Here is a 55,131-nt window from a genome sequence, read left to right as displayed (position 1 = left end):
CTAGTCGTTGCGCTCTGCCTCGCGCTGCTGATGCCGGCTGTCGGCAAGGGGTTTGCGCACAAATCAGCGGTCACGACGCAAGGCACGCATGCCGGCCGCGGCGGCTTCTCCTGGCTGCTCGCGATCGGGATTCTCGACAGTGCGGTGCGGATGGGCTTCCTCACCTTCCTGCCGTTCCTGCTGCGCGACAAGGGCGCCTCGCTGCCGACGAGCGGCTTTGCGCTGGCGATGGTCTTCATCGGCGGCGCCGCCGGCAAATTCACCTGCGGCTGGCTCGGCGAACGCGTCGGCACGATCCGCACCGTGCTTCTCACCGAGGGCGGCACCGCCGCGCTGATCCTCGCGGTGCTCGCATTGCCGCTGATCCCGGCGATCATCGTGCTGCCGCTGCTCGGCGTGATGCTCAACGGCACGTCCTCGGTTCTCTACGGCACGGTCCCCGAGCTCACATCGCCCCATCGCACCGAGCGCGCCTTCGCGCTGTTCTACACCGGCACGATCGGATCGGGCGCCATCGCGCCGGTGCTCTACGGCCTGCTCGGCGACGCCGTCGGTCCGACGCTGGCAACCGCGGCGACGGCCGTCACGGCGCTTGCGATCTGCCCGCTCGCGCTGGTGCTGGCATCGCATCTGCCGAATGACCGGCGAGCCTGAGGAATCCGAGGCCTCGACCTGTCGGCCGCAATGCCCTAACCAGCGGCGATGACGACTTCCTCACCCTGGCGCGCGACGGTGCTGACGCTGTTTCCGGAGATGTTTCCGGGACCGCTCGGCGTGAGCCTGGCCGGCCGCGCGCTGGCCTCCGGGCTCTGGCAGCTCGAGGCGCGGGACATCCGGGCCTCGGCGACCGACCGCCATCGCAGCGTCGACGACACCCCGGCCGGCGGCGGCCCGGGCATGGTGCTGCGGGCGGATGTTCTGGCGGCCGCCATCGACGCGGCGGAGATCGGTTCGGAACGCCCCCGCCTGCTGATGAGCCCGCGGGGTCGGCCATTGACCCAGGCTCGCGTCGTGGAGCTCGCCCGGGGCCCCGGCCCCCTAATCGTCTGCGGGCGGTTCGAAGGGATCGACCAGCGGGTGATCGACGGGCGGGGCTTGGAGGAGGTCTCGATCGGCGATTACGTGCTCTCCGGGGGCGAAATCGCGGCCCTGGCGCTGATTGACGCCTGCGTCCGACTGCTGCCGGGCGTGATGGGCAAGGAAGCCTCGGGAACCGAGGAGAGCTTCTCCGACGGCCTGCTCGAATACCCCCAATATACCCGCCCGCAACTGTTCGAGGGGGTTCCGATCCCCGAGATCCTGACCTCCGGCGATCACGCCAAGGTCGCGGCCTGGCGGCGGGCCGAAGCTGAGGCCCTGACGGCGGCCCGGCGGCCCGATTTATGGGCCCAGATCCCGGTCAAGGCTCCGAATCGGGCCGGTCGCCAAAAAACGCCAAAAAACAAGACAGACGGGTGACAAACGCTCCGGCTTGCCTTATAGCAGCGGCCAAATCCGCAATGGCTGGATAGACGAATTTTGCGCAGCCCCCGTTTGAAAAGGCTGGGCGCGCCGATGGAGATTTACCCATGAACCTGATCAAGCAGCTCGAACAAGAGCAATTCGACAAGCTGTCCGCCGGCAAGGACATTCCGGAATTCGGTCCCGGCGACACCGTGATCGTCAACGTGAAGGTCGTCGAAGGCGACCGCACTCGCGTGCAGGCCTATGAAGGCGTCTGCATCGGCCGTTCCGGCGGTGGCCTCAACGAGAGCTTCACCGTGCGCAAGATTTCGTACGGCGAGGGCGTCGAGCGCGTGTTCCCGGTGATGTCGCCGATGATCGACTCGATCAAGGTCGTGCGCCGCGGCAAGGTGCGTCGCGCCAAGCTCTATTACCTCCGCAACCTTCGCGGCAAGTCGGCCCGCATCGTCGAAAAGCAGGACCGCCAGGCTGCCGTCGGCGAGTAAGCTCCGCCCACCAGGCAAGTTTCGAAGAGCGCGGGGCCGAACGCCCCGCGCTTTTTTGTTGCGTCAGCCGTGCGCGTCAAAGCCCTCGCGCTTCCAAATCTCCCTGCTATATATTCTTGGAATGTTTCCAGATCTGACCAGCCTCGCCCCCGTCAAGCGCATCGTCATAGACGATCGCTCGCGGCTGCCTGGCCGGTTCTTCGGACGCTTCGCGACCTCGGCAACGTCAGAGCTTACGCGCGCAGCCTAAAAGCTGCGCCGACGATTTTGTTGCCCGCGCGCCATCCGCGCATATCCGCTGACACAACATTCCCGGAGCTCAAGCTCATGTCCAAGCCGACCACCCTGTACGACAAGATCTGGAACGACCATCTGGTGCACGAAGCCGACGATGGCACCTGCCTGCTCTATATCGACCGCCATCTGGTGCACGAGGTGACCTCGCCGCAGGCGTTCGAAGGTCTGCGCGCGACCGGGCGCAAGGTCCACGCGCCCGAGAAGACGCTCGCCGTCGTCGACCACAACGTGCCGACCACCGACCGCACCAAGCCGAATCCGGATCCGGAGAGCATCGAGCAGATCAAGGCGCTGGCCGACAATGCCAGGGAATTCGGCATCGAATATTACAACGAGTTCGACAAGCGCCAGGGCATCGTCCACGTCATCGGCCCCGAGCAGGGCTTCACCCTGCCCGGCACCACCATCGTCTGCGGTGACAGCCACACCTCGACGCATGGCGCGTTCGGCGCGCTCGCGCACGGCATCGGCACCTCCGAGGTCGAGCACGTGCTGGCGACGCAGACGCTGATCCAGAAGAAGGCCAAGAACATGCGCGTCACCGTCGACGGCAAATTGCCTGACGGCGTGACCGGCAAGGACATCATCCTCGCCATCATCGGCGAAATCGGCACCGCGGGCGGCACCGGCTACGTGCTGGAATACGCCGGCGAGGCGATCCGCGCGCTCAGCATGGAAGGCCGCATGACGGTCTGCAACATGTCGATCGAAGGCGGCGCCCGCGCCGGCCTCGTCGCCCCCGACCAGAAAGCCTACGACTTCCTGCGCGACCGCCCCAAGGCGCCGAAGGGCGCGGCCTGGGACGCGGCGATGCGCTATTGGGAGAAACTGCGCTCCGACGACGGCGCGCATTTCGATCACGAGCTGCGGCTCGACGCGGCCAAGCTGCCGCCGATCGTGACCTGGGGCACCTCGCCCGAAGACGTCATCTCGGTGACCGGCATCGTCCCGGACCCCGACAAGATCGCGGACGAGGCCAAGCGTCTCTCCAAGCACCGCGCCTTGAAGTACATGGGCCTGACGGCGGGGACCAAGATCACCGACATCAAGCTCGATCGCGTCTTCATCGGCTCCTGCACCAACGGCCGCATCGAGGATCTGCGCGCCGCCGCCAAGATCGCGGAAGGCAAGCAGGTCTCCGCCAGCGTCAACGCCATGGTGGTGCCGGGCTCCGGCATCGTGAAGGAGCAGGCCGAGGCCGAGGGTCTGGACAAGATCTTCATCAAGGCCGGCTTCGAATGGCGCGAGCCGGGCTGCTCGATGTGCCTTGCCATGAACCCGGACAAGCTGAAGCCGGAAGAGCGCTGCGCCTCGACCTCGAACCGCAATTTCGAGGGCCGCCAGGGCTTCAAGGGCCGCACGCATCTGGTGTCGCCGGCGATGGCGGCGGCAGCTGCGATCGCGGGTCACTTCGTCGACGTCAGGGAGTGGCGCTAAGCCGCTCCCCGCAATTTGAGCTAAAGCGGCAAACCGCCGTTAATCGCCAGCGCCGACACTGCGTCTTCGCGACGACTTCGCGAGGACACGCCTGATGGCCAACAAGCCTGAATATGTCGATCTGATCAGCGAGGCGACCCGCCAGCACCGGCGGCGCGCGACACCCTTGCGCATCGTCGCCAAGCCGGAGGTCGAGGAGACCTCAAAGCTCAGCCGCTGGCCGCCGGCGATGTTCAAGCAGTGGAAGCTCGAGAACCTGATGCGGTGGAAAGCTTCGTCGTGGAAGCTGAAGGATTGGCTCTGAATCAAAGAGCACCACTATCCGCAGTCATTCCGGGGCGCCCATAGGGCGAACCCGGAATCTCGAGATTCCGGGTCTGGCGCTAACCCGCCATCCCGGAATGACTGCGCTGATTTCAGGCGTAACTCACATCACCAATAGCGGTACGGATAGTGCCAGCGATGCCAATGGTGCCAGCGGCAGATGCGGCGCGGGCCGTAATAGGTCCAGATGATCCGGCAGCGGCGCGGATAGTGGTAGTAGGGATAGTAGCCGCCGTAATAATAGCGCCGGTGGAAGTGGCGATAGCCGTAATGCGGGCGATAGGCTCCGTAGCGATGGAATCCGCCGCCGCCATAGTGGTGAACTCCGCCGTAGCGAATGCCGCCGCCGTGAAAGGCCGGCGCGGCGCGGAAGCCGCCGCCATGGAAGCCGCCAAAATGTCCTCCGCCACCGCGGAAGCCACCGCCGCCGCCGCCGTGAAAATGTCCGCCACCACCATGTCCCCCGCCGCCGTGGCGAACCTGCGTAACGAGGTCGTCGCTTGCGGCCTTCGCTGCCGGCAACGCCGTCGGATTGATTGGAGTCATCGCCTCGGCGCGGCGCGCCGTCCCGGCCGACAGCATCAGCGTGGCAACGGCCGCCAGCCCGAGCAAGCGTATCGGACCTGTCCCAACACCCAGAATCCTCAGCATCGAATTCTCCTGAACCTGGACAGCGGCATTGCGGCGCAGCGCCTCGCGCCACCGCTGCTCATTTGGCTGTTCATTCGCGGTCGCTCCCAAGATTAAATTAGGGACAGCGACGTGAACGCGTCATGAATGAACGATGTTGCGGGCAACGCGCCGCGGCGCAGTGCCGCGATGGGAGGAGTTCTTGCAATGACTGTCTACGCGATCGCGCAATTGAAGATGACGGACCGCGCGGCCTATGACCGCTACCAGGCGCGGTTCTTCGATGTGTTCAGGAAGTACAGCGGGCGGCTTCTCGCGGCCGACGAACAGCCCCACGTGCTCGAAGGCGCCTGGCCCTATGACAAACTTGTCATGATGTCGTTTCCCGACGAAGCCGCGTTTGTTGCCTTCTCCACCTCAGCCGACTACGAGGACATCTCGCGCGATCGCAAGGCGGGCGCGCAGGCGACCGTGCTGCTGGTGAAGGGATTTGCGCCTGCCGGCTAGCGCGTCACCACCACGGTCCGAAACCGAGCACGAAGGGAGCGGGCACACCGTAGGGATAGGGACGGTAGTAGACAGGCCGCGCGTAGTAGCGCGGATCACGGGACGCAGAGTGCCGCGCAATGTCGTCATGTCGCGTGTGTCGTCGCGCATCAAAAACTGCGATCCCCGCCGAGGCATCCGGCTTCGTCATTCTCTGCACCGCGGAAGCGCGAGGCATGGCGGCGGCGAGCCCAACGATAACGGCCAATGCAATCCATCGCGTCATGAGGACCTCCGCGCCCAGCATGCGGGCTTCGTTCTTGCGGTGCACGCGCTGACCAGGCGTTACGACACAAGGATTAGGCCCGGACCCTAGAGCCTTGAGACTGAATAGGCTATGGATGAACGCGCCCCGGACATGAATGCAGAGGGCGCGACAAGTTCCTGAGTCCCGGCGCAACATTTCAGGCGCTGCCAAAACCGGCCGTCAGCGACGAACGTATCTTCTGGTCGAGCGAATGCAGGAGATGGTCATGCCGAATTCCAGCGGATTGCGGATATCTCGCCTCGTGATCGCAGCGAGCCTTGCACTCGGTGCGAGCTCGGCGATTGCCGCGCAGGGACCGGGCGTCGAGGCCGGCGCGGCAAGCCCGCTGACTCAGCTCGTGATGACGATCCTGGTCTATGGCGCGTCCGCAGCTGTCGTCGGCGCCGGCCTGATCGGCGCGCTCCGCGGGCATTGAAGGGGGCGTCAGCCTCGGCGCCAGTAGCAGCTCATATGCGGCACGATCACCGTGCCGCTGGGCCGGTATTCCTGCACATAGGTCGCGTTGCACTCGCGGACCGCATCGGGACCGGGATTGTAGCGCGGATAGACGCCGTCCGGGCTGTAATAGGGCGTGACACGCAGGCGCGCCGGAGGGCGCCTGCGTGGCGGCGGCGCGTCGGGCGAGACGGCCTGGGCCAGCCGGATTTCAGGGGCGGCCGTCTGCGTCTGAGCATTGGCTCCGCCGCCGACAAAAAAAGTCGAAAACAACCCCATGCACAGTAGAACCAGAACTGCTGTTCCCGCCCGCATCGCACCACCACTGACCTGAGCCAACCCCTTGATGCGCCGTACGCTCCCCGTTTTCGCGCGCGGCGTCAACGCTCCTTCTTGGCCCGATCCTATAAAGCGGGATGCAACGCCGCGGAACCCGCGCTATGAGGGTCTCATGTGGACGGAATTGAAAGCGCCCTCGCTGGCCGAGATGGAAGCGACGGCACACGACATCTTCGAGCGCCTGCCAGCGGAGTTCCGCGGCCTCTGCGAGGGCGTGATCCTGCGCGTCGACGACTTCCCGACCGAGGACGTCATGGACGAGATGGAGTGCGAGAGCGAGTTCGACCTGCTCGGCCTGTTCCAGGGCGTCGGCCTGCCCCAGCAGAGTTTTGGCGATGTGGCGCGGCTGCCCAACATGGTCTGGCTCTACCGGCGGCCGATCCTGGATTACTGGGCCGAGCACGACGAAAGCCTCGGCCATATCGTCCGCCACGTCCTGATCCACGAAATCGGCCACCATTTTGGTCTTTCGGACGACGATATGGCGGCAATCGAGGCTCGGGCGGAGTAGGACGCGGGTTTATCAAGGCCCGGCGCAGCAACAAGCAGGCAATGTCTCAAAAGGGAGGGCACATGGCCAAACCACCTCTTAGGCTGGCACCGGACTTAGAGTGGTCCGATATGGTGGCAGGCTATGCCGTTGAGGAATTGATCGCCGGGCAGCTAGTCACTCGGGAGCAAGCAGACTTTGCTCAGCGGATCATCGCGCAGCAGATTCACATTTTTCTCGTATCAGGCTCTCGCCCAACTGACGAAACTTCAAACTGAGATACGACCGACAAGCATCGTCAGTCGATAGTCGGACCAGCCCGCGAGCGACAGCGACACCTGCTGATAGTGCAGCAGCCCCATGGTCGGATGAGCGAACGCACGCTCGCCGCCTTCGCGTGCCAAAACCCCCTGCGTCTCCCAGCAGCGTTCGAAGTCGGCGCTTCCAACTCGCAATTCCTCGACGAGCCGGCGAATGTCCGGATCGTCGGAATAGGCTGTGACGGCGGCGCGGAATTCCGCGACGACGCGTTGCGCGCGCGAGGTCCAGTCGAGGATCAATGTTCGCGCCTCGGGCCTGAGGAAGATGTAGCGCAGCAGATTTTTTTCACCGTCAGCGTCGAGCCATCCGGCAAACAGAACCGACGCTTTCGCATTCCAACGACGCGCGCCCCATGTGCGATCGAGAATGTAGGCCGGACCGTCGATCGCATCGACGCAGGCCAGCACCTCCTCCGGCGGATCGTCGCTGTGGCCGGGACGCTCGGGATCGCGCCTGCCCCCAACTTCGAACAGATAGCTGCGCTCGGCGCGTGACAGGCGCAATCCGCGCGCGAGGCGCGCAAGTGTCGACGCCGAGACGGAGACATCGCGACCCTGCTCAATCCACGTGTACCAGGTGACGCTCAATCCGCAGAGCTGAGCGACCTCCTCGCGCCGGAGGCCGGGCGTGCGCCGCCGTGCTCCGGTGGCGAGGCCGAATTCTGCCGGAGACTGGCGCTCCCGGAGCGCGCGCAGGAGCGCGCTGAGCGAAAGAGCTGGAGCGATCGGGTCTGGTCCTTTCATGGTGGTTTTTATACCAGCATAAATAATATTCTTAAACGGGTATAAAAAGCATGCTTAGCTCTTTTCCGGTGGCGGCGTTGCTGCGGAAAGGACCAGCGGGCATGGGCAGGCAATTCACTGGGATCGAACCCGAGCACAGGGCTTTCATCGAACGGCAGAAGATATTCTTCGTCGCGAGCGCCCCGCCAAAGGGGCGCATCAACGTGTCTCCCAAGGGCCTGTCGTCGTTCCGGGTGCTGGGAGAGAGCGACGTTGCCTATCTCGACTGCACCGGCAGCGGCAGCGAGACCCGCGCGCACCTGAGCGCCTCCGAGGACAAGCGGCTGACCATCATGTTTTGCGCCTTCGACGGCCCCCCGATGATCCTGCGGCTCTATGGCGAGGGTCGATCGCTCATGCGCGGCACGCCGGAATATTCCGATCTCGTTTCGGAGTTCGAGGACATCGCCGGGGTGCGCCAGATCGTCCGCCTCTCAGTCGACCTGGTGCAGACGTCGTGCGGCATGGGCGTGCCCCTGTTCGACTACAAGCAGGAACGCGGCAGCCTGATCCGCTACTGGACGGCGCAGGGCGTCAGCAACTTACGAAAATACTGGGGCCTGAAGAACATGAAGAGCATCGACGGCCTGCCGACCGGCTTTGTCCCCGACAGCATGGCTCCGCCAGTCTGACAGACCAAGATTGCCGAATCCGGCCTAGGATTCGTGCGGCAACCGGGCTAAATAGCCCTCCCCTGACGACAAACCGGGAAGCCAAGATGGACAAGTTCACCACGCTGGAAGGCGTCGCGGCGCCGCTGAAGATCATCAATGTCGACACCGACATGATCATTCCGAAGCAGTACCTCAAGACCATCAAGCGCACCGGCCTTGGCAAGGGGCTCTTCTCCGAGCAGCGCTACAAGGACGACGGCAGCGAGAACCCTGATTTCGTCCTCAACCAGCCCGCCTATCGCAATTCGAAGGTGCTGGTGGCCGGCGACAATTTCGGCTGCGGCTCGAGCCGCGAGCACGCGCCCTGGGCGCTGCTCGACTTCGGCATCCGCTGCGTGATCTCGACCTCGTTCGGCGACATCTTCTACAACAACTGCTTCAAGAACGGCATTCTGCCGATCCGCGTCTCCCAGGAAGACCTCGACAAGCTGTTCGACGACGCCGAGCGCGGCGCCAACGCGACGCTGACGATCGACCTGCCGAACCAGGAGATCCGCGGCCCTGACGGCGGCAAGGTCAAGTTCGAGATCGACCCGTTCCGCAAGCACTGCCTGATCAACGGCCTCGACGACATCGGTCTCACCATGGAGAAGAAGGCCTCGATCGACACCTACGAGGACAAGCTCAAGCGCGAACGCGCCTGGGCGTGATCTCGATATCCGGTTCAAGCCCCGGTGCTGATTGCGCCGGGGCTTTTTCTTTGCCCTGATTATCCCCTATAGCTTCCGCGCATGCTGCCCGACATCGTCACCTTCTGGCACGGCCCGATGGACGCCCTGCGCCAGACCTGTCTGCGCTCGCAGCTTGCGGCCGGCCACAAGGTCACGGTCTACAGTTTCGACACCATTCCCGGCCTGCCGGCAGGCATCGAGAATGCCGAGGCCGAAGCGATCCTCCCGCACGCATTCTCAGAGCGCTTGCGGCCGCCGCAGCCGGACGGCAGCTGGCGCGACTGGACCACGCTTCAGTTCAGCGATTTCTTCCGCATGAAGCTGATGGCGAAGGGCCTCGGCCTCTGGCTCGATGCCGACGTATTGCTCTTGAAGCCCGTCGTGATCGACCCGGCAAAGCCCTATTTCGCCTGGGAGCGGCCGCGCCAGCTCGGCAATTCCGTGATCTATCTGCCGGCGGAGCACGGCATCGTCGCCGCCTTCGAGGAATTGATGGAGCAGGAAGAGCTGACGCCGAACTGGCTGTCGGTGCGCCATCGCATCACCTTCATGATGCGCCGCCTGCGCGGCGGCTCGAACCGCCTCTCCGATATTCGCGTTGCGATCTTCGGGCCGGCCGCGCTGACCGCGCTCGCGCGCCGCACAGGAGAATTGCAGAACGCGCTGCCGAAGCAGTCGTTCTACGCCGTGCATGCCGAGCCAAAATTGTTCTTCGATCCCTCGAGCTATCTCGGCCTCGTCACCGACCCCCAGATAATCGGCCTGCACATCTCGCCCAAGGGACGCGGTAGCGAAAAACCGATCCCGGGCAGCCTGTATGCCTGGGCGACGGAGCGGTTCGGCTAGCTGTCGCGCAGGAAGTGCGCTCCCTCTCCCGCTTGCGGGAGAGGGTTGGGGAGAGGGTGTCTCCGCAGGCGAGCCCCCCAAGAGGAGAAAGCCCTCACCCGGCGCTTCGCGCCGACCTCTCCCGCAAGCGGGAGAGGTTGACCACCTCGCAGCCCGCTCTTCCTGTTTGATCCAGCGCAACGCGCTCCTGCATCATTGTGCCTAATCTGGTTCCAATTTCACGACCCCAAGAGGAGCCTCGCATGAGCACCGCAAGCAGGCCTTATCCCATCGTTCAGGATCTCATCGACTCCTTTGCGAGCTGGCTGAAGCATCGCCGCGAGATGAACGAAATGCGGCAGCTCGACCGCGCCGATTTCGACCGGATCGCGAGCGATCTCAGGATCGCGCCTGATGATCTCGAAGAGCTGGTCCGCCATGGCAAGCACGCCGCCGATGAGCTGCCCAAGATGCTGGAGCAGCTCGGCATCAGTGCGGAAGGGCTCGGACGCGCGCAGCCGCTGCTGCTGCGCGACATGGAGCGGGTCTGCTCGCTCTGCGGTCACAAGGGACAGTGCGACCGCGATCTCGCCGACGGCACCGCCGCGGAGAACTACCACGGTTATTGCGGCAATGCCGCGACGCTGGAATCGCTCGAGCGCGCAGACGTGGAGACGCATTGAGCGGTCGTCCGCACCGATCGATGCCCTGGCGACGGACGCGTCGCCGGCGCTAGATCACACCGGTTCGCGCGCAAGCCTCGCGCCGGGCAAATCCCTTCACGAGCTTCCTGCAGGCGCGATAACGCTCTTCCATGCTCGCGCCGCCGACGCTCGCCGGAGCGTGCGGCTCGGCAGTGCTCTCCTTTCTGACGGGATGCGGCTGCGAGGTCTTTTCGCGCTTGGTTGAAGGCTCGACATCCTCCGGCACCGGCACAAGCTGCCAGACCGGACGAAGCTCTATGCTCGCCGTCTCGGATGGCTTCTCCTTCCTGAAGGAAGAGAGGGCCAGAACGTTCTTCTCCATCCTGACCGTAACTGGCGTCCCGGTGATCGAGAATTTGTTGTCCGTAATGTACTCTGCGAACGATTGATACCCGGCCTCGTCTTTGACCCACGATGCCTTTGTCGGCGGCCCCCAGAGATAGTACCCCTTGGCCAATCCCGTGGCGGACACCTCGGTAACGATCAGCATGGCATAGCGTCCCTTGCCATTCGTCCACCCACGCTTGTTGGACCACACGCCAACAAATTTGGAATCGGATTTGGGCTGGACGTCGTGACCGGACGAGATCGTGAAGCTCGGCAGCTTGAGCTGCTGCGCGGCCGCGATGGCAGCAACTTTCTGGTTATCCTCGGGCGCAAAAACGTTTCGGACGACGGCTTTCGTATCTGGTCCCTGGCGCCGGCTCGCATCCGATGCCGGAGAGGCGGTGAGGGACGGCACGGCCGCCACTTCGCTGGCCTTGAGATCCTTGATCCGCTGGCGAGCCTCTGCAGCATGGCCGCTGCGCGGATATCTTGCCAGAAACTCCTCAAACAGGCCCGCCACGGTCGACGTCTGGATCGCCAGCCAAAACTTCTCGTCCTCTGCGGGAGCCGCGGCCGCCGGCGGTGATGCGGCTGGCGCCTGAGCGCTCGCGGCAGGCGCCTTCAGGTAGATCTCCTCCTTCGACAGGGAGCCGTACACGAAGGGCTGCTGTTCGCGTTTGGTCGCCGCCATCACGTCGTCGCGGACCCGGCGAAACAGAAACGATATCTCGAGGCCCGGTGTTTCAATGTGGCGAAGCAACGACGCGGTAAAGGGGCTGTTCCGGCCATCGCCGTCACTCGCCGTGGTGCCGTCGCGGGCGGCGTAGGCAATCAGAACATTGTCGGAGGGCTCAGTCGGCGCGAGCCCACGAGCTACGGCCCGGGTGGCGATCGACCGCTTCATCTTCGCTGCGAACGGATTGTTGCGGCACGCGTCGAGAATGACTAGGCCCAGCTTCCGGGCCTTCGAGACCTGAAGGCTCACGGAGCGCAGGCTGATGGCCTCGCTCTCGATGTCGGTGTCGCTGCGCAGCTCTGCGCTAACCGGAATCAGCCAGTTCTCGCCGCTGACCTCCATGCCGTGCCCCGCGTAGAACACCACGGCGAGATCGGCTCCCTCGGCAGCCCGGCCGAACTCGACGACGGCCTTCCTCATCTCTTGCGCGTTGGCGTTCTTGACCTGAGTAATCTTGAAATCGAGACGCTCGAGGGCGCGGCCGATGTCGGCCGCATCGCGCGTCGGGTTCGGCAACTCAGGCACTTTCTCATAGGCGCCGTTGCCGATGACGAGCGCAACCCGGGCCTGCTGTGCAAGCGCTGGCGAGACGAAGGAGAGTGACGAGGCGAGGAGGACGGCGACCCAAAAAATGCGCATCAAATACTTGCCCGGATCAAATATCGGGCGCGAGCGTAGCATTGTCCGTCACCACCGCAACGGGAAAAGCTGCGGTCGCTTAGGGACGACTTGAATGCGACCGGGTCGCTCAGCCCTTGCTCATCGCGGCGATCGCGTCCGCGATCTCGATGGTACGCTTGGCCATGTCGGCGTGGAGCCGCTCGACCATCGCACCGTCGAGGCGGATCGCGCCGCGCGAGACGTTCTCGGGCAATTCGAACGCCGCGATGATTTTTCGCGCGCGCGCGACTTCTTCTTCCGGCGGCGTGAAGATCGCGTTGCAGGCTTCGATCTGCGAGGGGTGGATCAGCGTCTTGCCGTCGAAGCCGAGGTCGCGGCCCTGCGCGCATTCGGTGGCGAAACCGTCGGAATTGTTGATGTCGCTGTAGGGGCCGTCGAGGATTTCGAGGCCGTGGGCGCGCGTCGCCAGGATGCAGTGGGTGATCATCGGGATCATCGCGGCGCGGCCGGGCAGCATCTTGATGCGCGTCTCGCGCGAGATGTCGTTCGGGCCGAACACGAAACCGGAGAGGCGGCTCGTTGGATTGCGCCCGGCGGCGGCCAGCTCCTCGGCATGGAGCACGGCGCGCGCGGTCTCGATCATGGCCCAGACCTTCACGGTCGGCGCGGCGCCGAGCTCGGCGAGGCGGCGGCCGATCGCGTCGAGATCTTCGACGCTTGAAACTTTTGGAACCAGGATGCCGTCAGGCGATGCCTTGGCCGCCATCGCGACGTCATCGGCCCACCAGGGCGTATCGAGACCGTTGGTCCGGATCAGGATCTCGCGCTTGCCGAACCCCTTGGCCGCGATCGCGGCGGCGATTCCGTCGCGTGCCGCTGCCTTAGCGTCAGGGGCGACGGAATCCTCGAGATCGAGGATCAGGCCGTCGGCGGCCAGATTCCGCGCCTTCTCCAGCGCGCGGGGGTTCGAGCCGGGCATGAACAGATGGCTGCGGCGCGGGCGGGTCATGCGAATGGTCCTTCCGGTTTCCTCATATCTCTTCTGACCTGAGCCGATAGCATCTGGCATGCCTATTCGAAAGGCTTGTTCGCCCCTGCGGTATATGGTTAGGCATAGGCCATGGTCACATTCCCGAAGCATTTGCTGGAAGGCTACCAAGCCTTCGCCACCCAGCGGCTGCCGACCGAGCAGACCCGCTATCGCGAGCTGTCGGTGAAGGGGCAGTTCCCGGAAGTGATGGTGATCGGCTGCTGCGACAGCCGCGTCTCGCCCGAGGTGATCTTCGACGTCGGCCCGGGTGAATTGTTCGTCGTCCGCAACATCGCCAACCTGGTGCCGGTGTATCAGCCCGACGGCAACGCGCACGGCGTCTCGGCCGCGCTCGAATATGCCGTGACGGTGCTGAAGGTGAAGCACATCGTGGTGCTCGGGCACGCGCAATGCGGCGGCATCCGCGCCTTCGTCGACAAGATCGAGCCGCTCACCCCCGGCGACTTCATCGGCAAATGGATGCAGATGTTCATCAAGCCCGGCGAAGTGGTCGAGCAGCGCGACCACGAATCGATGGCGCAATTCGTCGAGCGCATCGAAAAGGCCGCGGTGTTCCGCAGCCTGGAAAACCTGATGACCTTCCCGTTCGTGCAGAAGGCGGTCGATGCCGGCCAGATGCAGACCCACGGCGCCTATTTCGGCGTCGCCGAGGGATCGCTGTTCGTGCTGGACAAGGTCGCGAAGGAATTCCGCAGCGTCAAGGACGCGGCGTAGTCGATCTCGTAAACTGGCGCATCAAACGAGATCGTCGTCCCGGACAAGCGGAGCTCTTGGCAACGCGCAGCGTTGTCCAGAGCGGAGCGCCGATCCGGGACGACGAGAGGCGTGGGCGAAGGCTTACGCCGCCTTCTTCTTCGCGCTGATCAGCTTGCGGTTGATCAGCACTTCCGCGATCTGGATCGCGTTGAGGGCTGCGCCCTTGCGCAAATTGTCGGACACGCACCACAGTACGAGGCCGTTCTCCACTGTCGCGTCCTCGCGGATGCGGCTGATATAGGTCGCGTCCTCGCCGGCGGCTTCATACGGCGTGGCGTAGCCGCCGGGCTCATGCTTGTCGATGACGAGGCAGCCGGGCGCCGTGCGCAGGATGTTGCGCGCTTCGTCGGCGCTGATCGGATTCTCGAACTCGATGTTGACGGCCTCGGAGTGGCCGACGAAGACAGGCACGCGCACGCAGGTCGCGGAGAGCTTGATCTTGGGATCAAGAATCTTCTTGGTCTCCATCATCATCTTCCACTCTTCCTTGGTGTAGCCGTCCTCCATGAAGACGTCGATCTGGGGAATGATGTTGAAGGCGATGCGCGCGGGAAACTTCTTATTGACGATCTCGCTGTTGGTGTAGACGGCCTTGGTCTGCGAGAACAATTCGTCCATCGCATCCTTGCCGGCGCCCGACACCGATTGATAGGTGGAGACCACGACGCGCTTGATGGTCGCCTTGTCGTGCAGCGGCTTCAGCGCGACCACGAGCTGCGCGGTCGAGCAGTTCGGGTTGGCGATGATGTTCTTCGTCTTGAAGCCCGCGGCCGCATCCGCGTTCACCTCGGGCACGATCAGCGGCACGTCCGGGTCCATGCGCCAGGCCGAAGAATTGTCGATCACGACCGTGCCGGCGGCGCCGATCTTCGGCGACCATTCCTTCGACACCGAGCCGCCCGCCGACATCAGGCAGATGTCGACGTCGGAGAAGTCGTAATGCTCGAGCGCTTTGACCTTCAGGGTGCGGTCGCCATAGGAGACCTCGACGCCGACGCTGCGGCGTGACGCGAGGGCCACGACCTCGTCCGCGGGGAATTTGCGCTCATCGAGGATGTTGAGCATTTCCCGTCCGACATTGCCGGTCGCGCCGACGACTGCGACTTTGTAACCCATCGTTCACTCTCCGATGAAAAAGCCCGTTCCCGAAGCTGACGCTTAAACAGGAAGAGCAGCGCTTCTATGCGAGAACCGGCCTCAAGACAACGTTGGACCATGCCTGAAGGCAATGGATGCAGTCGCCTGAGGCCAGCACGGCCGCAACTCCCACCCAGATCCATCTGGCGCTCGCCAATTTCGCCGACGAGGTCGTCGGCACGCTGGCGCGCCTGTTCGCCTATGTGGGGACGCTGGTGCTGTTTGCCATCCTGGGCCTTGCGGCCTTGGGTCAGCTCCCGAGCCTGCGCGACGACGATCCGGCGCTGAAGCCGGGCTGGAGCGTGGCCGACCACTCGCATCCGGCCTTCGCCATCAGCCGGCTAAATTCATCAGATAAAACAGCCACTTATACCATCCTGCGACATCCCGAAGGTGGCCGCCGGGACGTGATGCGCTGGACTGGCGAGGCAGACCGGCCCGTCGCCGAGCTCGATATTTACCGGGAAGGCGGCGAATTCGACGTGGCGCGCCCGGCCACAGCAGACCTGGCCGTCCAGATGGGACTTGGTGCGGCCGCCCCGCTCGAGCAGGCCGGCCTGATCGACACGAAATTCGGCCCGGTCGCCCTGTATCGGCCGACCGGCACGGCGCAGGCGTGCCTTGGCTATCTCAAGCGCAGCGAGGAGCCGGCGCTCCAGATCTCCGGCTTCTCCTGCCAGGGCGAGACGCTGCCCGCCCAGCGCGCGGCCATCGCCTGCACGCTGAACCGGCTGACGCTGCTCACCTCGGGCAACGAGCCGAAGCTGGCGGAATTGTTCGCCCGTGCCGAGCTCAAGCGCAGAGGTTGTGACCCCGAGGGCTCGCCCGACTGGCTGCTGGGCGCCGCGAACGCGCAATTGCGCGGGGCGCTTTGACCGGCATCAAGCTCAAGTGGCTGGTATTCATGCAACTTTTGCCGGCGCGCACGATTATTCCGCCCTGGTGTGACCCAATAGACCTAGTTGCGGCCACCCCGACCGGGCTAGTATGGGTCGAAATCGACTGGCGGCTTGCCGCCTGAAGGGGACGTGATGAGCTCGAAATTTTCTGCCGCGAACAAATTGGCGACGTTGCTTGCGGCGGGCGCCGCGATTGCCATGGTCTTCGCGGCACCGGCTTCGGCCGACACCAGGACCAAGCAGCGCTATGACGATCGCGGCCGGCCCGTTTACGGCCCGAGCGGCCCCAACACGGTCTATCAGCAGGGACGCACCCGCATCTATGTGAGCAAGCGCTCCTGGCTCGACGGCGGCACCGAGGTCAATCCGGGCGATCGCAAGTTCTCCGACTACGCCTTCCCGCCGGCGGTGGGCTATCCGTCCTTCGCCCGCGAGAACCTCAACCGCCCGATCGATCGCCAGCCGCTGTCCCCGCCGTCCGATGTCGGCGGCTATCCGCAGAACTTCCCGCTGTACTGAGGCGGACGCAGGCACCGAATCAAATGGCCGGGCTCGCGCCCGGCCATTTTGTTTTCTCGCACCGTCATTCCGGGATGGTGCGCAAGCACCAGACCCAGAATGACGGCACTTGCCGCTTACGCGTGCAGCTTCTGCAATTCCTTCAGGATCGCTTCGCCCATCTGCGTGGTCGAGGCGGCCGTGGTGCCTTCCGACTTGATGTCGGCGGTGCGCAGGCCGCTGGCCAGCACGGCGGCGATCGCGGCATCGACCTTGTCGGCGAGCGCGCCCATGTCGAAGGAGTAGCGCAGCGCCATGCCGAAGGACGAGATCATCGCGATCGGATTGGCGAGGCCCTTGCCGGCGATGTCAGGCGCCGAGCCGTGCACGGGCTCGTACAGCGCCTTGCGCTTCTTGCTCTTGACGTCGACCTCGCCGAGCGAGGCCGAGGGCAGCATGCCGAGCGAGCCGGTCAGCATCGCCGCGATGTCGGACAGCATGTCGCCGAACAGATTGTCCGTGACGATGACGTCGAACTGCTTCGGCCACTTCACCAGCATCATGCCGCCGGAATCGGCGAGCTGATGCTCGAGCGTGACGTCGGGATATTCGCGCTTGTGGACCTGGGTCACGACCTCGTTCCAGAGCACGCCCGATTTCATGACGTTGCGCTTCTCCATCGACGTCACCTTGTTCTTGCGCTTCTTGGCAAGGTCGAAGGCGACGCGGGCGATGCGCTCGATCTCATAGGTGTCGTAGACCTGGGTATCGATGGCGCGCTTCTGGCCGTTGCCGAGATCGGTGATGGTCTTGGGCTCGCCGAAATAGACGCCGCCGGTGAGCTCGCGCACGATCATGATGTCGAGGCCCTCGACCGCCTCGCGCTTCAGGCTCGAGGCATCGGCCAGCGCGGGGTAGCACACCGCGGGGCGGAGGTTGGCGAACAGGCCGAGATCCTTGCGCAGGCGCAGCAGGCCGGCTTCGGGACGCACCTCGTAGGGAACGGCATCCCACTTGGGACCACCGACCGCGCCGAAGATGATGGCGTCGGCGGCCAGCGCCTTGGCCATGTCGCCCTCGGAGATCGACACCTTGTGCGCGTCATAGGCGGAGCCGCCGACGAGGCCGGTGTCGGTCTCGAATTTGGCGATCCCGGCCGAATTGAGCCAGTCGATCAGCCGCTTCACCTCGCCCATCACCTCGGGGCCGATACCGTCGCCGGGGAGCAGCAGCAGTTTGTGGGTCGCCATGGTCGTTTCCTTCTCGATCCTCTCTCGTCATTCCGGGACGCGCCTCCTGGCGCGGGCGGGGAATCCATAACCACCAGCCGGGGTTATGGATTCCGGGCTCGCCCGCTTCGCGTGCGCCCCGGAATGACGGCCGGCCGGAGTGCTAGAGCGGCGTTGCGCGCTTGGCAAGACACCATTGCCGCGCCGCGGCTGTGCAAGACCGGCAGGGCCTGCCACAGTGCGGGACGCCGGAGTACCCCCTTGCACGCGCCTGACCGCCCCCCGCCCGACGCGCACCCCGCGCGGCTGATCCTGATCCTGTCGCTGGCAGCGACCGTCGGGCTCGGCATCGGCCGCTTTGCCTATGCGCTGGTGCTGCCCGACATGCGGGAGACCCTCGGCTGGTCCTACTCGGCGGCCGGTTTCATGAACACCATCAACGCCGTCGGCTACCTCGTGGGCGCACTGGTGGCGTCCAGGCTGATCCAGCGCATCGGCTGGTCGGCCGCGATCCGCGGCGGAACCCTCGCCTGCGTCGCCGCCCTCGCCACTTGCGCGCTGACGGGGAATTTCGTCGCGCTGAGCCTCGCACGCCTGGTGCTGGGCCTGGGTGCCGCAGCCGGATTCGTCGCCGGCGGCGCGCTGGCCGCTTCGATCGCGCAGTCGCAGCCCGCGCGGGCGAATTTCCTGCTCAGCCTGTTCTATGCCGGCCCCGGGATCGGCATTCTCGCCTCGGGGCTGATCGCACCGTTCACGCTGCAGTATTTCGGGCCGGGCTCGTGGTGGCTGGTGTGGTGGGCGATGACGCTGCTCTCGGCCGCGATGACCGTCCCGCTGTTCCTGGTCCGCATCGAGAGCCGCGTGCGTTTCACTGAAGGCAGCCACGCCTCGTTCGCGATTCTCCCCGTTCTGATCTATCTCGCCGGCTACTTCCTGTTCGGCGCCGGCTACATCGCCTACATGACCTTCATGATCGCCTATGTGCGCGACGGCGGTGGCGGAGCCGCGGCGCAGGCGGCGTTCTGGAGCCTGATCGGCCTCAGTGCCTTCGTCACGCCGTGGGTCTGGCGCGGCGTCCTCGCGCTCGATCGCGGCGGGCTTGCCACCGCCATCATCCTCGGCACCAACGCGCTCGGCGCAGCCTTGCCGATGCTGGGGCATTCGCCGGCGTGGCTCGCGGTCTCGGCGGTCGTGTTCGGCGTCGCCTTCTTCGCGGTGGTCGGCTCGACCACGGCCTTCGTCCGCTTCAACTATCCGCCCGAGGTATGGCCGACCGCGATCGCGGCGATGACGATCTCGTTCGGCGTCGGCCAGACGCTGGGGCCGATCGTGGTCGGCGCCATCACGGATGCGCTGGGCAGCCTGAGTTACGCGCTGAACGTCTCGGCGGCGCTGCTGGCGTTGGGCGCGGTGGCGGCGCTGTGCCAGCGGAAGGTGGGGCCGGCCCGGCAATCGGTACCGTAGGGTGGGCAAAGCGAAGCGTGCCCACGATCTCTAAAATAACGGGAAGGTGGTGGGCACGGCGCGTTGCGCCTTTGCCCACCCTACGGCAGCACGCGCTTCGCGAGCCCCGGAATGACTGCCTCAATCAGCTCCCGCTGAACGAATTATACCCCTGGTCTTCCCAGTAGCCGCCCTTGTAGTCGTTGGTGACTTCCATCGAGACCACGTATTTCGGGTTCTTGAAGCCGAGCTTGGTCGGCACGCGGATCTTCATCGGGAAGCCGTAGGCGCGCGGCAAAATCTCGTTGGCATATTTGAACGTCATCTGGGTCTGCGGATGCAGCGCGCTGCGCATGTCGAGAGGCGAGTTGTAGCCGTCCTTGTCGGCGCACTGGAACCAGACATATTTGGCGCGCGTGTCGGCGCCGATCAGCTTGAGGAAATCGCGGAGCGGCGTGCCGGTCCAGCTGCCGATCGCGCTCCAGCCCTCGACGCAGATGTGACGGGTGATCTGCGTGACCTGCGGCAGCTTATAGAGCTCGTCCAGCGTCCAGGACTTCTTGTTGTCGACGAGGCCGCGCACTTCGAGCTTCCAGTCCGCGGCCGAAACCTCCGGCGCGTCGTCGAGATCGTAGTAGGCGTTGAATGGAAACGGCTTCGTGATCGCGCTCTCGGGGAAGGTCGGCGCCAGCGCGTCGGGATTGAAGATGAAGGCCTGCACCGCGTCGTTGAACTTCGAGACCTGCGCCAGCAGCGTATCGGCCGAGGACGAGTCCACGACGTCGCAGCCGGTCAGCAGCGTCAGCGCGCCGAGGCTGGCGCCGCCCGCGATGAAGCGGCGACGGGTAAAATCCGGCATCGTCTTGATGGCGTCCTTGATGAGCAACCGCTTGTCAACGCCGGGGATCAGGAATGAACGCTTGGCCATCGCTATTCTCCCTTATCGCCCGATGATCATCGCGCGCAGGCTCTTCGGCACCAGCAGCGCGAGCAGGACGTGAATGACGAGGAAGGCGCAGATCGCGGCCATGCAGAAGAAGTGCACGTAGCGCGCGGTCGGATAGTCGCCGAACAGCATCACGAGATAATAGAGCTGCACCGGCTTCCACATCCCCAGGCCGGAGAGCACGATCAGCACGCCGACGACGATGATGCCGGCATAGAGCAGTCGCTGCACGTAATTGTAGACGGTGAGATCGTCATGGCCGAGCTTGAAGGTCAGCGCGGCCCTGACGTCGTGGAGCACGCCGGACGGGGTGATCGGCAGCAGCTTCTTGCGGAAGCGGCCGGTGGCGAAGCCGGTGACGAGATAGGCAAGGCCGTTGATCATCAACAGCCACATCGCCGCAAAATGCCAGAGCAGGCCGCCGCCGAGCCAGCCGCCAAGCGTGTACTCGCGCGGGAAACTGAAACCGAACAGCGGCGAGGCGTTGTAGATCTGCCAGCCCGACAGGATCATCAGGATCATGGCAAGAGCGTTGATCCAATGCATGAGGCGGACCCAGGCCGGCTGGATCACTTTGGCCGGGCTGGACCGGACCTGCTCGTCGGTGACTGTAAGGCTCGCCATGGTGGTTCCGTCCTGAACGTCGTGTGACACCGAATATACGCCGATGCGTCCGCTTTCGTTACGCCTGCGCACGACATCGAGTCGATGCCGGCAGGCTATGCTGGTCACAAAAATGCGAGCCGGGTGCCCCCGGCTCGCCGTCTCAAAGCACCCTGTCGGGGATGAAACAGGACGCCGCGGTGTTACGTCGCCGGCATCAGCACGGTGTCGACCACATGGATCACGCCGTTCGACTGGTTGACGTTGGAAATCGTCACCATCGAGGTGCCGCCCTTGGCGTCGACGATCCAGGTCTTGCCGTCCATCTTCTTCACCGTCAGCTCCTCGCCTTCGGCGGTCTTCAGCTTCTTGCCGTCGGTGAGGTCGGAGGCCTCGAGCTTGCCGGGCACGACATGGTAGGTGAGGATCTTGGTCAGCGCCGCCTTGTTCTCGGGCTTGACCAGATTGTCGACGGTGCCGGCCGGCAGCTTGCCGAAGGCCGCGTTGGTCGGCGCGAACACCGTGAACGGACCCTTGCTTTCCAGCGTCGGCACGAGACCGGCCGCCTTCACCGCCGCCACCAGCGTGGTGTGGTCCTTGGAGTTGACCGCGTTCTGGACGATGTTCTTGGACGGGAACATTGCGGCGCCGCCGACCATGACGGTCTTCTCCTCGGCGCGAGCGGGCGCGACGACGGTCGCGGTGATGGCGAGGGCGCTGAAGGCGGCGGCAGCGAGATAGGCAATACGCTTCGACATGGAGGGTCTCCCGATTGAATTGAGACCGGCAATGGCCGGTGCTTGAGTTGGGGCAACAACGGCGGCTGCGGCAGTTTGGCGTGAAGCAGCAGCGCGTCGTTGGACCGAACTACGGGAGGGTTTGCAAAGTGGTTTCGGAGAAAAATTCTTTGTGATGCGTGAAACTATGTGCGGGGACGTTCGTGTGTGAGCGGGCGCACCACACATCTCAGGAGCCGTAGGGTGGGCAAAGACGCGCATGCGCCGCGCCCACCATCTCGCGCTCGATTGAGATAGGCATGGTGGGCACGCTTCGCTTGGCCCACCCTACAATCCTCAATCCCTGTTGTTCGGCGTCTGGATGAACCCGCGATTATACGTCGGGCTGATCAGGAGCTCGTTGATGCAGACTCGCGCCGGCATCGATGCGATGAAGGCGATGGTGCGGCCGAGGTCTTCGGATTGCAGCATCCTGGCCTGCTCCTCCTCGCTCGGCACCACCGGGCGCAGCTTCAGGATCGGGGTCGCGACCTCACCCGGCATCAGGCAACAGGCGCGCAGGCCGTTGACGCATTCGTCCATGTTGAAGGAATGGGTCAGCGCCAGCACCGCGTGCTTGGTCGTGGTGTAGGCAGGACCCGGCATCTTCGAAACGTGCCGGCCGGCCCAGGACGAGACGTTGATGATCGCGCCGTCCTTTTGCTTGCGCATCGTCGGCAGCACCGCGCGCATGCAATAGAGCACGCCGTTGAGGTTGACCTGGACCAGCTTGTCCCAGCCCTCCAGCTCCATGTCCTTCCAGCTTCGCTTCGGGACATTGATACCGGCATTGTTGACCAGGAGATCGATACGACCGTGCTTGGCGACGATCTGATCGGCCGCCTTCTGGGCCTCGGCGGCGTTGGACACGTCCAGCGCGATGGCCTCGGCCGCCCCGCCCGCCCCGATGATCTTGGCAACTACGGTATCCAGGGCATCCTTGCGGCGGCCCGAGACCACCACCGTCCAGCCGTCGGCAGCTAACGCCTCGGCGCCGGCCTCCCCGATGCCGCTGCCGCCGCCCGTGACCCAGGCCACACGTTTCCCATTTTTGGTCATGCAAACTGTCTCCGTTGCTTCATCGGGGCGGTTTTTGCTAATCCAGCCCTCGGTTTTGACCGACCTTGTCTTACAAGCCTTGCGGTCGAGGAAATCTTGCATGAACCGAGCTGCCAACGCCAACCTGTTTTCCCGCCTGTTCGATGGCCTGGACGATCCCAAACGCCTCGCGATCGAGACGCATGACGGCGCCCGTATCAGCTATGGCGATCTGATCGCGCGAGCCGGGCAAATGGCGAACGTGCTGGTCGCGCGCGGCGTGAAGCCTGGCGACCGCGTCGCGGTACAGGTCGAGAAGTCGGTCGCGAACATCGTGCTTTATCTCGCCACGGTGCGGGCCGGCGCGGTCTACCTGCCGCTCAACACCGCCTATACGCTGAACGAGCTCGATTACTTCATCGGCGATGCCGAGCCGTCGCTGGTGGTCTGCGATCCCTCCAAGGCGGAAGGCCTCGCCCCGATCGCCGCGAAGGTGAAGGCCGGGGTCGAGACGCTCGGCCCCGACGGCAAGGGCTCGCTGACGGAGGCCGCCGACAAGGCAAGCAGCGCGTTTACGACGGTGCCGCGCGAAAACGACGATCTGGCCGCGATCCTCTACACGTCGGGCACCACCGGCCGCTCCAAGGGGGCGATGCTCACCCACGACAATCTCGCGTCGAACTCGCTCTCGCTCGTCGGCTACTGGCACTTCACCGACAAGGACGTGCTGATCCACGCGCTGCCGATCTACCATACGCACGGCCTGTTCGTGGCGACCAACGTGACGCTGTTTTCGCGGGCGTCGATGATCTTCCTGCCGAAGCTCGACCCTGACCTGATCATCAAGCTGATGGCGCGCGCCACCGTGCTGATGGGCGTGCCGACCTTCTATACCCGCCTCCTGCAAAATGCCGCGCTGTCGCGCGAGACCACCAGGCACATGCGGCTGTTCATTTCGGGCTCGGCGCCGCTGCTCGCCGAAACCCATCGCGAATGGTCGGCGCGCACCGGACATGCCGTGCTCGAGCGCTACGGCATGACCGAGACCAACATGAACACGTCGAACCCCTATGACGGCGAGCGCGTGCCCGGCGCGGTCGGTTTTCCCCTCCCCGGCGTCTCCCTGCGCGTGACCGACCCCGAGACCGGCAAGGAGCTGCCGCGCGAGGAGATCGGCATGATCGAGGTCAAGGGCCCGAACGTGTTCAAGGGCTACTGGCGCATGCCGGAGAAGACCAGGGCGGAATTCCGGCCCGACGGCTTCTTCATCACCGGCGACCTCGGCAAGATCGACGGCAAGGGCTACGTCCACATCCTCGGCCGCGGCAAGGATCTCGTGATCTCCGGCGGCTTCAACGTCTACCCGAAGGAAATCGAGAGCGAGATCGACGCGATGCCCGGCGTGGTCGAGTCCGCCGTGATCGGCGTACCGCATGCCGATTTCGGCGAGGGCGTCACGGCCGTGCTGGTCTGCAACAAGGGTGCCGAGGTCAACGAGGCCTCCGTGCTGAAAGCGCTCGACGGCCGGCTCGCCAAATTCAAGATGCCCAAGCGCGTCTTCGTGGTCGACGAGCTGCCGCGCAACACCATGGGCAAGGTGCAGAAGAACGTGCTGCGGGATACCTATAAGGATATCTACGCGAAGAAATAGACATCGCGTTGCTCCAAAACCGCGCCACACTCTCGCTGTCGTCCTGGCGAAAGCCAGGACCCATTACCCCAGGGAGAAGTTGCGGCACGAAGCTGGCAACCACGAGTCTTCGCCAAACCACTCCTTGGGGTAATGGGTCCCGGATCGGCGCTCGCTGCGCGAGCTTGTCCAGGACGACGTTGGAGTTGGCATAGCGCGCTCTCTCAACAACGTCATTGCGAGCGCAGCGAAGCAATCCAGACTGCCGCCGCGGAGAGATTCTGGATTGCTTCGCTGCGCTCGCAATGACGGAGCTCGTGGCGTCTACTGCCCGCCCACCAGGCTCATCACAAACCGGCTGCCGACAATAAACAGATAGCACCCGAACGCAGTCTCCAGCGTGCGCTTCGACATCGCATGCGCGGCTCTCACGCCGAGCGGCGCCGTAACCAAGCTCATCGGCATTACCAGCACGGCCCCGATCAGCGAGACGTAGCCGAGCGCGAACGGGACTTGCAGCGCTGCGACGGCCGGATAGCTCGCCGCCGCCGGCCAGCCGGCATAGATGTAGCCGAGTGCGCCGGGGATCGAGATCAGCACCGCGAGCGCCGACGACGTCGCGACCGCCTGATGGATCGGCCGGCCGTAGAAGGTCATCAGCAGGTTCGAGAACAAGCCGCCGCCGATGCCCATCAGCGTCGACAGGATACCGACGCAGAAGCCGTAGATCCGCATCACCGGGCCTTTCGGCAGGTCGTCGCCGAGCTTCCAGGTTTCGCGCGCGAAGATCAGCCGCACGGCGGCCGACCAGGCGACGCAGACGAACACGATCTTGAACAGCCGCTCCGGCGCGTGGCGCGCGACCACGCTGCCGGCGACGACGCCGATCACGATCGGCAGCCACCAGACGCGCAGGATCGCCATGTCGACGGCGCCGCGCTTGTAATGCGCCTGGAACGAGCGAATCGAGGTCGGGATGATCACCGCAAGCGAGGTGCCGACGCAGAGCGGCATGCGCACCTCGAGCGGCACGCCGGCGATGCGGAAGCATTCGTAGAACACCGGCACGAGAATCGCGCCGCCGCCGATTCCGAACACACCGGCCAGAAATCCCGAGAGCGCGCCCGTTGCGATCAGCAGCAACGCGAGCTCCACGATCTCCCTGATATCAAGTCCCGCCATCAGCACGTCCAAAGTCTGTTCTCAACGATAGGGATAGACCCTTTCGCATTGCGCGACTATCGGCGAAGCTGGGTAGACTATCTTGCTGAAAACGGAAGGATGGCCATGGACCAGCTCGCGGCGATGGCGACCTTTGTCCGGGCTGTCGACAGCGGCAGCCTGTCCGCGGCGGCGCGGTCGTTGCCGAGCTCGCTGACGGCAGTGAGCCGGCAGATTTCGGCGCTCGAACAGCATTTCGGCACGCGCCTGCTGGTGCGTACGACGCGGCAGCTGGCGCTCACGGACGACGGCCGCATGCTGTACGAGCGCGCCAAGTCGATCCTCGGCGAGGTCAAGGAGATCGAGGAGGCGCTGGCGGGAAGCCGCCGCGAGCCGTCGGGGCGCCTGCGCGTGAGTGCGCCGACATTGATGGGGCGCCTGCTGATCGCACCGCTGCTGGGCGACTTTCTGCGCGCCTGTCCCTCGCTGTCGGTCGATCTGCTGCTGGTCGATCGCAACGTCAACCTGATCGAGGAGGACGTCCATCTGGCGCTTCGCGTCGGGCGCATTCCCGATTCCCAGCTCGTGACGCGGAAACTCGCGGAGGTGCAGATGATCCATTGCGCCTCGCCTGGCTACCTCGCGCGCCGCGGCGAGCCGCAGAGCCCGTCCGATCTGCCGCGGCATGATTGCCTGGTGTTCTCCGATGCGCCGGGTGCAGCGACCTGGCGATTCGGCCGCGACGCGAAGGGCGGATCGCGAATCAGGATAGCGGGACGGCTCTGGGTCAACAGTCTCGACGCGCTCGCCAGCGCCGCGGAGAACGGCGCCGGCATCGTCCGCGTGCCGTCATGGCAGGTGGAAAGGCAACTTGCCGAGGGGCGCCTGCGTCGTCTGTTGCGTGAGCATGAACCTGCTCCGGCTCCGCTCCACGCGCTCTATCAGCCGTCGCGCCTGGGGTCGGCGAAGATTCGTGCATTCATCGATTTCCTGGTCGAGCGATGGCGCGGCAGCGATCCCCTCGGACGCTGATTCCTGCGGCGGGGTGGGATGCAGGCCGCGCATATCCACCCGTCAGACGAAAAATCGGTGCGCGCGGCGGAAATCGAAATTGCCTCGCCGGCGATTCGTGCCGACGTGGGCATCATGAACTGACTGGTTCGAACTCTGGCTGGCCCGCGGCGGCTTAGAGCCGTTCCAATAGTAATTTCAATGTGCCTCGGCCGTCGCCACAAAAGATGAATATACATTCTATTCTTTGTCGGCACACCATTGCTCTGGTATACCAAGCCCCTGATTGGCCTTGTTTCATCAACGCTGTAGCGCTGAACCACGGTTCGATTTATGGCGATTTGGTGATTGCGCCGGCCAAATCGACTCCGTAAATAGAGCCGACCTTTCGCGATCCCCGCGCGCCCCCTGCTGGGCCGCTACACAACATCAAAGCCCATGACCGCACGGATCGAACGACCGCTTTCACCACACATGCAAGTCTACCGCTGGACGTTGACGATGGCGCTGTCCATCGTCCATCGCGCCACCGGTATCGCCCTCTATGCCGGAACCCTGCTGCTGGCCTGGTGGCTGATCGCGGCGGCCTCCGGCCCCGCCGCCTATTCCCATGTCCAGGCCTTCACCGGCAGCATCATCGGCCGGCTGATCGTGTTCGGCTACACCTGGGCGCTGATGCACCATATGCTGAGCGGCATCCGGCACTTCGTCTGGGACCTCGGCTACGGCTTCAAGGCCAATGAGCGCGAAGCGCTGACCTGGGGCGCGCTGATCGGCGGCATCGTGCTGACGGTGCTGATCTGGATCGTCGCCTACGCGATCGGAGGTGGACGATGAGCGCAACCGATACGCCGAAGCGCAGCATGCGCACCCCGCTCGGCCGCGTCCGCAATCTCGGCGCGGCGCATTCGGGCACGTCGGACTTCTGGCGCCAGCGCATCACCGGCGTCGCGATGGTGCTGATGATGATCCCGGTGATCGTGATCATCGTGATGCTGTTCGGCCGCAACCAGGCCTTCGTAGCGCAGACCATCGGCTCGCTGCCAATCGCCATCATCATGCTGCTCTTCATCTTCGCCAGCGCCTGGCACATGAAGATCGGCATGCAGGTGGTGATCGAGGACTACGTCCATAACGAGAAGCTGAAGCTCACGGCGATCATGCTCAACAACTTCTTCTCGATCGCCGTGGCACTCGCCTCGACCTACGCGATCCTGAAACTTTCATCCGGAGTGTAACCCATGGCCAACGAGACGAATGGCAAGGGCAACGGCGCTCCCGCCACCAACGGAAAAGCCTATCCCATCGAAGACCACACCTATGACGTCGTCGTGGTCGGCGCCGGCGGCGCGGGACTGCGCGCCGTGGTCGGCTGCAGCGAGGCGGGCCTGCGCACGGCCTGCATCACCAAGGTGTTTCCGACCCGCTCGCACACGGTCGCGGCGCAAGGCGGCATCTCCGCCTCGCTCGGCAACATGCACAAGGACGACTGGCGCTGGCACATGTACGACACCGTGAAGGGGTCGGACTGGCTGGGCGACCAGGACGCGATCGAATACATGGTGCGCAACGCGCCCGACGCGGTCTACGAGCTCGAACATTGGGGCGTGCCGTTCTCGCGCACCGAGGACGGCAAGATCTACCAGCGCCCGTTCGGCGGCATGACGTTGGACTTCGGCAAGGGTCAGGCGCAGCGCACCTGCGCCGCCGCGGACCGCACCGGCCATGCCATGCTGCACACGATGTACGGCCAGTCGCTGCGTCACGCGGCCGAGTTCTTCATCGAGTTCTTCGCCATCGACCTGATCATGGACGACCAGGGCACCTGCCGCGGCGTCATCGCGCTCAAGCTCGATGACGGCACGCTGCATCGCTTCCGCGCCCAGACCGTGATTCTCGCGACCGGCGGCTACGGCCGCGCCTATGCCTCCTGCACCTCGGCGCACACCTGCACCGGCGACGGCGGCGGCATGGTGCTGCGCGCCGGCCTGCCGATGCAGGACATGGAGTTTGTGCAGTTCCATCCGACCGGCATCTACGGCTCGGGCTGTCTCGTCACCGAAGGCGCGCGCGGCGAAGGCGGCTATCTCGTCAACTCCGAGGGCGAGCGCTTCATGGAGCGCTATGCGCCGTCGGCCAAGGACCTCGCATCGCGCGACGTCGTCTCGCGCGCGATGACCATCGAGATCCGTGAAGGGCGCGGCGTCGGCAAGAAGAAGGACCACATCTTCCTTCATCTCGACCATCTCGATCCCGCGGTGCTGGCCGAGCGCCTGCCGGGCATCTCCGAATCCGCGAAGATCTTCGCCAATGTCGACGTGACGCGCGAGCCGATCCCGATCGTGCCGACCGTGCACTACAACATGGGCGGCATCCCGACGAACTATCACGGCGAAGTGCTGACCAAGAAGGACGGCGACGACAACGCCGTCATCCCCGGCCTGATGGCGATCGGCGAAGCGGCCTGCGTCTCCGTGCACGGCGCCAACCGTCTCGGCTCCAACTCGCTGATCGACCTCGTGGTGTTCGGCCGCGCCGCCGCGCTGCGGCTGGCCGAGAAGCTCACGCCCAACGCCAAGCAGCCCGAGCTGCCGGCGAACTCCGCCGAGCTCGCGCTCGGCCGCCTCGATCATTACCGCTACGCCTCCGGCGGCACGCCGACCGCAAAGCTGCGCGAAGGCATGCAGCACGTGATGCAGAGCAACTGTGCCGTGTTCCGCACCGGCGAAGTCCTGAGCGAAGGCCAGAACCTGATCGAGAAGGTCCACAGCGGCATCACCGACATCGCCGTGTCCGACCGCTCGCTGGTGTGGAATTCGGACCTCGTCGAGACGCTGGAGTTCGACAATCTGATCGCGCAGGCGGTGGTGACGATGAACTCGGCCGCCAACCGCACCGAGAGCCGCGGCGCCCACGCCCGCGAGGATTTTTCCGAGCGCGACGACAAGAACTGGATGAAGCACACGCTGGCCTGGCTGGACGATGCCGGCAAGGTCAAGATCGAGTACCGCCCGGTTCACGACTACACCATGACCAACGACGTGCAGTACATCCCGCCCAAGGCGCGCGTGTACTGATCGAACAGTAGCCGTCATTCCGGGGCGATGCGCAGCATCGACCCCGGAATCTCGAGATTCCGGGTCTGGTCCTTCGGACCATCCCGGAATGACGAAAGGTTAGAGCAATGGTTGAATTCGCACTTCCGAAGAACTCCAAGATCACCGGCGGCAAGACCTGGCCGAAGCCCGCGGGCGCGACTGACGTTCGCGAATTCCGCGTCTATCGCTGGAATCCGGACGACGGCAAGAATCCGAGCGTCGACACCTACTACGTCGACACCAATGATTGCGGTCCGATGGTGCTGGACGGCCTGATCTGGATCAAGAACAACATCGACCCGTCGCTGACCTTCCGCCGCTCCTGCCGCGAAGGCGTCTGCGGCTCCTGCGCCATGAACATCGACGGCCAGAACACGCTGGCCTGCACCCGCTCGATGCACGACGTGAAGGACGGCGCGGTGAAGATCAATCCGCTGCCGCACCAGCCGGTCGTGAAGGACCTGGTTCCCGACCTCACCAATTTCTACGCGCAGTATGCCTCCGTCGAGCCGTGGCTGAAGACGACCTCGCCGACGCCGCAGAAGGAATGGCGCCAGAGCCACGAGGACCGCGAGAAGCTCGACGGCCTCTACGAGTGCATCCTCTGCGCCTGCTGCTCGACCTCATGCCCGAGCTATTGGTGGAACAGCGACCGCTATCTCGGCCCCGCCGCGCTGCTGCAGGCCAACCGCTGGGTCTCCGATTCGCGGGACGAGGCGACCGGCGAGCGGCTCGACAATCTCGAGGACCCGTTCCGGCTCTACCGCTGCCACACCATCATGAACTGCGCCAAGGCCTGCCCGAAGGGCCTCAACCCGGCGGAAGCCATCGCCGAGCTCAAGCTCAAGATGGTCGAACGGCAGATCTAGACCTGATTCACGCATCGATCCCCGGCCGAAATGGCCGGGGCCTGCGACGGCTGGCGTCAATTTGAGTAGATTTTTCCGCCAACCCGCGCCGCGGGCGATTATCTGGAATTGCAACCACCGGTTCCGGTCATAAGCGGCTTCCTTCCCAGCGGGAAATTCAGTTAAGCTCGGGTCCAGGGACCGGAGCGACTGTGCAGGGTGCGCAACGCAATTCGCTGAAGCTGTTGCAGTGGATGATGGCGGCATCCCTGGCATTGCCGATTGCCCTGTTCGCGATCGCCGCCACGATCTCCTACACATCGACCAAAGATATCGCCGACCGCGAGATCGAGCGCACCCTCGACGTCGCGCATGAGCACGCGCTCAAGGTGTTCGAGACCATCGACCGCAGCCTTGCCGAGCTCAACGAGGTCGTGCGCGGCCTCCCCGACGACCTCGTCCGCGCGCGCGAACCGGCGCTGCACCGTCGCCTGAGGCGGCTGGCCGATTCGCTGCCGCAGCTCAAATCGGCCTGGATCTTCGATGCGGACGGAAAGGCGCTGGTCAACAGCCTCGCCTCGCCGCCGCCGGAGCTGAGCTTCGCGGACCGCGACTACTTCTACGCCCATGTCGACCAGGCCATCGGCACGTTCATCGGCATGCCCCTGACGCCGCGTCCGCCCTATCAGGGTGCGCGCTTCTTCGGGATGAGCCGCCGCCGCGACTCCGACGACGGCAGCTTCATCGGCGTGATCCAGGCCTCCGTCCTGCCGGAATATTTCGAGAGCTTTTACGCCAGGATCGGCTCCGATCCCGGTAGCTTCTTCGCGATGGGTCGCGCCGACGGCGTGGTGCTGGCGCATTTTCCGCGGCTCGACCGCGACCTTCGGCTCGATCCAGGCGGGCCGGTCGGCCGCCAGATCGCCGCGCACCCCGCGCACGGGCTCATGACCATCGCCTGGCCGTCAGACGGGATCGAGCGCCGGCTCGGCTACAGGCGCATCGCCGAATATCCGATCTATGTCAGCGCGGGGCTCGAGACCTCGGCGATCCGCGCGCGCTGGCTCGCCACAATGGGCCAGCATCTGGTGTTCGGCGTTCCCGCGACCGCACTGCTGTTCCTGCTGCTCGCGTTCGCCTTCCGGCGCACCCAGCATCTCCAGACCGAAGCCGCAAAGCGGCGCGAGGCCGAGGAGGCGCTCAAGCACAGCCAGCGCCTGGAGGCGCTGGGCCAGCTCACCGGCGGCGTCGCACACGACTTCAACAATCTGCTGACCGTGATCCGCGCCTCCGTCGACCTCTTGAACCGGCCGCAACTGACGGAGGAGCGGCGGCAGCGCTACATGACCGCGATCGCGGATGCGGTCGCGCGCGCCGCCAGGCTAACGTCGCAGCTCCTCGCCTTCGCGCGGCGCCAGACCCTGAAACCGGAGGTGTTCGACGTCGGCGAACGGATGCAGTCGCTGCACGACATGCTCGCTACCCTGCTGGGACCCGCGATCGAGATCGCGACACAGCTGCCGGCCGAGCCGTGCCTCGTCAATGCCGATGCCAGCCAGTTCGAGACGGCGCTGATCAACATGGCGACCAATGCGCGCGATGCCATGCAGGGCAAGGGCCGGATCAGCTTCAAGGTCGAGGTGGCGACGACCGTTCCGGACACGCTGGCGCATCTTCCGGGCGGTCATATCCCTGACAGCAATGGCTTCGTCTGCGTCGTCGTCAGCGATACCGGAATCGGCATTCCGGCCGCGCGCCTCGGGCGCATCTTCGAGCCGTTCTTCACCACCAAGCAGGTCGGCCACGGCACGGGTCTTGGCCTTTCCCAGGTGTTTGGCTTTGCCCGGCAATCCGGCGGCGAGGTGACGGTCACGAGCGAAGTCGGCCAGGGCAGCACCTTCTCGCTCTATTTGCCGCGCGTGCCGGCGGACTTGCTGCCGCAGCAGCAGGCGCCGAACACCGCACCGGCGCTGCCGGGCAGCGGCATGTCGGTGCTGGTGGTCGAGGACAATATCGAGCTCGCCAATTTCGCCGCCGATGGACTGACCGAGCTCGGCTACAGCATCACCCTGGTCGACAACGCCGCCGACGCGCTCGCCGAGCTGGTCGTGGACACGGATCGTTTCGACGTCGTGTTCTCGGATGTGGTCATGCCCGGCATGACCGGGCTCGAACTAGCGCGGGCGATCCGCGATCGCGGCATCGGCGCACCGGTCGTGCTGACCACCGGCTACAGCGAGGCGCTGGCGCAGGACGGCAGCGACGGTTTCGAACTCGTGCAAAAGCCCTATTCGATCGAGGAGCTGTCGCAGATCCTCCACAGAGCCGCGCGGCTGCGGCGGGTACGCGGTGGCGCGGCCGAATAGCCCGGCCTCGGAACCGCTGGGAACCGACTGATTTCCCTTGCGTTGTCCGGCCATGCAAAAACCGGCCGGGAAGCGCGAACAGGGCAAGAAGCCGCCCATCATCGAAATCGAGGGCGAGACTGGCGAGGACGTGGCTCCGCCCCCGCCCGAGGAGCTCGAACCCGATCCCGAGCTGTCACCTGAGGAGGCCGAGCAGGCGCGCAAGGATTATCTGCTGACCCGCTTCTGGATCAGCGCGCGCGGCTTCTGGGGCCGCAACGGCGATCGCCTCGCATGGCCGTTCTCGATCGGCCTCGGCATGCTGATCGTCCTCACCGTCGCCTTCCAGTACGGCATCAATGTCTGGAATCGCGCGATCTTCGACGCCATCGAGAAGCGCGATGCGACCAGCGTGTTTCATCTCACCGCGGTGTTCGTGCCGCTCGCGATCGGCAGCATCGTGCTCGGCGTGGCCCAGGTGTTCGCGCGGATGGGCATCCAGCGGCGCTGGCGGGCCTGGCTCACGGCAAGCGTGCTGACGCGCTGGCTCGCCAACGGGCGCTACTACCAGCTCAACCTCGTCGGCGGCGACCACAAGAATCCCGAATACCGGATCGCGGAGGATCTGCGCATCGCGACCGATTCGCCGGTCGATTTCCTCGCCGGCGTCACCTCGGCACTGCTGTCGGCGGTGACCTTCATCGTGGTGCTCTGGACCATCGGCGGCGCGCTCACGATCGCGCTGGGTGGATCGACCATCACCATTCCCGGCTTCCTCGTGATCGCCGCGATCCTCTACGCCGCGATCGCATCGAGCTCGATCGTGGTGATCGGCCGCCGATTCGTGCAGATCTCCGAAGACAAGAACCAGGCCGAGGCCGATTTCCGCTACACCCTGACGCGCGTGCGCGAGAACGGCGAGAGCATCGCGCTGCTCGGCGGCGAGGAGGAGGAGCGCGGCGGCATCGACCGCAATTTCACCAACGTGCTGCGGCAATGGGCGCGGCTCGCCGGCCAGCACATGCGCACCACGCTGGTGTCGCAGGGATCGAACCTCGTTGCACCGGTGGTGCCTCTGCTGCTCTGCGCGCCCAAATTCCTCGACGGCAGCATGACGCTCGGACAGGTGATGCAGGCGGCCTCCGCCTTCACCATCGTGCAGGGCGCGTTCGGCTGGCTGGTCGACAATTATCCGAGGCTGGCCGACTGGAACGCCTGCGCGCGCCGCATCGCCTCGCTGATGATGTCGCTGGACGGCCTCGAGCGCGCCGAGCAGGGCGACGGCATCGGCCGCATCAAGCGTGGCGAGACCAGCAACGAGGCGATGCTGGAGCTGAACGACCTCTCGGTCACGCTCGACGACGGCACCGCCGTGGTCGGCGAGACCGAGGTGGTGATCGAGCCCGGCGAGCGCCTGCTGGTCGCCGGCGAATCCGGCACCGGCAAGAGCACGCTGGTGCGCGCCATTGCGGGGCTGTGGCCGTGGGGCGGCGGCAGCGTCAATTTCCATCCCGACCGGCGGCTGTTCATGCTGCCGCAGCGGCCTTACGTGCCCTCCGGATCCCTGCGCCGCGCGGTCGCCTATCCCGGGGCCGAAGACGACTGGACCGTGGACGAAATCGGAGAAGCCTTGCACAAGGTCGGCCTCGACCATCTCAAGGAGAAGATCGAGGAAGAGGGGCCGTGGGACCAGACGCTGTCCGGCGGCGAGAAGCAGCGCCTCGCCTTCGCGCGGCTCCTGCTGCACAACCCCGACATCGTCGTCCTGGACGAGGCGACCTCGGCGCTCGACGAGAAGAGCCAGGACAAGATGATGAAGATGGTCACCGACGCGCTGCCGAAGGCGACCATCGTCAGCGTCGCGCACCGCGTCGAGCTGGAAGCCTTCCACAGCCGCAAGATCGTGCTGGAGCGGCGCAAGGGCGGCGCCAAGCTCGTCAGCGACATCGACCTGATCCCGCGCAAGGGCCGGCGCAGGCTGCTCGGCCGCTTCCTGCGCCCGCGCAAGCCAGCGCCGACAAGGGCGGCGTGAAGCACTTCTCTCTCCCTCGTCGTCCCGGACAAGCGCAGCGAAGCGGAGCGCCGATCCGGGACCCATACCCACAGGGAGAGATTTGGCGAAGCCTCGGAGTGGGAGTTTGGCGTCACGACTCCTCCCTGGGGTTACGGGTCCCGGGCTCGCTTCGCGCCCCGGGACGACACCGGTGATCGAGCGTTGGAGTCCCCGGCAAAACCGGCTATGCATGCGCCGCTTGCAACGAGGACCACCTGCTTGACGACCTACAACGCCCCTTCGTCCGCGCCGTTCGGCACGTTTGCGCCGAATGCGGCGCAGGCCGCGATCATTCGCCTCGCGACGCAATCGGGGCTGAAGCGCGGCGCGTTCCGGCCCTGGCTGTCGCGGCTGGTCAATCTGCTGCGCGGCGGTCCGGTCGACGTGCAGTATCAGGGCGCCTCGTTCCGCTTCTACCACCAGGGCAGCGCGACCGAGCGCGGCGCGCTGTTCAACCCCGACTACAATCTCGACGAGCTCGACTTCCTGCGCCAGCACACGCCGGCGGGCGGCGTGTTCGTGGACGTCGGCGCCAATGTCGGCACGTTTGCCCTGGTGATGGCGCGGCAGGTCGGGCCCGCAGGCAAGGTGATCGCGATCGAGCCGCATCCGCTGACCTTCGGACGTCTCTCCTTCAACCACGCCGCATCGAAAGCGACGCAGGTCCGCCTGGTGCAGGCCGCAGCAGGCGACAGCGACGGCGAGCTGATGATCGAGAGCGGCGGCGGCAATCTCGGTGCCACCCACGTCGTCACCGGCACGGCCGGCGCCGATGCGATCAAGGTCCCGTCGCTGCGCTTGATGCGCATTCTCGACGAGGCCGGCGTCACGCAGGTCGACGCGCTCAAGATCGACGTCGAAGGCTTCGAGGACCGCGTGCTGACCGGCTTCTTCCGCGACGCGCCGCAAGCGCTGTGGCCACGCGCGGTGGTGATCGAGCATCTGTCACAAAAGGAATGGCAGCAGGATTGTATTGCCGACATGGTCGCGCGCGGCTTTACGATCGCACGCAAGACACGAAGCAATACGTTCCTGTCACGCTGACAGGGGCGAACAACGGAGGTTGCGATGATCGACCATTTGGGTTTCTCCGTCTCCGACTATGAGCGCGCGAAAGCGTTCTATGCCAAGGCGCTGGCGCCGCTCGGCTACAGCCTGATCATGGAGGTCACGGCGGAGCAGACCGGCCACGATCCGGCCGCCGGCTTCGGTGCCGACGGCAAGCCGGATTTCTGGATTGGCGGCGAAGGCGCCATGAACAAGCCGGTGCATGTCGCGATCGCGGCAAAGGACCGCGCCACGGTCGACGCCTTCTACAAGGCGGCAATCGCGGCCGGTGGCCGCGACAACGGACCGCCCGGCATCCGTCCGCACTATCATCCGAACTATTACGGCGCCTTCGTGCGGGACCCCGACGGCCACAACATCGAGGCCGTCTGTCACGCGCCCGAATAGGCGCGCCCCGCGACGACGCGGCAAGGAACATCGGCGCGGCATCGCCGTTGTTGTCCTCTGGACAACCGAACTCGATGATGCCGATGCCGATCGAACCGCCCGAGATTCCACCGGCAACACCGGGGACTCCCACCGAGCCGCCGCCTGGAATTCCGCCGGGCAATCCTCAGCCCGAAATCACGCCGCCGGTGCACGAGCCCGGCGAATCACCGCGGCCCGACGAATTGCCGGGCCGCATGCCTGAAGAGATTCCAACGCGCGGGCCGAACGGGCCGCTCACTCCCGGTCCTGCGACGGACGCAACTCCGCGGCGGGATCACACATGAGGCGAACCATCGCATGTGAGGCGATTGCAACCCACGCCTGAATGCGCAATGAACGTCGGCATAATGAGGTGATTTGCGTGCAGAAATAAATCGGGCCGCGCCCGCTTTGCTCGCCACAATGCGGCCTAACGCGTAGCTGTTCATCCCACCACTTCGTCAAAGAACCTTCCGGGGAAGTTCACCACTATGACCAATCTTCGTTTCGTGCTGCTTGCCACCACGGCTCTGACCGCGATGCAATTGGCAAACACCGCATCGCATGCGCAAGGCGCTTCGCCGCTCGTGGTCGCGCAGGCCCAGCCTCAAGAGACGGGCCCTGACGGAAAACCGAAGCAGCCGCCAAAGGGACCGCCAGGGGCTGCGCCGCCTGCTGCGCCCGCGCGCCCGGCCGCTCCGCCGCCCGCCGCTGCGCCGCCGCACCCGCCCGCTGCGCCTCCGCCGGCCGCCGCGCCGCCGCGCCCCGCGGCGCCTCCGCCGCCTCCGCCTCCGCCTGCGGCACGTCCGGCTCCGCCGCCCCCGCCACCGCCGCCTGCCGCTCCGAAGCAGCCTTCGCCGCCTCCGGCCGCGGCCCCGCAGCAGCACGCCCCGACACCGCCGCCTCCGGCTCCGCCCGCAGCACGTCCGGCGCCCACGCCACCCGCGCCGCCGCCCGCCGCAGCTCCACAGCACGCGCCGCCGCCTCCGCCTCCTCCCGCGGCACGTCCGACTCCGACACCTCCGCCGCCGCCTCCTGCAGGCCCCGCGGCGCGGCCCACGCCTGCGCCCACGGCGACGCCCGCGGCTCCTCCGCCCGCAGCGCCGACGGCCCGCCCCGGCTCGCCTGCGCCGGCAGCCACTCCCGCTCCGACGCCGACACCCGCACCGACAGCAACACCTGCGCCGACCGCGACGCCGGCTCCGGGCAGCACGCCCGGCGCTCCGCCGGCCGGACGCCCCGGTGCACCGCCGCCCGGCGTACGGCCCGGTTCGCCCCCGGCTGCAGGATCACCGCCAGCTCCAGGCGCTACGCCCGCTCCAACGACCACGCCGGCACCCGGCGGCACCGCGACGCCGCCATCCGGACGTCCGGGTCCTGCACCGACGCCCGCGCCCGGCACGGCGACCCCGGCTCCGACGGCAACGCCGGCCCCCGGCGGCGCTCTGACGCCGCCGCCCGGACGTCCCGGTGCGGGACCGACGCCAGGACCTCAGGGTGGAACGCCGCCCGCCGGCGCGCCTGCTGCCGGAACTCCGGCTGCGACGCCCCAGGCCGGCGGCCTCCCGGCCCGGCCCGCGGCTCCTGCCGGTGCCGCAGCGCCGAGCACAGTCCCGGGCTCGGCGGCCGCAACGCCGCCACCCAACAGGGCGCAATTCGCTCCGCCGACGGTTACGCCTGCCTTCCAGGCCGCGCCGACAGTCGTCGCACCGCTGCCACCTCCGCCGCGTCCGCCGCAGCGTGACCTGACGCCGCTCGCGATCGGTGCGGGCGTCGTGGCCGGCGCCGTGATCGGTGCGACCATCGCCGACCTGCACAACCAGCGACGCGAGTCCATCGAAGGCGGCCGCACCGTCTACACCGAGCCGGATCGCATCATCATCCGCGATCCCGGCGGGCAGGCCTACGTCCGCGGCAACGATCTCTATCGCTTCCGCTATGGCGCCCGCGACATCCGCACCGACACCGTCGGCGGCGATACTCGCACCGTCGTGATCCGTCCCGACGGCAGCGAGATCATCACCGTGGTCGCTCCCGACGGTCGGTTGCTGCGGCGAATTCGCAGGGACCCCGGCGGGCGCGAGCTCATCATCATCGACAACAGCTACCGCGATCCGCAGTCGGTCGGCGGCTTCTATGTCGACGCGCCGCCGCCGGTCGTGAACATTCCCTACGATCGCTACATCGTCGACGCGGAGGAGGCGTCGCCGGACGTGATCTACCAGACCATGGAGGCACCGCCGGTGCAGCGGATCAATCGGCGCTACACGCTCGACGAGATCCGCTACAGCCCGAATATTCGCATGCAGATGCCGAGCATCGACGTCAACACGATCACCTTCGAGACGGGTTCGTGGACGATCCCACCGGATCAGGCGGCGAAGCTGCAAGTGATCGCCGACGGCCTCAACCGTGCGATCCAGGCCAACCCGCGCGTGGTGTTCCTGATCGAGGGACATACCGACGCGGTCGGCAACGAGGTCGACAATCTGTCGCTGTCGGACCGCCGCGCGCAGTCCGCGGCCGAATTGCTGACCCAGCAGTTCGGTGTGCCTGCGGAGAACCTGACGTCGCAGGGCTATGGCGAGCAGTACCTGAAGGAGCAGACGCAGGGGCCGAGCGCGATCAACCGGCGCGTCACCGTCCGCAACATCACGCCGCTGCTCAACGGCGGTCAGGCCTCGCTGCCGCCGCCCCCGCCCGGCACCGCGCCGCCGCGGTAACGGCACACACAAACGCAAAATGGCCGGGAGAAATCCCGGCCATTTTTGTTTTCGTTGTTGCGCGCGACGTTGCGGCACATCGCGCAATCGTAGGGTGGGCAAAGGCGCGCGAGCGCCGTGCCCACCACTATCTCGGACGTGGAAGGATGGTGGGCACGCTTCGCTTTGCCCACCCTACGGCTACGAAAATCTCAGCCCTTGTCGTTCTCCAGCCGGAAGATCTGCGAGCCTTCGCTGCCCGAAAGCAGGCCGGTGTCCGTATAGAGCTTCAGCTTGGTGCGCGTGTCGGCGATGTCGAGGTTGCGCATGGTGAGCTGACCGATGCGATCGGCCGGCGTGAACGCCGCGTCCTCGACCTTCTCCATGCTGAGCCGCTCCGGCGCATAGGTGAGGTTCGGGCTTTCCGTGTTCAAAATCGAATAATCGTTGCCGCGGCGCAGCTCGAGCGTCACCTCGCCGGTGACGGCGCGCGCGACCCAGCGCTGCGCGGTCTCGCGCAGCATCAGGGCCTGCGAATCGAACCAGCGGCCCTGATAGAGCAGGCGGCCGAGACGCATGCCGCTGATGCGGTACTGCTCGATGGTGTCCTCGTTGTGGATGCCGGTGACGAGTCGCTCGTAGGCGATGTGCAACAGCGCCATGCCGGGCGCCTCATAGATGCCGCGGCTTTTGGCCTCGATGATGCGGTTCTCGATCTGGTCGCTCATGCCGAGGCCGTGGCGGCCGCCGATCGCATTGGCTTCGAGGAACAGCGCGACGGGATCGGTGAAGGTCTGGCCGTTCAGCGCGGTGGGCTGGCCTTCCTCGAAACGCACCACGACCTTCTCGGCCTTGACGCTGCAGTCCTCGCGCCAGAACGGCACGCCCATGATCGGGTTGACGATCTTGATGCCGCTGTCGAGGCTCTCGAGATCCTTGGCTTCATGCGTGGCGCCGAGCAGATTGCTGTCGGTCGAATACGCCTTCTCGGCGCTCATCTTGTAGGCGAAGCCCTGGGCGGTCATGAACGCCGACATCTCGGCGCGGCCGCCGAGCTCGTCGATGAACTGCTGGTCGAGCCAGGGCTTGTAGATGCGCAGGCTCGGATTGGTGAGCAGGCCGTAGCGATAGAAGCGCTCGATGTCGTTGCCCTTGAAGGTCGAGCCGTCGCCCCAGATGTTGACGCCGTCCTCCTTCATCGCCGCGACCAGCATCGTGCCGGTGACGGCACGGCCGAGCGGCGTGGTGTTGAAATAGGTGATGCCGCCGGTCGAGATGTGGAAGGCGCCGGACTGGATCGCGGCGATGCCTTCGTGGACGAGCTGCGTGCGGCAATCGACCAGCACGGCCTTCTCGGCACCGAATTCCTGCGCCTTGCGCGGGATCTCGTTGTAGTCGGCTTCATCGGGCTGGCCGAGATTGGCGGTATAGGCGTAGCAGCGCGCGCCCTTCTGCTTCATCCAGAGCAGCGCCGCGCTGGTGTCGAGGCCGCCCGAAAACGCGATGCCGACTTTCTCGCCCTTGGGCAGGCTCTTCAGGATCGTGGTCATGGGGCTTCCAATCGGGTCTCAGGGGGCTGATGGCGGTTGCGGATTGACCGGGCGAATATCAAATTTCGCAGGGCTCGGCACGCATTTAATGGCTCAAACTGACGGCTCGGGGCCGGTCTTGCGGCCGAACAGGCGCTGGCGGAGCCGGTAGGCGGGCATGTTCAGCCGGGTCAGGGCGGCGTCGACCGCCTGGTCCGAAAACCGCGTCCGCGGCCAGCGGTAAATCATCGCGTAGGCGAACCAGATCACGACGAAGGTGACGAGGCCGGCGATCGACACGTCGGTGAAGAAGTGCCCGCCGAAGGCCATGCGGAGCCCGCTGGTCACAAGGCCGAAGACGACCGCGCCGGCATAGGCGAGCGGGCGCCACGCCGGCGGCGCCAGCGCAGCCGGCGCCAGCGTCCAGAACGCAGTCGCGCCCTCGCCCGAGAAGAACGAGCAGTTGCGCACGCAGCCGCCGCGCGGATCCCACCACGGCACGAACTGCTGGTCGCCGGCGAACTGCGTCACCACCACCGGGCGCGGCCGGCCCCAATAGGTCTTGAAGGTGAGGTTGGTGAGGATTCCGGCCGACAGGATGATCGTCACCAGCAGGAACACGATCGCGCGCCCCGACACCATCAGCGGCCGATCGGGCCGGATCATCTTGACCACAAGCGCCACCAGCGAGGGCAGCACGAACGCCCAGGCGATCCACATCGCCGCATCACGCGCAAAGCCCGCCCAGCCGTTCAGCTTGAGCGGAAACGTCTTCGTCTCGGGGTCGAAGAACAGCGACGCGAGCTTGAGATCGAGCTCGGGATAGAGGCCGAAAACGACACCGATCACGAGCCACAGCGCCAGGGCGATGAAAAGTCCAGTCCGGTTCATGCCGCGCGGTTTAGCGGAGTGGGGCGGGGATGAAAACCCTTTCACCGTCATTCCGGGGCGGCTCGCAGAGCTGAACCCGGAATCTCGAGATTCCCCGGTGCGCAATTGCGCACCTGAGGTCTGGTCCTTCGGACCATCCCGGAATGACAGCGCCAGTCACCGCGCATCGGGCCTCGACTGCGACGGCAGCGGCGGAGGCGGCTTGCGCGGGGGTGGCGGATTGCGCCAGGCGCCGGCGTTGCGGCCGGCGATCAGCCAGTAGACCACGCCGGCCACGATGCCGGCGCCGGTCATGATCTCGAGGTGACGCCGCACGATGCCCTCGAACTGCAGCGTGTCGGAGTGGAAGGGAACGAGGCCGAGGTAGCAGGCGAGCCCGACGAGGCCGCCGCCGACGGCATAGGCCAGTGCGCTGCGGATGTAGAGCGCTTCGGTGATCGCGACGATCACCGCTGCCGGCACCAGCGCAAAGCCGGAGACGAAGATGAAACCGAATCCGAGCAGGATGTCGATCGTACCTTCATCGACGGGACCTGCGCCGAGATCGGCGAATTCCGGAAACAGCAGCGCGACGACGACGATCATGCCGCCGACGAAGCAGGCGGCGAGAAAGCCCATGAAGATGACGACGAGGCGGCCGATCAGGGACATCTGATGGCCCTGTTGAGTGTCATCGTCATTCCGGAGCGGTGCGCAGCACCGAATCCGGAATCTCGAGATTCCGGGTTCGCGCTACGCGCGCCCCGGAATGACGGCTCATAAACGCAGATGGTCGGATCAAGCCCAGGCATGACGAGAGTGCACGAGGCACGCATCCTCAATCCGTCATCGCCATGGCGCGCAGCGTCTGGCGTTCGCGGGCCGAGAGCTTTTCGGTTTCCGACTTGAGCTGGCCGCAGGCGGCGAGGATGTCGCGGCCGCGCGGGGTTCGCACCGGCGAGGAATAGCCGGCGTTGAAGATGTATTCGGAGAACTTCTCGATCTGGTCCCAGTCCGAGCATTCATAGGCGGTGCCGGGCCAGGGATTGAACGGAATCAGGTTGATCTTGGCATGAATGCCCTTGAGCAGCTTCACCAGCAGCTTCGCATCGTCGAGCGAATCGTTGACGCCCTTGAGCATCACATATTCGAAGGTGATGCGGCGCGCGTTCGAGGCGCCGGGATAGTCACGGCAGGCCTGCAGCAGCTCCTTGATCGGATATTTGCGGTTGAGAGGCACCAGCTCGTTGCGCAGCTCGTCGCGCACGGCGTGCAGCGAGATCGCGAGCATCACGCCGATCTCCTCGCCCGCGCGCACGATATTCGGCACCACGCCCGAAGTCGACAGCGTGATGCGGCGGCGGGAGATGCCGATGCCTTCGTTGTCGCCGACGATGAGCAGCGCATCGCGCACCGCGTCGAAATTGTAGAGCGGCTCGCCCATGCCCATCATCACGATGTTGGTGACGCGGCGCGTGCCGTCCTCGCGATCGGCCCAATCATTGAGGCGATCGCGTGCGACCATCACCTGTCCCACGATCTCGCCGGCGGTGAGGTTGCGCACCAGGCGCTGCGTGCCGGTGTGGCAGAACGAGCAATTCAGGGTGCAGCCGACCTGCGAGGAGACGCAGAGCGTGCCGCGATCGGTCTCGGGGATGTAGACGCATTCGACTTCATGCGCCTTCTCGACATTGTCGCCGCTCGGCAGCCGCAGCAGCCATTTGCGGGTGCCGTCGTTGGAGATCTGCTCGGCCACGACTTCGGGCCGGTCGACGGTGAAATGTTGCGCGAGCTCGGCGCGAATGCCCTTCGAGATCGACGTCATCTCGTCGAAATTCTGAGCGCCGCGGAAATACATCCAGTGCCACAGCTGCTGCACGCGCATCTTGCGCTGCGCAGGCGCGACGCCGATCTCGCCGAGGCGATCGGCAAGCTCGTTGCGCGACAGGCCGATGAGCGACGGCTTGGCCGGCGGCACATAGGTTTCGAGTGGAGTCTTCTCCACCAGGATTGCGTTGTGCGGCTCGGTCGTCGGTTGCATGGAATGGACCTAATGGCTTGGTCGTTCCGGGATGGTCCGAAGGACCAGACCCGGAACCTCGAGATTCCGGGTTCGCGCTTCGCGCGCCCCGGAATGACGGAAAAACTTGGAACCGCCCCTATATAGCAACCGGAACCGCCGATTGCGACCTTATCGCCCGCAGCCTTAACGCCGGCAGTCCTGGGCGATCTTGTCGAGCGCCTGGGCGAGGCCCTTCAGCGAAAACGTGTCGGTCGTCTCCGTCCCCTTGGCCGAGATGCCCTTGACCACGAGATCGGCGGATTTGCGCATGGCTTCGACCATCCGCTCCTCCTCGGCCGCGTTCTTGATCCAGAGGCCGTCGCCCTGCGTGTACATGGCGAAGGCGGCGCCGCCGACCTCGACAGACGATTCCGATCCCGGCTTCAGCGCGTAGCCGATCATGACAGAGACTTCGTTGTTCACCTTCTCGGCCGGCCGGGTCGAGACGAAGGCATAGGCGGGATCACGCGGCCGATTCGGCGGATTGGTCTTCGACGACGACGGCTTGGCCAGCGCAAAGCAGACCTTCTTGCCGTTGGGCGTGGCCGAATAGGCGCCCCAGGTGCCGAACTGGCCGATCAAGGTGGGCTCCGCGCCGCCCGCAACCGCCGCAGCCGGGCCCGCCGGCTTGCTCTCGGGCTTTGCAGCCGTCTTTGCTGTCGTATTGGCCGCCGGCGCAGCCGCTTTCGGTGCGGCCTCTTTGGGTGCAGACTTGGGCGCCGGTTGCGCCGTCTGAGCCCGCGCGGAATCAGTGATTCCCCACGCCGTCACGCCGGCCGTCAAAGCCAAAAATAGCACCCGCCACATGCTGGAGTGGTTCCCTCAATATTGTGACTGGAAGATGGCCCGGCCGCGCTTTGTCCCCGCGGCAGGGATAACCGGGAAAGTTCAATTTGGGAAGGCAGTTAGCGGGTTGGCAACAGCTAGCCCCGGGATCGCGCGGCACGCTGGTCGGCCCATTGCGCGTCGGTCCAGCCAAGCAGGTCTTCGGCGCCGGAACTGCGCAAATGCGCGCCGCCGTCAATCACCACCATCTCGCCGTTGATATAGCCGGCGCGATCGGAGACCAGGAAGCTGGCGAGATCGGCAAGCTCGCTGTGGTCCCCGGTCCGGCCGAGCGGGTTGCGCGCCGTCCAGCCGTCGTCGCGGCCTTCGGGGCGGAGCTGCCCCGATGCGCCGGCGGTCGGGAACGGACCCGGCGCGATCGCGACGGTACGGATGCCCTTCGGACCCCACTCCACTGCAAGGCTTTTGGTCATCGCCAGCAGCGCCGACTTCGCCATCGCCGACGGCACGGTGAAGGCGCGGCCGGTGATGGTCGAGGTCGAGAGGATCGAGAGCACGACGCCGGCATGCCTGCCGTCGATCCAGCGTTTGCCGGCGGCGAGCGTGCAATACATCGCGCCATGCAGCGTCGGCGCCAGGATCGCATCCGCGGCGCGGAAGGACAGATGCTCGCTCTGGGCAATGAAGGTCGCCGCGGCATTGTTGACGAGAATGTCGAGCGGCGCCTCGCGCCAGATCGCGTCCATCATGCTCTCGACGGCGGCGCCGTCGCGGATATCGCAGGCGATCGTGGTGACCTTGCCGCCGCTCTGCGCGCGCATCTCGGCTGCAGTCGTTTCAAGCCGGTCGAACTTGCGGCCGCAGATCACGAGCTCGGCGCCGAGCGCGAGGAAACCTCGCCCCATCGCGGCGCCGAGGCCCGAGCCGCCACCGGTGACGAGAATGCGCTTGCCCCCGAGCAGACCCGTTTCAAACATCGTTTGAATCCTTCTCTTCCTTCTTGCTCCGCCATTGCGCGCGAAGCGATACAATCCAGACTATTTCCGCGGGACGGTTTCTGGATTGCTTCGCTGCGCTCGCAATGACGCAAGGATAGGCCTGCGCGCTCCCTTAGACAAAGAATCCGGATTGTAGGGCCGCGCTAAATCCGGCAGAAACGGGCCAACTATAATTCCACCTCGAAACGCCCAAGACTTCGCTTCTCAAGAAGGTGTCGCCATGAAAGCCATTCTCTGCACGCAATATTGCCAGCCCGACGATCTCGTGCTCGCCGAGGTGCCGGATCCGGTGGCAGGTCCCGGCGAGGCCGTGATCGCGATCAAGGCGGCGGCGCTGAACTTCTTCGACATCCTGATGATCCAGGGCAAGTACCAGATCAAGCCGCCGTTCCCGTTCTCGCCAGCCGCCGAAGTCGCGGGCGTGATCGAGAGCATCGGCCCTGGCGTGACCGACCTGAAGGTCGGCGATCGCGTGGTCGCCTCCTGCGGCCACAACGGCGCGCGCGAGAAGATCGCGCTGCCGGCGGCGTCGATCGTGAAGATCCCTGACAATCTCGACTATGACCGCGCGGCCGGCATCATCATCATCTACGGCACCGCGCTGCATGCGCTGGAAGATCGCGCCAGCCCCAAGCCCGGCGAGACGCTTGCCGTGCTCGGCGCGGCCGGCGGCACGGGCCTCGCCGCCTGCGAGCTCGGCAAGCTGATGGGCCTGAAGGTGATCGCCTGCGCCTCGTCGGACGAGAAGCTCGAATTCGCGAAAGCCCATGGTGCCGAGCTCACGCTGAACTACGGCAAGGAAGATTTGAAGGAAGGCCTGCGCAAGCTCACCGGCGGCAAGGGCGTCGACATCATCTTCGATCCGGTTGGCGGCGCCTATGCCGAGCAGGCACTGCGCTCGATCGCCTGGGAAGGCCGCTTCCTCGTGATCGGCTTTGCCGCCGGCGACATTCCGAAGATGCCGCTGAACCTCGCGCTACTGAAAGGCTGCGACATCCGCGGCGTGTTCTGGGGCGCCTGGACCCGGCTCAATCCCGCCAAGAACCGCGCCAATCTCGAGAAGCTCGTGAAGTGGACCGCGGAAGGCAAGATCTCATCGCACGTCGATCGCACCTTCCCGCTGGCACAGACCGCGGACGCGCTGAAGGTGCTCGCGGGACGCCAGGCCATGGGCAAGGTGATCTTGCATCCGTGACGGTGCAGGCGACGGCGCGACGCCGTCGCTACGCACACACCTGTCATCGCATGTGAATTTCACGAGGATTGTCCGCGGGCTTGCTCCGCCTCTCCCGCTTGCGGGAAAGGCCGACGCGCCCCGGGCGATGCGAAGCATCGTCCCGAGCGCGGCGGGTGAGGGCTCTCGCCACGCAGGGACGTTCTCCGCAATCCCTGGCAATCCCGACGCGGAGACACCCCACCCCAGCCCTCCCCCGCAAGCGGGAGAGGGAGCCCAGCGCCGATGCCGCCGCACGGTAGCGCCTTCGCAACCACCATCGCCAAAATTGCGGTGCACTCCGCCGCGCCGCCCGAATCAAACCTAAATTTTTCCCGATTCGCCCCAACCGTTGTCGCTTTTTGGGCTGATTCAAATTGCGATTTACCGGTTCCAGTCTGCAGGGCGCTCCTGGACAAAAACAAGAAAACTAAAACCGGCACTGCCCCGCGTTGTGTCAGTATTGGGGGAAGCATCACCATGGAGACGACGGCATTCCGTCCGTCCTGGGGGTCGAGAGCGCTCGACTCCGAACAAGCGGCATCACATACGTCCACCGCATCCTACATTCGTGCGCGCGCTGAACGGACCGATCCTTCATCGCACGATCCTATGCCACTGTTCTTGTCCGATCCGCTCAGCGCGCCGGATCCACGGGAATTCGCGCCATTGGCCGTGCGCACCAGGACCAGAATCGTCCGGCGCATTCTCGCTGCCGTCCTGGCCGCGTCGGTCATCGCGGTCCCGATCGCGCTGTTTTGGTCCGACATCAACCGGCTGCTCACCGTCAACGGCGCGTCGTGGATCGGCGCGGCCGCGAACGAGGCCGCGGCTCCCGCCAATCCGCCCGCCGCACGGCAGGGTCCGGTCGAGGATGCCGCGCGTGTGACCAACACGATGCTGGCGAGCGGAGACGCACAGGATATTGCCGCACCGGCGACGCCGAGCCGCGAGGCGATCGCAACCGCCTATCAGAGCGCGCTACAGGCTCAGGCACCCGCGCCCGTACCGACACAAGTCGCCGCACAGCCCGCGCCACCGCCGCCAGCCAAGAGCCTCGACGCCGACACGTTGGCCGGCTTGATGGCGCGCGCCAAGAGCCTGATGACCATCGGCGACATCGCCGCGGCGCGTCTGCTGCTCGAGCGCGCGGCGAATGCGCAGGATGCGACGGCGGCGTTCCTGCTGGCGCAGACCTACGATCCAGCCGTCCTGGGCACCAAGGACACGCGGAGCATCACCGCCGACGCCGGCGCCGCACGCGACTGGTACCAGCGGGCCGCCAGCCTCGGATCGGCAGAGGCGCGACGGCGGCTCACCCAGCTCTCGAACTAGAACTCTTCAGGGGACATCATGCGTAACGTTTTGGGAATGGCGCTTGCCGCCATCATGACCATCTGTGCCTTCGCAGCGCGCGCCGATCAGACCGAATACGATCCGGCCAAGGTCTCGGACAGTCTGAAGGCCATCTTCCAGTTCGGCTCGACCTCGACCAAGCAGGCGCTCAACGCCAACACCGTCACGCTGATAACAGGCACGATCGGCGGCACCTATGTGCAGTTCGGCGCCGACCTCGCCTCCGTGCTCGACGACGGCAACAAGATCCGCGTGCTGCCGATCGTCGGCCGCGGCTCGGTGCAGAGCGTCGCCGACATCCTGTTCCTGCAAGGCGTCGATCTCGGCGTCGTGCGGGCCGACACGCTCGACTATCTGGAGCGCAAGGGCTTTGCCAAGGACATCAAGAAGCAGTTCACGTATGTCACCAAGCTCTACAATGAAGAGATGCAGGTGATCGCGCCGCGGTCGATCGCAACGCTGAAGGACCTCGAGGGCAAGAAGGTCAGCGTCGACCTGCCCAATGGCGGCACCTTCGTCACCGCGCTCACCGTGTTCGAACGACTCGGGATCAAGGCGAACTTCGTCTATGTCGAGCAGCGCATCGCGATGGAAAAGCTGAAGGCCGGCGAGATCGACGCCGTGATCGTGGTCGGCGGCAAGCCGTACAAATCGGTCTCGACCTTCGGCAATGACGGCCGCTTCCATCTCGCGAAGGTCGACTATGCAAAGCCGCTCCAGAGCGACTATCTGCCGGCGACGCTGACCGCGAAGGACTATCCGAACCTGATCAAGGAGGGCGAGAGCGTGGACACGATCGCCGTGCCTGCGGTGCTCGCGGCCTACAACTGGGCGCCCAACACCGAGCGTTATCGCAAGCTCGCACTGTTCGTGGACGCGTTCTTCACGAAATTCCCCTCGCTCCAGAACCCACCCTTCCATCCCAAGTGGAAGGAGGTCTCGCTCGCCGCGCCCCTGTCAGGCTGGAGCAGGCTGCCGGTGGCGCAGCAATGGCTCGACAAGCACGGCGTCGAGCCGGTGACGCGCCAGCGCTTCGAGGCATTCCTGAAGCAGAGCCCCGCGGCCGCACAGGTGTCCGACGCGGACAAGGAGACCTTGTTCAAGCAATTCCAGGCGTGGGATGCGGAGAAGGCGCGGGCGCAGGCGGAGAAGAAGTAGCTCTCTCGGCGTCGTCCTGGCGAAAGCCAGGACGACACGGAGGATGTGGCGACGAGGCGTTGCCAGCAACTACTCTCCTGCCTCCACCTCGTCCACGCCCCGCTTCAGCGCGGCGCGGGCGGCTTCGCGGTGCTCCGTCGTGATGTGGCTGGCGACCATGCGGATGGCGGTGGCGAGCACGGCGGCGTCGTCGGTGAAGCCGAGGATCGGCATCACGTCGGGGACGAAATCGAACGGCAGGATGAAATAGGCGATCGCCCCCAGCAGCGACGCCTGGACATGGCGCGGCGTCTGCCGGTCGAACGCGCAGTAGTAGGCGGCGAGCAGGTCTTCGGCGAACGGCAGATGCGCGGCGACGCGCTTCAGCTTGCGCCAGAAGCGGCGGCGAACGCTTTCACGATCTTCCGCGAGCCGATCGGCCGGCTCGAAGCCGACGCTGTGTTCGGCAGCCATGCTCCAAAACTCCCCGTTCAGCCCGGAGCGGCGGATCGCCGCATCCCCTGCTGATCACAATCACAAGATGGGGATGCAGCCGGTCGCTGCAAGACGTCAGCCCGGTGTAAGCTTGGCGATGGCGTTCATCGCCCTGGCGAGCTCGATGTCGAGCGCTGTGACGCCGCCGGCGTCATGGGTCGACAGCACCACCTCCACGGTCTTGTAGACATTGCGCCATTCGGGGTGATGATCCATCTTCTCGGCAACCAGCGCTGCACGGGTCATGAAGCCGAAGGCTTCGTTGAAATCCTTGAAGACAAAGGTTTTCCCGATGGCGTCGCGGCCCGAAACCTCGGTCCAGTCAGGGATTCCGCCCAGCGCCTGCTTGCGCGCCTCCGTCGTCAGCCGTTCTGCCATGATCGTCTCCGTGCTTCAGGGGAACTTTACCCTAACACCGTGCTTACGCCCGGGTTCACGCGGGATATGCCCCATCCGCTAACCATGACGGAGATGTAACCCCGCCGGACAAGAAATTTGCTACAATTGCGGGCGTAAATCGCCGGCGAAGATGAAACTGAGCCTCAAGCGCCTGTTCGGGAGATCGATGACCGGGGGATTGGACCTGGCCGAAACGCCCTCTCCGCCTTCGCCGCGATCAGCGGCGCGGAAGACGGCGCTCGTGTCTCTGGCGCTGGTGCTCGCAATCGTCGGCGCGCTTGCCGGCGGCTATTATTTCGCGATGCGGCCGGTGGCGCTGAAGATCGCGGTCGGTCCCCCCAATAGCGACGACATCAAGGTCGTGCAGGCGCTGACGCAGGCCTTCTCGCAAAACAAGAGCTATGTGCGGCTACGTCCGATCCAGACCGACGGCGCCACGGCCAGCGCCGAAGCGCTTGCGGAGGGCAAGGTCGATCTTGCCATCGTACGCGGCGATGTCGACGTGCCGAAGAACGCGCAAGCGGTCGCGACCCTGCGCAAGAACGTCGTGGTGCTGTGGTCCGTCCCCGGCAAGGGCAAGAAGAAGGGTGCCAAGATCACCAAGATCGCGCAGCTCGCCGGCCATCGCGTCGGCGTGGTCGGCCGCACGCAGGCCAACGTCAACCTGCTCAAGGTGATCCTCCAGCAATACGGCGTCGATCCCGCCAAGGTCGAGATCATACAATTCCCGGCCAATGAGGCCGCCGAGGCAATCAAGGCCCAGAAGGCCGATGCCTATCTCGCGGCCGGCCCCGTCAACAGCAAGATCACGTCGGATGCGATCGCCGCCTCCACCAAGGATTTCGGCGCGCCGACTTTCCTCGCGATCGATTCGGCGGATGCGATCGCGCAGAATCATCCGGTCTATGAAGCGGCGGAGATTCCCGCCGGCACCTATGGCGGCTCGCCTGACCGACCGGAGGACGAGGTCAAGACCATCAGCTTCGCGCACCACATCGTGGCGCGCAAAGGCGTGTCCGAAACCACCATCGCGGCGTTCACGCGCCAGCTCTTCGCCGTGCGCCAGCAACTGGTGACGGAATTCCCGCTCGCCGCCAAGATCGAAACGCCCGACACCGACAAGGATGCCGTGATCCCCGTGCATCCCGGTGCCGCGGCCTTCGTCGACGGCGAGGAAAAGACCTTCCTCGACAGATACAGCGATTACATCTGGTGGACCCTGATGGCGCTCTCCGCCATGGGTTCGATCGGCGCGTGGTTTGCGGGCTATCTGAAGAAGGACGAGCGCGACAACAACAGCCATCTGCGCGATCGCCTGCTCGACATGATCGCGGCGGCGCGCAAGAGCGAGACCATGGACGAGCTCGACCAGATGCAGACCGAGGCCGACGAGATCCTGCGTGACACGCTGCGCTGCTACGACCACGGGGCGATCGAGGAAGGTGCGCTCACCGCGTTCAACATCGTGCTCGACCAGTTCCACGCCGCGATTGCCGACCGCAAGGCCGTGCTGTTCAGCATGCCGCAAAACCCGCCGCGCGCCGGCGCGCAATTCCGGGCCGCCGGCAACGCGTAAACGGTTGCGCGCGTAATCGCTGCGTCACATTGTCTCAATATAGCTTCGCTGTCATTCCGGGGCGATGCGTCAGCATCGAACCCGGAATCTCGAGATTCCGGGTCCGGTCCTTCGGACCGTCCCGGAATGACGGCGCAAGATACGCGCAAGACAGCCAACCAGCGAATCCACCATGAACATCAAATTCTCCCGCCGCCGTTTCCTCGCCACCAGCACCGGTGCGCTTGGCGCAATCGCAATGCCCTATCTGTCGCGCGCGGCCGACCGGCCGGCGGTCACCCATGGCGTGCAGTCGGGCGACGTCACCGTCGACGGCGGCGTGGTCTGGGCGCGCGCCGATCGTCCATCGCAGATGCTGGTCGAGGTGGCGACGACGGAGTCCTTCAAGGACGCGCGCGCGCTGCCGCCGATCGCGGCGCTGCCCGAAAGCGACTTCACCGCGAAGATGCTGATCGAAAATCTTCCGGGCGGGCAGGACATCTTCTATCGCGTCCGCTTCCGCGATCTCTCGCACGGCGCGATCGAGGGCGAGCCGGTGGTGGGCCGCTTCCGCACCGCGCCGGCCGACCGCCGCGACGTCAGCTTCGTCTGGGGCGGCGACGTCGCAGGTCAAGGCTGGGGCATCAATCCCGATGACGGCGGCATGTTCACCTTCTCCGCGATGCGCAAGCATCGTCCGGATTTCTTCCTGCACTCGGGCGACACGATCTACGCCGACGGCCCGATCGAATCCGAGGTGAAGCTCGCCGACGGCAAGACCTGGAAGAACGTCACCATTCCCGAGAAGGCCAAGGTCGCCGAGACGCTGGACGAGTACCGCGCCGCGCACAAATACAATCTCACCGACGCGAACCTCCGCGCCTTCAATGCCGAAGTGCCGATCTTCGTGCAATGGGATGACCACGAGGTGACCAACAACTGGTCGCTGTCAAAGGAGCTCCCGGCGACCTACAAGGTGCGCGACATCGCGCTGCTCGCAGCGCGCGCGGGCCGCGCCTTCCACGAGATGTATCCGATGCGCGAGAGCATCAATGAGCCGGGCCGCGTCTATCGGCAGATCTCCTACGGCCCGCATCTCGACGTGTTCGTGCTCGACGAGCGCAGCTATCGCGGCCCCAACGGCGCCAATCTCGAAACCGCATACGGCCCCGCCAGCTATTTCCTCGGCCCGGACCAGATCGCCTGGCTCAAGCGCGGCCTCCTCAACTCGCGTGCGACCTGGAAGGTGATCGCCTCCGACATGCCGCTCAGCCTCGTCGTCTCGGACACGCCGAAGGGCGGATCGGAAGCGATCGCTCAGGGCGACGGCCCGGTGCGTGGCCGCGAGTTCGAGATCGCCGACATCCTGCGCTTCATCAAGACGGCGCCGATCAGCAACACGGTGTGGCTGACCGCGGACGTGCATTACGCCGCCGCGCATTACTACGACCCGAACAAGGCGCAATTCCAGGATTTCGAGCCGTTCTGGGAATTCGTCTCCGGCCCGCTGCACGCAGGCACCTTCGGTCCGAACGCGCTCGACAACACGTTTGGGCCGGAGGTGCGCTTCGTCAAGGCGCCGGGCAAGGACAGCCAGAACCTGCCGCCGTCGGCCGGCATGCAGTTCTTCGGTCACGTCAAGATCGACGGCGCCTCCGGCCAGATGACGGTGACCCTGCGCGACCGCGCCGACGTCGCGCTGTGGTCGACGACGCTGGATCCGAAGCTCGCTTGAGCCGCTTCAGCCAGAGCGGAGCGTCATGAGCCGCGCGACCGTAGCGCGGCCTCGAGCGCATCGCTCGAGCACGGCTTTTGCAAACGCGGCCGGTTGACGAAATCCGAAGCGATCCGTGTCTCGGCGCCATAGCCGGTGACGAAGACGAAGGGAATCTTCAGGGCCGCCAGCCGCTCGGCGACGGCAAAGCTGTTCTCGCGGCTGAGCTCGACGTCGAGCAGCGCGAAGTCGGGCGCGCGCGCCGCGATCGCGGCTAGCGCCTGCGCCACCGAACCCACGGTGCGCACGCTTCTCACGCCAAATCCCAGCAGGCGGTCCTCGAAGTCGATCGCGATGATCGGATCGTCCTCGACGATCAGGACATCGGCGGGGACGTCGGACGAGCCGTCCGGGGAAGCAGGTATCATGATCCTGGCTATTGAGGGCTGCATGTTCTTACCGATCAAGGACAGCCGCATTCCGACGCCTGCGCCCAGCGCATCGGAGGGTTCCCGGAACGAAACTCACCACAGAACAGTTTTGACGTCTGTCCACTTGTGCACACGGCCAGCGATCGAGACTCGCTCGTGCTGAAAGGAGAGCAGGGATTTACGATGGACGCGCGTATCGGGAAGGCTACGGAGGTCGGCAGCCGGCCGGCCAACAATCTGCTGCGACGCTTGAGTCCGGCCGACTATGCGCTGCTCGCGCCACACGTCATCGTTGACGATGCCGCGGCCAACGAGCTGCTCTACAGTCCCGGCGACGATGTCCAGGTCGTGCACTTTCCGTGCGGGCCGTCGCTTGCGACCTTTCTCGTTCCCAACGAAGACGGCCGCGACGTCGAGACCATCCTGGTCGGCCGCGAAGGCGCGGTCGGCGGCATCGTCAGCGAGGGATTTCTGCCGGCCTACACCCGCATCTGCGTGAAATTCGGCGGGCCGTTTGCGCGCATCCACGTCGGCAAATTGGAGGCGGCCAAGCTGCGCTCGCCCACGCTGCGCAACATCTTCGTCCGCTATGCCGACTGCATGCTGGCGCAGATCTTCCAGTCCACCGCCTGCAACGCCATCCACTCGATCGAGCAGCGCACGGCGAAATGGATCCTGGCGGCGATGGAGCGGACCGGCGACGAGAGCAGCGTGCCGCTGACGCATGAGCAGCTTGCGACGCTGCTCGGGGTGGGGCGCAGCTATGCGAGCCGCGTGCTCCAGTCGTTCAGGGCCGACGGCATCCTCGACACGCGGCGCGGCTCGATCCTGGTCCGCGACCGCGACCGCCTGCGCCTGCGCGCCTGCCTCTGCAACGAGGCGGTGAAGAACCATTTCGAGGAAGTGCTGCGCGGCGTCTACCCGACGGAGGAGGCGAGCAGCACGGGCTGACCCTCTCCGGCGCGCTCCCGATCCCCCTGACCTCCCGCTCCATGCAGAGCAATCGCATGTGGATTTCACGAGGATTGTCCGCGGGCTTGCTTCGCCTCTCCCGCTTGCGGGAGAGGCCGACGCGCCCCGGGGCGATGCGAAGCATCGTCCCGAGCGCGGCGGGTGAGGGCTCTCACCACGCAGGGACGTCCTCCGCAATCCCAGGCAATCCCGCCGCGGAGACACCCCACCCCAGCCCTCCCCCGCAAGCGGGAGAGGGAGCCGAGCGCCGGTGCCGCCGCATCGTGCACACCACATGCGATAGCCCTGCGCTCCATGAAAGGATGCCGACGTGCGACACCGCACGTCCGCCGTGCTATACCCGCTCCGCATGAGCGGGGCATTCCTTCACACTGTCTTCGATGTTGCGGCGTGGCTGGCGGCGGGGGCGGCGGTTTACTGGCTGTCGCGACAAGGCTTGCGGTTTCCGGCGCAATCCTTCGAGCTTCCCTACATCGCCGCGCTGGTGTTCGGCGCCGGCCTTGCCGCCTATCTGTTCGGGTCCGCCAATCTGTGGCTG

57 protein-coding genes (2 of these 57 running past the window's edge) are annotated in these 55,131 nt (G+C 65.5%); 36 read left to right on the top strand and 21 right to left on the bottom strand.

Going from position 1 to position 55,131, the window contains the following annotated elements:
- The 5 genes from AAFG50_RS00830 to AAFG50_RS00810 all read left to right on the top strand — a co-directional run.
- A protein-coding gene (locus AAFG50_RS00830; protein WP_074076431.1) for an MFS transporter crosses the window boundary here: on the top strand, positions 1 to 654 show its 3' portion. The gene continues 570 nt to the left of window position 1, outside the view; only the last 654 of its 1,224 coding nucleotides appear in the window; its start codon lies off the left edge, out of view; it ends in the stop codon at positions 652 to 654.
- Positions 655 to 702: 48 nt separating this feature from the next.
- A complete protein-coding gene (gene trmD, locus AAFG50_RS00825; protein WP_028174889.1) occupies positions 703 to 1,458 on the top strand; it encodes a tRNA (guanosine(37)-N1)-methyltransferase TrmD in 756 nt (251 codons plus the stop codon).
- Positions 1,459 to 1,568: 110 nt separating this feature from the next.
- On the top strand, positions 1,569 to 1,949 hold the full coding sequence (rplS, locus tag AAFG50_RS00820) for a 50S ribosomal protein L19 (RefSeq protein WP_011083318.1): 381 nt from the start codon (positions 1,569 to 1,571) through the stop codon (positions 1,947 to 1,949).
- Between the two features lie 327 nt (positions 1,950 to 2,276).
- Positions 2,277 to 3,683, top strand: a complete 1,407-nt coding sequence (leuC, locus tag AAFG50_RS00815) for a 3-isopropylmalate dehydratase large subunit (RefSeq protein WP_011083319.1) — start codon at positions 2,277 to 2,279, stop codon at positions 3,681 to 3,683.
- A 94-nt stretch (positions 3,684 to 3,777) separates the two neighbouring features.
- Positions 3,778 to 3,987, top strand: coding sequence for a hypothetical protein (locus AAFG50_RS00810; RefSeq protein ID WP_028174890.1), 210 nt, complete (start codon positions 3,778 to 3,780; stop codon positions 3,985 to 3,987).
- A 128-nt stretch (positions 3,988 to 4,115) separates the two neighbouring features.
- Here the strand turns inward: AAFG50_RS00810 and AAFG50_RS00805 are convergent, their stop codons facing one another.
- Positions 4,116 to 4,658, bottom strand: coding sequence for a hypothetical protein (locus tag AAFG50_RS00805; RefSeq protein ID WP_028174891.1), 543 nt, complete (start codon positions 4,656 to 4,658; stop codon positions 4,116 to 4,118).
- A 186-nt stretch (positions 4,659 to 4,844) separates the two neighbouring features.
- Between AAFG50_RS00805 and AAFG50_RS00800 the strand changes: the two genes are divergently transcribed.
- A complete protein-coding gene (locus tag AAFG50_RS00800) occupies positions 4,845 to 5,144 on the top strand; it encodes a DUF1330 domain-containing protein (protein ID WP_028174892.1) in 300 nt (99 codons plus the stop codon).
- Between the two features lie 512 nt (positions 5,145 to 5,656).
- On the top strand, positions 5,657 to 5,866 hold the full coding sequence (locus tag AAFG50_RS00795; protein ID WP_162185886.1) for a hypothetical protein: 210 nt from the start codon (positions 5,657 to 5,659) through the stop codon (positions 5,864 to 5,866).
- A gap of 8 nt (positions 5,867 to 5,874) precedes the next feature.
- Here the strand turns inward: AAFG50_RS00795 and AAFG50_RS00790 are convergent, their stop codons facing one another.
- Entirely contained in the window at positions 5,875 to 6,165 is a 291-nt protein-coding gene (locus AAFG50_RS00790) for a hypothetical protein (protein ID WP_028174895.1), read from the bottom strand.
- Between the two features lie 172 nt (positions 6,166 to 6,337).
- Here AAFG50_RS00790 and AAFG50_RS00785 point away from each other — a divergent pair, with 172 nt between their 5' ends.
- Positions 6,338 to 6,736: a metallopeptidase family protein gene (locus AAFG50_RS00785; protein ID WP_028174896.1), complete on the top strand. Its 399-nt coding sequence runs from the start codon at positions 6,338 to 6,340 to the stop codon at positions 6,734 to 6,736.
- 62 nt (positions 6,737 to 6,798) lie between these two features.
- Positions 6,799 to 6,993: a hypothetical protein gene (locus AAFG50_RS00780; RefSeq protein WP_039186418.1), complete on the top strand. Its 195-nt coding sequence runs from the start codon at positions 6,799 to 6,801 to the stop codon at positions 6,991 to 6,993.
- Here the strand turns inward: AAFG50_RS00780 and AAFG50_RS00775 are convergent.
- A complete protein-coding gene (locus tag AAFG50_RS00775; protein ID WP_028174898.1) occupies positions 6,985 to 7,779 on the bottom strand; it encodes a helix-turn-helix transcriptional regulator in 795 nt (264 codons plus the stop codon). The genes AAFG50_RS00780 and AAFG50_RS00775 overlap by 9 nt on opposite strands.
- A 101-nt stretch (positions 7,780 to 7,880) precedes the next feature.
- On the opposite strand from AAFG50_RS00775, the gene AAFG50_RS00770 reads away from it, so the two are divergent.
- The 4 genes from AAFG50_RS00770 to AAFG50_RS00755 all read left to right on the top strand — a co-directional run bounded on the left by AAFG50_RS00770 (position 7,881) and on the right by AAFG50_RS00755 (position 10,671).
- Positions 7,881 to 8,450 (top strand): pyridoxamine 5'-phosphate oxidase family protein, encoded by a 570-nt coding sequence (locus AAFG50_RS00770; protein ID WP_028174899.1) that lies wholly within the window; start codon positions 7,881 to 7,883, stop codon positions 8,448 to 8,450.
- A gap of 86 nt (positions 8,451 to 8,536) precedes the next feature.
- Positions 8,537 to 9,142 (top strand): 3-isopropylmalate dehydratase small subunit, encoded by a 606-nt coding sequence (gene leuD, locus AAFG50_RS00765; RefSeq protein WP_028174900.1) that lies wholly within the window; start codon positions 8,537 to 8,539, stop codon positions 9,140 to 9,142.
- Between the two features lie 81 nt (positions 9,143 to 9,223).
- Complete coding sequence (locus AAFG50_RS00760) at positions 9,224 to 10,009, top strand: hypothetical protein (RefSeq protein WP_028174901.1); 786 nt, start codon at positions 9,224 to 9,226, stop codon at positions 10,007 to 10,009.
- Between the two features lie 242 nt (positions 10,010 to 10,251).
- Positions 10,252 to 10,671, top strand: coding sequence for a hypothetical protein (locus tag AAFG50_RS00755; RefSeq protein ID WP_028174902.1), 420 nt, complete (start codon positions 10,252 to 10,254; stop codon positions 10,669 to 10,671).
- A gap of 49 nt (positions 10,672 to 10,720) precedes the next feature.
- Here the strand turns inward: AAFG50_RS00755 and AAFG50_RS00750 are convergent, their stop codons facing one another.
- The gene (locus tag AAFG50_RS00750; RefSeq protein ID WP_049832545.1) at positions 10,721 to 12,436 is read right to left on the bottom strand and encodes a caspase family protein; all 1,716 of its coding nucleotides are present in this window, start codon (positions 12,434 to 12,436) and stop codon (positions 10,721 to 10,723) included.
- A 67-nt stretch (positions 12,437 to 12,503) separates the two neighbouring features.
- The gene (locus AAFG50_RS00745) at positions 12,504 to 13,385 is read right to left on the bottom strand and encodes a CoA ester lyase (RefSeq protein ID WP_028174903.1); all 882 of its coding nucleotides are present in this window, start codon (positions 13,383 to 13,385) and stop codon (positions 12,504 to 12,506) included.
- Positions 13,386 to 13,496: 111 nt separating this feature from the next.
- Between AAFG50_RS00745 and AAFG50_RS00740 the strand changes: the two genes are divergently transcribed.
- A complete protein-coding gene (locus AAFG50_RS00740) occupies positions 13,497 to 14,141 on the top strand; it encodes a carbonic anhydrase (protein ID WP_011083331.1) in 645 nt (214 codons plus the stop codon).
- Between the two features lie 123 nt (positions 14,142 to 14,264).
- Here the strand turns inward: AAFG50_RS00740 and AAFG50_RS00735 are convergent, their stop codons facing one another.
- Positions 14,265 to 15,299, bottom strand: a complete 1,035-nt coding sequence (locus tag AAFG50_RS00735) for an aspartate-semialdehyde dehydrogenase (RefSeq protein ID WP_011083332.1) — start codon at positions 15,297 to 15,299, stop codon at positions 14,265 to 14,267.
- Positions 15,300 to 15,415: 116 nt separating this feature from the next.
- On the opposite strand from AAFG50_RS00735, the gene AAFG50_RS00730 reads away from it, so the two are divergent.
- Together AAFG50_RS00730 and AAFG50_RS00725 are read left to right on the top strand one after the other, a co-directional pair.
- The gene (locus tag AAFG50_RS00730; protein ID WP_028174904.1) at positions 15,416 to 16,195 is read left to right on the top strand and encodes a hypothetical protein; all 780 of its coding nucleotides are present in this window, start codon (positions 15,416 to 15,418) and stop codon (positions 16,193 to 16,195) included.
- A 156-nt stretch (positions 16,196 to 16,351) separates the two neighbouring features.
- Positions 16,352 to 16,738 (top strand): hypothetical protein, encoded by a 387-nt coding sequence (locus tag AAFG50_RS00725; protein WP_028174905.1) that lies wholly within the window; start codon positions 16,352 to 16,354, stop codon positions 16,736 to 16,738.
- A gap of 116 nt (positions 16,739 to 16,854) precedes the next feature.
- Here the strand turns inward: AAFG50_RS00725 and leuB are convergent, their stop codons facing one another.
- Positions 16,855 to 17,967: a 3-isopropylmalate dehydrogenase gene (gene leuB, locus AAFG50_RS00720; protein WP_011083334.1), complete on the bottom strand. Its 1,113-nt coding sequence runs from the start codon at positions 17,965 to 17,967 to the stop codon at positions 16,855 to 16,857.
- A 240-nt stretch (positions 17,968 to 18,207) separates the two neighbouring features.
- Here leuB and AAFG50_RS00715 point away from each other — a divergent pair, with 240 nt between their 5' ends.
- Entirely contained in the window at positions 18,208 to 19,410 is a 1,203-nt protein-coding gene (locus tag AAFG50_RS00715) for a YbfB/YjiJ family MFS transporter (protein WP_028174906.1), read from the top strand.
- Positions 19,411 to 19,534: 124 nt separating this feature from the next.
- On the opposite strand, the gene AAFG50_RS00710 is transcribed toward AAFG50_RS00715, so the two are convergent.
- The 4 genes from AAFG50_RS00710 to AAFG50_RS00695 all read right to left on the bottom strand — a co-directional run bounded on the left by AAFG50_RS00710 (position 19,535) and on the right by AAFG50_RS00695 (position 22,773).
- The gene (locus AAFG50_RS00710) at positions 19,535 to 20,317 is read right to left on the bottom strand and encodes a molybdopterin-binding protein (protein WP_028174907.1); all 783 of its coding nucleotides are present in this window, start codon (positions 20,315 to 20,317) and stop codon (positions 19,535 to 19,537) included.
- A 12-nt stretch (positions 20,318 to 20,329) separates the two neighbouring features.
- Positions 20,330 to 20,959 (bottom strand): cytochrome b/b6 domain-containing protein, encoded by a 630-nt coding sequence (locus AAFG50_RS00705; RefSeq protein ID WP_028174908.1) that lies wholly within the window; start codon positions 20,957 to 20,959, stop codon positions 20,330 to 20,332.
- 182 nt (positions 20,960 to 21,141) lie between these two features.
- Positions 21,142 to 21,696 carry a fasciclin domain-containing protein gene (locus AAFG50_RS00700; protein ID WP_028174909.1) on the bottom strand — a complete coding sequence of 185 codons (555 nt, stop codon included), beginning with the start codon at positions 21,694 to 21,696 and terminating at the stop codon, positions 21,142 to 21,144.
- A 315-nt stretch (positions 21,697 to 22,011) separates the two neighbouring features.
- Entirely contained in the window at positions 22,012 to 22,773 is a 762-nt protein-coding gene (locus tag AAFG50_RS00695; RefSeq protein WP_028174910.1) for an SDR family NAD(P)-dependent oxidoreductase, read from the bottom strand.
- Between the two features lie 100 nt (positions 22,774 to 22,873).
- Here AAFG50_RS00695 and AAFG50_RS00690 point away from each other — a divergent pair, with 100 nt between their 5' ends.
- A complete protein-coding gene (locus tag AAFG50_RS00690) occupies positions 22,874 to 24,403 on the top strand; it encodes a malonyl-CoA synthase (RefSeq protein WP_028174911.1) in 1,530 nt (509 codons plus the stop codon).
- 303 nt (positions 24,404 to 24,706) lie between these two features.
- Here the strand turns inward: AAFG50_RS00690 and AAFG50_RS00685 are convergent, their stop codons facing one another.
- Positions 24,707 to 25,567, bottom strand: a complete 861-nt coding sequence (locus AAFG50_RS00685) for a sulfite exporter TauE/SafE family protein (protein WP_028174912.1) — start codon at positions 25,565 to 25,567, stop codon at positions 24,707 to 24,709.
- A 102-nt stretch (positions 25,568 to 25,669) separates the two neighbouring features.
- Between AAFG50_RS00685 and AAFG50_RS00680 the strand changes: the two genes are divergently transcribed.
- The 11 genes from AAFG50_RS00680 (at position 25,670) to AAFG50_RS00630 (ending at position 39,097) form a co-directional block, all read left to right on the top strand.
- Positions 25,670 to 26,575 carry a LysR family transcriptional regulator gene (locus AAFG50_RS00680; RefSeq protein ID WP_028174913.1) on the top strand — a complete coding sequence of 302 codons (906 nt, stop codon included), beginning with the start codon at positions 25,670 to 25,672 and terminating at the stop codon, positions 26,573 to 26,575.
- A gap of 417 nt (positions 26,576 to 26,992) precedes the next feature.
- Positions 26,993 to 27,391, top strand: a complete 399-nt coding sequence (sdhC, locus tag AAFG50_RS00675; RefSeq protein WP_011083343.1) for a succinate dehydrogenase, cytochrome b556 subunit — start codon at positions 26,993 to 26,995, stop codon at positions 27,389 to 27,391.
- Positions 27,388 to 27,792: a succinate dehydrogenase, hydrophobic membrane anchor protein gene (gene sdhD / locus AAFG50_RS00670; RefSeq protein ID WP_011083344.1), complete on the top strand. Its 405-nt coding sequence runs from the start codon at positions 27,388 to 27,390 to the stop codon at positions 27,790 to 27,792. The genes sdhC and sdhD overlap by 4 nt, the downstream gene beginning before the upstream one ends.
- Positions 27,793 to 27,795: 3 nt before the next feature.
- On the top strand, positions 27,796 to 29,631 hold the full coding sequence (gene sdhA, locus AAFG50_RS00665) for a succinate dehydrogenase flavoprotein subunit (protein ID WP_011083345.1): 1,836 nt from the start codon (positions 27,796 to 27,798) through the stop codon (positions 29,629 to 29,631).
- Between the two features lie 107 nt (positions 29,632 to 29,738).
- On the top strand, positions 29,739 to 30,521 hold the full coding sequence (locus AAFG50_RS00660; RefSeq protein ID WP_011083346.1) for a succinate dehydrogenase iron-sulfur subunit: 783 nt from the start codon (positions 29,739 to 29,741) through the stop codon (positions 30,519 to 30,521).
- Between the two features lie 191 nt (positions 30,522 to 30,712).
- On the top strand, positions 30,713 to 32,866 hold the full coding sequence (locus tag AAFG50_RS00655; protein ID WP_028174914.1) for an ATP-binding protein: 2,154 nt from the start codon (positions 30,713 to 30,715) through the stop codon (positions 32,864 to 32,866).
- A 52-nt stretch (positions 32,867 to 32,918) separates the two neighbouring features.
- Positions 32,919 to 34,877, top strand: coding sequence for an ABC transporter ATP-binding protein/permease (locus AAFG50_RS00650; RefSeq protein ID WP_028174915.1), 1,959 nt, complete (start codon positions 32,919 to 32,921; stop codon positions 34,875 to 34,877).
- A 240-nt stretch (positions 34,878 to 35,117) separates the two neighbouring features.
- Positions 35,118 to 35,942, top strand: coding sequence for an FkbM family methyltransferase (locus AAFG50_RS00645; protein ID WP_028174916.1), 825 nt, complete (start codon positions 35,118 to 35,120; stop codon positions 35,940 to 35,942).
- Positions 35,943 to 35,966: 24 nt separating this feature from the next.
- On the top strand, positions 35,967 to 36,353 hold the full coding sequence (locus AAFG50_RS00640; protein WP_011083350.1) for a VOC family protein: 387 nt from the start codon (positions 35,967 to 35,969) through the stop codon (positions 36,351 to 36,353).
- An 83-nt stretch (positions 36,354 to 36,436) separates the two neighbouring features.
- Positions 36,437 to 36,679: a hypothetical protein gene (locus AAFG50_RS00635; RefSeq protein ID WP_053815100.1), complete on the top strand. Its 243-nt coding sequence runs from the start codon at positions 36,437 to 36,439 to the stop codon at positions 36,677 to 36,679.
- 186 nt (positions 36,680 to 36,865) lie between these two features.
- Positions 36,866 to 39,097 (top strand): OmpA family protein, encoded by a 2,232-nt coding sequence (locus AAFG50_RS00630; protein ID WP_074076441.1) that lies wholly within the window; start codon positions 36,866 to 36,868, stop codon positions 39,095 to 39,097.
- Between the two features lie 191 nt (positions 39,098 to 39,288).
- On the opposite strand, the gene argG is transcribed toward AAFG50_RS00630, so the two are convergent.
- The 6 genes from argG to AAFG50_RS00600 all read right to left on the bottom strand — a co-directional run bounded on the left by argG (position 39,289) and on the right by AAFG50_RS00600 (position 45,300).
- On the bottom strand, positions 39,289 to 40,626 hold the full coding sequence (gene argG / locus AAFG50_RS00625) for an argininosuccinate synthase (protein WP_028174919.1): 1,338 nt from the start codon (positions 40,624 to 40,626) through the stop codon (positions 39,289 to 39,291).
- Positions 40,627 to 40,719: 93 nt separating this feature from the next.
- On the bottom strand, positions 40,720 to 41,496 hold the full coding sequence (locus tag AAFG50_RS00620) for a phosphatase PAP2 family protein (RefSeq protein WP_028174920.1): 777 nt from the start codon (positions 41,494 to 41,496) through the stop codon (positions 40,720 to 40,722).
- Between the two features lie 156 nt (positions 41,497 to 41,652).
- Complete coding sequence (locus AAFG50_RS00615) at positions 41,653 to 42,147, bottom strand: hypothetical protein (RefSeq protein ID WP_028174921.1); 495 nt, start codon at positions 42,145 to 42,147, stop codon at positions 41,653 to 41,655.
- Positions 42,148 to 42,313: 166 nt separating this feature from the next.
- Positions 42,314 to 43,516 carry a 23S rRNA (adenine(2503)-C(2))-methyltransferase RlmN gene (rlmN, locus tag AAFG50_RS00610; protein ID WP_011083356.1) on the bottom strand — a complete coding sequence of 401 codons (1,203 nt, stop codon included), beginning with the start codon at positions 43,514 to 43,516 and terminating at the stop codon, positions 42,314 to 42,316.
- A 165-nt stretch (positions 43,517 to 43,681) separates the two neighbouring features.
- A complete protein-coding gene (locus tag AAFG50_RS00605; protein ID WP_011083357.1) occupies positions 43,682 to 44,344 on the bottom strand; it encodes an invasion associated locus B family protein in 663 nt (220 codons plus the stop codon).
- Between the two features lie 116 nt (positions 44,345 to 44,460).
- Positions 44,461 to 45,300 (bottom strand): SDR family oxidoreductase, encoded by an 840-nt coding sequence (locus tag AAFG50_RS00600; RefSeq protein WP_028174922.1) that lies wholly within the window; start codon positions 45,298 to 45,300, stop codon positions 44,461 to 44,463.
- A 241-nt stretch (positions 45,301 to 45,541) separates the two neighbouring features.
- Here AAFG50_RS00600 and AAFG50_RS00595 point away from each other — a divergent pair, with 241 nt between their 5' ends.
- The 3 genes from AAFG50_RS00595 to AAFG50_RS00585 all read left to right on the top strand — a co-directional run bounded on the left by AAFG50_RS00595 (position 45,542) and on the right by AAFG50_RS00585 (position 49,048).
- Complete coding sequence (locus AAFG50_RS00595) at positions 45,542 to 46,516, top strand: NADPH:quinone oxidoreductase family protein (RefSeq protein WP_028174923.1); 975 nt, start codon at positions 45,542 to 45,544, stop codon at positions 46,514 to 46,516.
- Positions 46,517 to 47,146: 630 nt separating this feature from the next.
- Positions 47,147 to 47,869, top strand: a complete 723-nt coding sequence (locus AAFG50_RS00590) for a hypothetical protein (RefSeq protein WP_231166609.1) — start codon at positions 47,147 to 47,149, stop codon at positions 47,867 to 47,869.
- Positions 47,870 to 47,887: 18 nt separating this feature from the next.
- A complete protein-coding gene (locus tag AAFG50_RS00585; protein ID WP_011083361.1) occupies positions 47,888 to 49,048 on the top strand; it encodes a TAXI family TRAP transporter solute-binding subunit in 1,161 nt (386 codons plus the stop codon).
- Positions 49,049 to 49,117: 69 nt separating this feature from the next.
- Here the strand turns inward: AAFG50_RS00585 and AAFG50_RS00580 are convergent, their stop codons facing one another.
- Together AAFG50_RS00580 and AAFG50_RS00575 are read right to left on the bottom strand one after the other, a co-directional pair.
- Positions 49,118 to 49,501 (bottom strand): YkvA family protein, encoded by a 384-nt coding sequence (locus AAFG50_RS00580; protein ID WP_028174925.1) that lies wholly within the window; start codon positions 49,499 to 49,501, stop codon positions 49,118 to 49,120.
- A gap of 96 nt (positions 49,502 to 49,597) precedes the next feature.
- Positions 49,598 to 49,900 carry a 4a-hydroxytetrahydrobiopterin dehydratase gene (locus AAFG50_RS00575; RefSeq protein ID WP_011083363.1) on the bottom strand — a complete coding sequence of 101 codons (303 nt, stop codon included), beginning with the start codon at positions 49,898 to 49,900 and terminating at the stop codon, positions 49,598 to 49,600.
- Between the two features lie 151 nt (positions 49,901 to 50,051).
- Between AAFG50_RS00575 and AAFG50_RS00570 the strand changes: the two genes are divergently transcribed.
- Positions 50,052 to 51,497, top strand: a complete 1,446-nt coding sequence (locus AAFG50_RS00570) for a TAXI family TRAP transporter solute-binding subunit (protein WP_028174926.1) — start codon at positions 50,052 to 50,054, stop codon at positions 51,495 to 51,497.
- A gap of 172 nt (positions 51,498 to 51,669) precedes the next feature.
- Positions 51,670 to 53,211, top strand: coding sequence for an alkaline phosphatase D family protein (locus tag AAFG50_RS00565; protein WP_028174927.1), 1,542 nt, complete (start codon positions 51,670 to 51,672; stop codon positions 53,209 to 53,211).
- Between the two features lie 23 nt (positions 53,212 to 53,234).
- Here the strand turns inward: AAFG50_RS00565 and AAFG50_RS00560 are convergent, their stop codons facing one another.
- On the bottom strand, positions 53,235 to 53,618 hold the full coding sequence (locus AAFG50_RS00560; RefSeq protein ID WP_028174928.1) for a response regulator: 384 nt from the start codon (positions 53,616 to 53,618) through the stop codon (positions 53,235 to 53,237).
- Between the two features lie 186 nt (positions 53,619 to 53,804).
- Between AAFG50_RS00560 and AAFG50_RS00555 the strand changes: the two genes are divergently transcribed.
- Complete coding sequence (locus AAFG50_RS00555) at positions 53,805 to 54,572, top strand: Crp/Fnr family transcriptional regulator (RefSeq protein WP_028174929.1); 768 nt, start codon at positions 53,805 to 53,807, stop codon at positions 54,570 to 54,572.
- A gap of 370 nt (positions 54,573 to 54,942) precedes the next feature.
- Positions 54,943 to 55,131 carry the 5' portion of a prolipoprotein diacylglyceryl transferase family protein gene (locus AAFG50_RS00550; RefSeq protein WP_028174930.1) on the top strand. Its footprint extends 528 nt past the window's final position, so 189 of the gene's 717 nt are visible here — the first part of the coding sequence; its start codon is at positions 54,943 to 54,945; its stop codon lies off the right edge, out of view.

It is taken from the genome of Bradyrhizobium sp. B039 (assembly GCF_038965675.1).
Lineage (GTDB): Bacteria > Pseudomonadota > Alphaproteobacteria > Rhizobiales > Xanthobacteraceae > Bradyrhizobium > Bradyrhizobium diazoefficiens.
This window is presented reverse-complemented; position numbering and strand designations above follow the sequence as displayed.

Coding starts and splice junctions, on each gene's coding strand:
- AAFG50_RS00775 (WP_028174898.1), bottom strand. CDS start 7,779: ATGAAAGGACCAGACCCGATCGCTCCAGCTCTTTCGCTCAGCGCGCTC.
- AAFG50_RS00735 (WP_011083332.1), bottom strand. CDS start 15,299: ATGGGTTACAAAGTCGCAGTCGTCGGCGCGACCGGCAATGTCGGACGG.
- AAFG50_RS00710 (WP_028174907.1), bottom strand. CDS start 20,317: ATGGCCAAGCGTTCATTCCTGATCCCCGGCGTTGACAAGCGGTTGCTC.
- AAFG50_RS00620 (WP_028174920.1), bottom strand. CDS start 41,496: ATGAACCGGACTGGACTTTTCATCGCCCTGGCGCTGTGGCTCGTGATC.
- AAFG50_RS00585 (WP_011083361.1), top strand. CDS start 47,888: ATGCGTAACGTTTTGGGAATGGCGCTTGCCGCCATCATGACCATCTGT.
- AAFG50_RS00760 (WP_028174901.1), top strand. CDS start 9,224: ATGCTGCCCGACATCGTCACCTTCTGGCACGGCCCGATGGACGCCCTG.
- AAFG50_RS00575 (WP_011083363.1), bottom strand. CDS start 49,900: ATGGCAGAACGGCTGACGACGGAGGCGCGCAAGCAGGCGCTGGGCGGA.
- trmD (WP_028174889.1), top strand. CDS start 703: ATGACGACTTCCTCACCCTGGCGCGCGACGGTGCTGACGCTGTTTCCG.
- AAFG50_RS00695 (WP_028174910.1), bottom strand. CDS start 22,773: ATGACCAAAAATGGGAAACGTGTGGCCTGGGTCACGGGCGGCGGCAGC.
- AAFG50_RS00640 (WP_011083350.1), top strand. CDS start 35,967: ATGATCGACCATTTGGGTTTCTCCGTCTCCGACTATGAGCGCGCGAAA.
- AAFG50_RS00555 (WP_028174929.1), top strand. CDS start 53,805: ATGGACGCGCGTATCGGGAAGGCTACGGAGGTCGGCAGCCGGCCGGCC.
- AAFG50_RS00560 (WP_028174928.1), bottom strand. CDS start 53,618: ATGATACCTGCTTCCCCGGACGGCTCGTCCGACGTCCCCGCCGATGTC.
- AAFG50_RS00635 (WP_053815100.1), top strand. CDS start 36,437: ATGCCGATCGAACCGCCCGAGATTCCACCGGCAACACCGGGGACTCCC.
- AAFG50_RS00705 (WP_028174908.1), bottom strand. CDS start 20,959: ATGGCGAGCCTTACAGTCACCGACGAGCAGGTCCGGTCCAGCCCGGCC.
- AAFG50_RS00745 (WP_028174903.1), bottom strand. CDS start 13,385: ATGACCCGCCCGCGCCGCAGCCATCTGTTCATGCCCGGCTCGAACCCC.
- AAFG50_RS00690 (WP_028174911.1), top strand. CDS start 22,874: ATGAACCGAGCTGCCAACGCCAACCTGTTTTCCCGCCTGTTCGATGGC.
- rplS (WP_011083318.1), top strand. CDS start 1,569: ATGAACCTGATCAAGCAGCTCGAACAAGAGCAATTCGACAAGCTGTCC.
- AAFG50_RS00780 (WP_039186418.1), top strand. CDS start 6,799: ATGGCCAAACCACCTCTTAGGCTGGCACCGGACTTAGAGTGGTCCGAT.
- AAFG50_RS00580 (WP_028174925.1), bottom strand. CDS start 49,501: ATGGCTGCCGAACACAGCGTCGGCTTCGAGCCGGCCGATCGGCTCGCG.
- AAFG50_RS00785 (WP_028174896.1), top strand. CDS start 6,338: ATGTGGACGGAATTGAAAGCGCCCTCGCTGGCCGAGATGGAAGCGACG.
- AAFG50_RS00600 (WP_028174922.1), bottom strand. CDS start 45,300: ATGTTTGAAACGGGTCTGCTCGGGGGCAAGCGCATTCTCGTCACCGGT.
- AAFG50_RS00770 (WP_028174899.1), top strand. CDS start 7,881: ATGGGCAGGCAATTCACTGGGATCGAACCCGAGCACAGGGCTTTCATC.
- AAFG50_RS00755 (WP_028174902.1), top strand. CDS start 10,252: ATGAGCACCGCAAGCAGGCCTTATCCCATCGTTCAGGATCTCATCGAC.
- AAFG50_RS00565 (WP_028174927.1), top strand. CDS start 51,670: ATGAACATCAAATTCTCCCGCCGCCGTTTCCTCGCCACCAGCACCGGT.
- sdhD (WP_011083344.1), top strand. CDS start 27,388: ATGAGCGCAACCGATACGCCGAAGCGCAGCATGCGCACCCCGCTCGGC.
- AAFG50_RS00630 (WP_074076441.1), top strand. CDS start 36,866: ATGACCAATCTTCGTTTCGTGCTGCTTGCCACCACGGCTCTGACCGCG.
- argG (WP_028174919.1), bottom strand. CDS start 40,626: ATGACCACGATCCTGAAGAGCCTGCCCAAGGGCGAGAAAGTCGGCATC.
- AAFG50_RS00650 (WP_028174915.1), top strand. CDS start 32,919: ATGCAAAAACCGGCCGGGAAGCGCGAACAGGGCAAGAAGCCGCCCATC.
- AAFG50_RS00570 (WP_028174926.1), top strand. CDS start 50,052: ATGAAACTGAGCCTCAAGCGCCTGTTCGGGAGATCGATGACCGGGGGA.
- sdhC (WP_011083343.1), top strand. CDS start 26,993: ATGACCGCACGGATCGAACGACCGCTTTCACCACACATGCAAGTCTAC.
- AAFG50_RS00750 (WP_049832545.1), bottom strand. CDS start 12,436: ATGCTACGCTCGCGCCCGATATTTGATCCGGGCAAGTATTTGATGCGC.
- AAFG50_RS00795 (WP_162185886.1), top strand. CDS start 5,657: ATGCCGAATTCCAGCGGATTGCGGATATCTCGCCTCGTGATCGCAGCG.
- leuC (WP_011083319.1), top strand. CDS start 2,277: ATGTCCAAGCCGACCACCCTGTACGACAAGATCTGGAACGACCATCTG.
- rlmN (WP_011083356.1), bottom strand. CDS start 43,516: ATGCAACCGACGACCGAGCCGCACAACGCAATCCTGGTGGAGAAGACT.
- leuB (WP_011083334.1), bottom strand. CDS start 17,967: ATGGCGACCCACAAACTGCTGCTGCTCCCCGGCGACGGTATCGGCCCC.
- AAFG50_RS00725 (WP_028174905.1), top strand. CDS start 16,352: ATGAGCTCGAAATTTTCTGCCGCGAACAAATTGGCGACGTTGCTTGCG.
- AAFG50_RS00680 (WP_028174913.1), top strand. CDS start 25,670: ATGGACCAGCTCGCGGCGATGGCGACCTTTGTCCGGGCTGTCGACAGC.
- AAFG50_RS00800 (WP_028174892.1), top strand. CDS start 4,845: ATGACTGTCTACGCGATCGCGCAATTGAAGATGACGGACCGCGCGGCC.
- AAFG50_RS00790 (WP_028174895.1), bottom strand. CDS start 6,165: ATGGGGTTGTTTTCGACTTTTTTTGTCGGCGGCGGAGCCAATGCTCAG.
- leuD (WP_028174900.1), top strand. CDS start 8,537: ATGGACAAGTTCACCACGCTGGAAGGCGTCGCGGCGCCGCTGAAGATC.
- AAFG50_RS00595 (WP_028174923.1), top strand. CDS start 45,542: ATGAAAGCCATTCTCTGCACGCAATATTGCCAGCCCGACGATCTCGTG.
- AAFG50_RS00805 (WP_028174891.1), bottom strand. CDS start 4,658: ATGCTGAGGATTCTGGGTGTTGGGACAGGTCCGATACGCTTGCTCGGG.
- AAFG50_RS00615 (WP_028174921.1), bottom strand. CDS start 42,147: ATGTCCCTGATCGGCCGCCTCGTCGTCATCTTCATGGGCTTTCTCGCC.
- AAFG50_RS00810 (WP_028174890.1), top strand. CDS start 3,778: ATGGCCAACAAGCCTGAATATGTCGATCTGATCAGCGAGGCGACCCGC.
- AAFG50_RS00590 (WP_231166609.1), top strand. CDS start 47,147: ATGCCACTGTTCTTGTCCGATCCGCTCAGCGCGCCGGATCCACGGGAA.
- AAFG50_RS00730 (WP_028174904.1), top strand. CDS start 15,416: ATGCAGTCGCCTGAGGCCAGCACGGCCGCAACTCCCACCCAGATCCAT.
- sdhA (WP_011083345.1), top strand. CDS start 27,796: ATGGCCAACGAGACGAATGGCAAGGGCAACGGCGCTCCCGCCACCAAC.
- AAFG50_RS00740 (WP_011083331.1), top strand. CDS start 13,497: ATGGTCACATTCCCGAAGCATTTGCTGGAAGGCTACCAAGCCTTCGCC.
- AAFG50_RS00700 (WP_028174909.1), bottom strand. CDS start 21,696: ATGTCGAAGCGTATTGCCTATCTCGCTGCCGCCGCCTTCAGCGCCCTC.
- AAFG50_RS00605 (WP_011083357.1), bottom strand. CDS start 44,344: ATGTGGCGGGTGCTATTTTTGGCTTTGACGGCCGGCGTGACGGCGTGG.
- AAFG50_RS00660 (WP_011083346.1), top strand. CDS start 29,739: ATGGTTGAATTCGCACTTCCGAAGAACTCCAAGATCACCGGCGGCAAG.